We start from the raw sequence: 54,559 nt of genomic DNA on the forward strand, positions 1-54,559 counted from the left end.
GCCCGCGCCGCCCCGCCCCGGGGCGGGGGGGGGGGCGCCCGCCCCGGCCCCCCCCCCCCCCCCCGGGGGCCCCCGCCCGGGGCGCGCCCGCGGCCCGGCCGGCCGCTCGCGGGGAGCGGCCGGCCGGCCCGTTCGGGCAGTTTCACGAGCGGGCGGAGCGGCGGCGCAGCGCCATGACGCCCGCCGCCGACAGCAGCGTGCCTCCGGCCATCGCGGCCGCGCCGGCGATCGGGAAGCCACCGAGGGCGAGGCCGCCGAAGCCCGCCTCGACGGAGCCGCCGGGGTTGTCGGAGACGGCCTGGTTGACGGCGGCGGTGTTGGGCAGTGCCACGTAGGGGAAGTGGTGGCCGAAGGCGTGGTCGTTGGCGTTCACGCCGTCACCGGCGGCCAGGGCCGGAACGAGGGTGCCGGTCTGGGCGGCGCCCTCGGCGGCCTGCAGGGTGATGTCGACGACGTCGTCGGCCAGGCGACGGCCGTTCGGGAAGCCCGCGAGGTCGCCCGCGAGCACGCCGAGCCGGTTCGGCGCCGCCGCAGGGGCGACACCCATGTTCAGGCGCAGCTCCTCGGAGGGCACGAAGGCGTCCTTCTTGACGTCCTTGTTGAGCAGCTGCGAGTTCAGGTCCGCCTGCACGGGGCCGCACGCCTTGCAGACGCCGGTCAGGAAGATCTCGACGAGGTCGTTGCGCGGCGCTGCCGGGGCGGGGATGCCGTAGATGCTCTGGACGAGCTTGGGCACGATCGGGTCCTTGACCTTGTCGACCACGGGGGTGACGGTGTGGTCCTTGTCCGGGGTCAGGGCGTTGAAGGCGTCCTTGTACTTGATCGGGACGACGACCTCGTTGACGAGCGGGTTGCCGAGCCGGGAGACCTGCCGCCAGTCGCCCTCGGCCTTGCCCTCGCCGCCCTTGTCGCCGCCGGGCTTGCCCTCGCCACCCTTGTCGGTGACGACGGCGCCCTTGCGGTCGGTGGTCGACCACACGCCGATCACCGGGTTGCGCTCCGCGTCGCCCTTCAGGGCCAGGGCCGTCTTCGGCACCTGGAGGGCGATGGTGTTGACGTTGTAGCCGGTCAGGGTGTCGTGGCCGGACTCCTTGAGGTTCCCGCCGTAGAGCAGGTCGAAGACCCGCAGGTCGAGGAAGAACGGGTCGTCGGCCTGCCCGGCGAAGCTCTGCCCGCCCTCGGGGAGTTCGGTGACGGCCTGCTTGCGCAGCGAGCCGTAGTCGGGCATCGACGCCTTGCCGACGTTCGACGGCGCGACGGGCGCGTCCTTCAGCAGGACCTTGCACTTCCCGTCCGGGCCGGTGACCGTGAGGGTGTAGGTCTGGCGGAAGTTCAGCGTCGGGTCGTCCAGGGACTTCACCACGCCGGTGTTGTAGAGGAACTGGTTGGCGTCGTCGCGGTAGTGGTTGGCGAAGGTCCAGGTGTAGGTGGTGTCGGGCTTGCCGTCGCCGTCACTGTCGATCTTGATGTTGTAGCGGGCGTCGTCGGCGAACGGGTAGAAGTTCGGGCCGCCGTTGGGCTCCTCGAACGGGATCCAGTTCGCCACCAGGGTCACGGTGTCGGGCTTGTCCGGGCTGACGAACGCGTACACGTCCGTGTTGTCGGCCCGCGGGTCGCCCGCGATCAGCGGAGCCTCCCGGTGACTGGAGGCGTGGCCCACGCCGGGGGCGAGGCCGGCGAGGGCGCCGGCGGCGGCGAGGGCCAGCACCCCGAGGCCCGCCATGGGCTTCTCGGAACGGCGGGCGAGGGACGACAGCTTCAGGGACGGCGGACGCTGCATGGCCTGTCTTTCGTGAGAGAGGAGCCGGATCACACCGCGCGGCCCGATCGGGCACAGCGCGCCAAGCCGCCGGTTCCGGTGGTCGACGGCACGGGGGCGGACCTGAGCACGCATCAACTACTCACAGGTGTAAGCCCGAGATAAGACGAACACAGCTCCCGCCCACCCGCCCCCTCGGCTACGCCCACGGGGAAGGCGACTCCACCCGTGCGGTCCAGTGGGAACAGTCCGTCCGATGTCCGGAACAGGCGTCGGCCCGTGGAAGCGGCGCCGTTCCCGGCCGGGGCGGTCGGGGTTTGCCGGGGCGGCATGTGGACATGCGCGGGGCGGTGCCGGATCTGGTTGAGCAGACAGCCCGCGCCGGGGCCGCTGGTCGGTACCGGGTGTCCTGTCCGGTACCGACCGGCGGGCGGGGGGTTCTTCAGGTGTCCGTCCCGGGGGTGCGGGTCAGGGCGTCGCGGAGGGTGGGGAGGGTGGGCAGGACAGTGTCCATCTCGGTGATCTCCAGCACCCTGCGGGCCGGCGCGGAGGGCTGGGCGAGCAGCAGGGCGGCGTGGGTGCGGCGGGCGGCGCGGTGGGCCTTGAACAGCAGGTGGAGGGTGGCGGTGTCGCAGAACCGCACGGCGGACAGGTCGACCACCAGGCGTCGCGGGCGGCGGGCGAGCGCGCGGGCCAGGGCGTGCTCCAGTTCGGGCACCCGGTCGTGGTCGAGGTCCCCGGCGGGGCGGAGCACCACCGTCGCGCCGGGCAGGTCGGTCATGGTGATCCGCAGGCCGGGCTCGTGACGGTGGCTGCGGGTGCGGGGGTGGGCGGGCACGGGGGCGGCCTCCGTTCGGGTCCGCGCGGCAGGGGGCTGGGCTGGCGGTCGGGCGGTCGGCCGAACCGGCCGCGGTGGGGGCGCGGTGGCAGCCGCCGCGGGTGAAGCGGTCCGGCGTGGTGGCGCTCAGGTCGCGCGGTTGGGCCGGCTCGGCGTGCGCGGCGGTGGTAAGCGCCTGCCGGGTGGAGCTGTCGGCGGCGGGGGCGGGGGCTGGCACGTCGATCGGCTCAGGGGTGTTCGCGGTGTTCATGGTCACCACCGGGAAGGGGGGCGTCGGTACCGGTCGCGGAGTCGAGGTCGGCGAACAGGGCGAGCAGTCCGGCGATCTCGTGGCGGGATTCTGCCGGGTGGCGGAAGAAGGTGTGCCGGGCCACCCGGTAGTGGTTGCGGCGCCCGTTGCGGGTGCGGGTGAGGTAGCCGGTGTCCTCCAGGTCGGTGAGGATGCCCTGCACCGCCCGCTCGGTCACCTCGCACGCCCTCGCCACGTCGCGGACCCGGACCTGCGGGTCGCGCGAGACCATCAGCAGGACCCGCGCGTGCTGGGTCAGGAACGTCCAGCCCGTGCGCGGTCCGGGTGCGTCCGCCACACCACAAGTATGAACCCGGATTCCGGTTTCCCCGGTCCGGTTTCCCCGGGGCAGGGGCCTGGCAGCGCTCCGCGCCCGGCGGCCGCGGTCACGGGCCCTTCCCCGAGGTGTGGTGGACGGCGGCCCGGGCATCCGCGGGGCACCACACGATCCGTCCGCGGGGCGGCCCATGCGAAACGATCCGGAACCGCAACCGCCGCGCCGTCGCCTGTCGTTCCCCGCCCGTACCGAGGCACCGGTCGGGCCCGCCCTGGACTTCACCCGCCGGGCCCTGGTCGCGTGGCACCTGTGGGAGCCGTCGCCCGGTCGGCCCCACCTGGCAGACGACACCCTCCTCGTGGTCGGCGAGTTGCTGTCCAACGCCTGCGACCACGGCGGCGGACCGCGCTACCTCGAACTCGAACGCCGTCCCGGTGCCGTCCGCGTCACGGTCGGCGACCGCAACCGCGTCCTGCCCCGGCGCCGCCCCACCGGGCCGGGGGCGTCCCACGGCTTCGGCACCGTCGTCCTCGACCGGCTCACCACGCGATGGGGGGCGGTGGCGGGGCAGGGTGGGAAGTCCGTGTGGGCGGAGCTGGCGGCCGGGTAGCCGCCACCGTGGCCGGGGGCGGGCCCGGCCGGTCTCGGGCGTAATGGAAGGGACAGCGGACGCGGGGGGCCGGGGCGGATCAGGAGGCAGGCATGGCGGTGATCAGCGGCGGCGAACGGCGGCGCGGCGGGGGAGCGGAGCGGCCCGCGGGGTCCGGGGAGCACCTGCTGGAGGTGCTGCTCGACCGGGCCCGGGAGCTCGCGCCGGCGCTGATCGCCCCGCTGGTCGCCGAGGCGGTGGCCGGGCTGGGCGGCCGGGAGCCGGCGCTGCTGCTGCAGGACTACGGCCAGTCGGTGCTGGTCCCGCTGTCCGGCGAGGGCCTGGCCGGGGGCCCGCCGCTGCCGATCGTCGGTTCTGCTGCCGGTGAGGCGTTCCTGCGGGGCACTGCGGTGGAGGTGCCGCAGGACGGCGGGGTGCGGGTGTACCTGCCGCTGCTGGACGGCGGGGACGAGGCGGGGGTGCTGGCCTTCACCCTGGACGCGGTCGGCGACGGCGACCGGCTGCCGCTGCGGCGGCTGTCGGCCCTGGTGGCGGACCTGCTGATCACCAGGAGCGGCTACACCGACCTGGTCTTCCGGGCCCGGCGGCTGGAGCCGATGAGCGTGGCCGCCGAGATTCAGTGGTCGCTGCTGCCGCCGCTGTCGATGTCCGTGCCCCGGGTCGCGGTGGCGGGCATCCTGGAGCCCGCCTACCAGGTGGCGGGCGACAGCTTCGACTACGCGCTCGACGACGACGTGCTGCACGTCGCCACCCTGGACGCGATGGGCCACGGCCTGGACGCGGCCACCATGGCGACGGTGGCCGTCGGCGCGTACCGGCACGCCCGCCGCGCGGGCGTCGGACTCGCCGGGATCTATGCCTTCATGGACCGGGCCGTTGCCGGGCAGTTCGGCCCCGACCACTTCGTCACGGCGCAGATGATGCGGCTCGACACCGCCACCGGCCACCTCCAGTGGGTCAACGCCGGTCACCCGAAACCGCTGCTGATCCGCGACGGCGCGGTCGTCGGACGGCTGGAGAGCGCCACCACGCTGCCGGTCGGGTTCGGCGGCGAGCAGCCGGTGGTCAGCGAGCGGGAGCTCCGGCACGGGGACCGCGTGCTGTGCTTCACCGACGGCCTGGTCGAGGAACGGGGCGCGGGCGGCGAGCAGTTCGGCGAGGAGCAGCTGATCGACTGGGTCGACCGCATCGAGCGCACCGGCTCCGGCGTGCGGGCCACGGTGCGCGCCCTCTCGCACGCGCTGAAGGCCCGCCGGGGCGGGCAAACCAGCGACGACGCCACGCTGTTCCTGATCGAGTGGCGCTGAGCGGCCCGACCGCTTCTCCCGGTGCCGCCGGTCCGGCGGCAATTCGCCTCAGTCGATCAGGAGTTCGGCCGCCGGGGTGTGGTTGCCCGTCGCGGAGGCCCCGGTCATCGCGGCCGCGGCGGTCGCGGGCGGGGTGTCCGGAGGCACCACCAGGAGCAGGAAGTGGTCCTGGAAGCCCCGGGTGACGCTGATCGTGGCGTCGCTGCCGTCGAACCGGTTGATCCTGACCATCACGCCGTCGACCACGACGGACCGCGGCACGCCGTCCCAGGCCAAGGTGTCCAGGCCGACCCGGACGATCCGGCCCAGGTGGGCGCCCAACGCGGTCACCAGGTCCGGGAGTTCGGCGAGGAGGTGGGTGCTGCGGGGCCACCAGGCGCCGTCGAAGACGCCCTCCCGGGAGAGGGTCGGCTCCATGGTGAGGCGCGGCAGCAGGGGGGAGCCGGGCACCGACCACGGGCCGGGGGAGGAAGGAATGGGGAGGGGGATCGGCATCACGGCTGGCCGCCCGTCCGGTCCGTTGCGGGACCACTCATGACCCAGGGCGACGTCGGCGCGGGTGCCGGTGTGCGGGATGTCCTCGGTTGTGCTCCCCACGCTACTCCGCGCCCCGTCCGGCCGGGCCGCGGTCGGCGCCCCGCGACTCCCGCTCCGGACGGGAGTAGCCTCGGAGGCGTCCAGGGCATCCCGCATCCCGGTAGCCGTTCCGGCCTCGTTCTGGGTGAACGAAAGCCCGGCAGCCGCACGCGCGCGGGCCGCCGGAGAGGAAGCGGTGAGCCCCGTGACCGCCACCGAACGCCCCGACCTCCCGCTGCGGCACCGCCGCGGCCTCACCGTCGCCGACGCGATGGAGCCGTGGACGCACCAGATCGCCGACGACAGCACCGTCGACCGCGCGAACGACGTCCTGGGCGGCTCCGGCGCCGGGTACCTGCTGGTCCGCGACCACGACGGCCGCTGCGAGGGCGTCGTCACCCGGACCGGGCTGCGCTCCGCCCCGGCCCGCCCCCGGCACACCGAGCACACCGGTCGGAGCACGGTCGGCGCCACCGCCCACCAACGCGGCCCGTTCGCCTGGCCGACCCTGGGGCTGGCCCTCGCCGCCGTGGCCATGCGGGTCAGGCGCCTGACCGTCTGGCCCGTGGTCGACGAGGACGGCTACCCCCTCGGCGTGCTCACCGCGGACCGGACCGCGCTCCTGCTCGCCGCGCCGGGTGAAGGGGCGGAGGGGTGAGCCCGGCGTTGCAGCCCGGTCCCCTCACCGTGAGGCGGAGCTGACGCACCGTCCGGCTACCGTTGCGCCGTCCAGTAGGCGGCGCGCTGCCGTCGCGGAGCAGCCCGCCGACCGGCCCCGCGGGTGCCGTCGAAGCGCGCGGTCGCCGCCGCCCCGTCGGGGCGCGGCCGTGGCCCCTCCCGGCGGGCCGGTTCCCGTGCGAGCACGTCGCTCGCGGCCCGGGTGTTGCGCGGGTCGGACGCCTCCGCCATGAACCGGTCGGCGTCGACCGGGTCCGTCTGCGGGGGGCAGCAGGTCCAGCCGCCGACCGTACGAGCAGAGCATGACCATGTGCTTGTCCTGCTCGGTGGTGTACCAGCCCGCGTGGACGACGTGGCCGGCCACCGGGACCCGGCGGGGGACCACCGGCCACTGCGCGGGATTCACGGTGATCCGGGTGACCCGCCCCCACCGCGCGTCCAAGGCGGCTGCCAGCGCTGGAAGTTCGCGCAGGAGGCCGTTCGACCGGGGCCACCAGGCACCGTCCAGCCGGCCCGGCTTCCGCCGGTCGGGGGCGAGCAGGAGCCGCAGGGGGCGGCCGGGAACGGCGGGTGCGGCGCGATCGGGGATCGCCTTCATGGTCGGAGACCCGCCTCCGGGCCCGGCTGCACCGGATCCGGGATCAGTCGTTCGCCGGAGACGGGGCCGGTGTCCGGTGCCGGTCCGCGCAGTGCCCTCGGTGCCGACCAGCCTACTCCGGGCCCGCCCCGGCAGTACGCCCCTCCCAGCCGGGAGGAGGAGGGCGGGTCGGGGGAGGGCGGAGAGTAGGCTGGACGTCACCGAAGGCACTTCGCATGCCGGCACCGGATACTGGCGTCGTCTCCGGCGAACGGCGATGCCGGGTCCGAGCCTTCGGGCCGGTCCCGGAGACAGGTCCTCAGTCATGACCACGACGTTCGATCCTGCCGCGGCGGCGCCCGCCGCCCTGGAATCCGTCCCGCGACTCTCCCTGGCCCCCGGCGGTGTCCGGCCCGGCCGCCTGGACGGAGCCTGGTGGCCCCGCTCGCGCGACCTCCTCCTCGAACTCCCCTCCCTGGCCGCCGAACTCGACGCGCGGTGGGGCCGGGTCACCCGGATCACCGTCAACCCCGCGCAGTGGCCCGTCGTCCCCCGGCGCGTCCCGGTCACCGGGCACACCGTCCACGTGGGCTGGTACACCACCGAGCAGGACGAGCACATGATCATGGTGTGCTCGTACGCCCCGCGCAGACTGGACCTGCTGGTCGTCCCGCCGGGGACGGACAGCGCCGACGCCGCCCGGCTGATGGCCGAGGCCGCCGACCCGGCGAACACCAGGACCGCGAGCGAACTGCTCACCGCGGGCGGCGGCGGGGCGCGCCCCGGGCCCGGTTCCGGGTTCCTGCCGTCGTCCGTCGCACCTCCCGGCGGCGCCGGTGCGGCCGACCGGCGGGCGGACACCGCCCGGAGCCGGGCCGCCTCCTGGCCCGCGTCGGTGTAGACGGCCGACGGGCGCCGCGCCGCGGGCCGCGCGGGCGCGGCGGGTCGGTCCGGTTCCGGTCCGGGGCCGCCGAACCGCTCCGGTCTCCTCCGGGAGGCCGGAGCGGCGGGCGTGTCCGCGCGGCGCGGGGGCGGGTCGTTCGAGTGGAGACGGGGTGCCCGGCCCCGGTGGGCCGGGCACCCCGTCGGTGCGGGAGGGGTGCCGCGCGTCACCAGTAGTGGCGGCGTCCGGCGACCTCGTGGCCGAGCGCGCCCGCGACCACCAGGCCGAGGCCGACGACGGCGAGGATGATGCCGATGGTCCACAGGACCGGGATGCCGGCCAGGAAGCCGATGGCGAGGAGGATGACTCCGAGGATGATCATGGTGACCTTCGTTCCTGTTCCCCCCGGGTGGTGCGGTGCTCCGCGGTGCGGAGTCGGTGCTGCTCCTTTCGGTGGTGCGCCCGTCGTGGCGGCCGGCGGCCGGCGCGCGGGCCGGGGCCGGTCCTCGCGGCGGGTCAGGGTCCTCCGGGGGTGAGGCCGGAGAGGAGGATGTCGAGGCCGCGTTCGAGTTCGGCGGCCCCGTCGTAGGAGGCGAGTTCGGCCGCGAGGCCGCGCAGGAGGGGGAACTCGCGGAGCGGGAGGCGGTACAGGCCCAGGCGGAGCAGGTCGTCGGTCTCGTCGGGGTTGTCGACGAGTTCCTGCAGTTCGTTCAGGACGTGGCCGTGCAGGAGCCCGGTCAGCGAGCGGTAGGCGTGCAGGGCGGCGGCGCCCGTGAAACCCGCCCCGGTCAGGAGAGCCAGGACGTCCTCGAGGGGGCGCAGGGTGCCGGCGGGGCGCAGGGCGAGGGGGGTGGCCAGGGGGCGGGTCACCAGGAGGGGGACGGCGTTGGGGTGGTCGAGCGCCAGTTGCCGGTAGCCGCGGGCGAAGGCGCGCAGCTGGCCGGCCCAGTCGGGGTCGCCGGGATCGACGCTCAGCCGGCGCAGGAGCGTGTCGGCGACGCCGTCGAGGAGGGCCGCCTTGTTGGGGGCGTGGCGGTACAGGCTCATCGGGTCGTGGCCCAGGGCGCGGGCCAGGCGCCGCATCGACAGCTTCTCGACGCCGTCGCGGTCGACGATCTCCAGCGCGCAGGCCAGCATGCGCTCCAGGTCGAGCCGCTCCGCGAACGGCGCTCCGGCGTCCCGGTCGGACGCGCGGGTCGGGGTGACTGCCATCTCTGGGCCTCCTCGTCGTGCCCGGGTCGTGCCGGATCGTGCCGGGCGTGAGCACCGGTGACACAAAGTTCGTAGTTATACGGTGTAGACACCAGTGTAGTCCCGGCGTTGACTGTAGGCATACGACGTAGACCCGTTGGGAGCACGTCATGATCATCCTCCTCGGACTCCTCCTCCTGGTCGCCGCGGCCGCCGTCGCCGTGGCGGGGATCCTCGGCAACACCGGCAGCGCGCACGAACTCAACGGCGCCTTCTCGGTGTTCGGCCACCACATGACCGGCTCCACCGGGATGCTCTTCCTCTGGGGCATCGTGGTCGGAGCCGTCGCCGTGCTCGGCCTCGCCCTCCTGCTGGCCGGCCTCCGCCGCCGCCGCGCGACCGCCCGGCGCGGACGGCGGCATCCCCGCCACGAGGCGGCGGACGCCCGCGCCCACGACCGCGCCCCCGTCGAACGGCGCGACGACGCCCGCACCGGCACGGCGACGGCCGACGGGTACCGCGACGACTTCGCCCGGCAGCGCGAGACCCCGGACAGGACTCCCGACCACGCCCGGGAGCAGACCGCGGGCACCCGGACCGGCCCGATGCCGCAGGACCCCGGACCCGCGGCCGACGACGGGGACCGCGGGTCGCGGCTGCTGTGACCGCTCCCGACGGCCGTGCGGACGGCACGGGCGCAGCTGCCGCGCCGCCTGCGGACGGTGTTTCGGGAGCGGCCCGGCCGCCCGGGTGATGCGGGCGCCGGAGTGGCTCCGGGCCGCGTGCGGCAGGACGCGGGTGCGCTGTCCGACCCCGGCGTCCGGTCCTTCTGCCGCGCGCCGTGCTCTCCGCCTGCCCCCGCCCGCAGGCGGTCGGGGTCGCCGGGCGGGCCGGGTGAGGGGCGGTGCTGCCTGTGAGGGGCCGGCGGCGGCCGGCCGGCGGCACGTGCCCTTCCCGGGAGGGGCCGCCCTGTGCCGCGTTTCCGGTCAGTCCGGTCAGTCGGTGGCCGTCAGCGCCTCGCGTGCGGTGGTGAGGATCTTCTCGGAGAGCGGGGAGCCCTTGGTGGCACGCGACAGGACGAGTGCGCCGACCATGGTGCAGAGCCGGGTGATGCCGTCCTGGTCGTCGGTGGCGAGCCGGTCGGCGAATTCGCCCACCCCCCGGGTGTAGACGCGGCGCGCCTCGCCGTCCGCGTCGTCGCGGGCCATGTCGCCGGCGAGCGCGGCGGCGGGGCACCCGTCGGCGGCGCCGTCGCGGTGCTCGGTGGAGAGGTAGGCGTCGATCAGTGCCCGCTGGGCGGCGTCGCGCCGTCCGGGGTACCGGTCGAGCCCGGCCTCGTGGTGGCGGGCGAGTGCGGCGAAGGCGTGGGCGGTGGCTTCGTCGACGAGGGCCTCCTTGGAGGCGAACTGCTTGTAGAAGCCGCCGTGGGTGAGGCCGGAGGCCTTCATGAGGTCGGCGACGCTGACGTGGGTGCCCTGTTCCCGGAAGAGCCGGGAGGCGGTCTCCACGACCCGTCGGCGGTTCTCCTGCGCTTGTGCCTGCGATACGCGGCCCATCGGTCACCCTCCCGTTTGGATGTCGAGTGGAATCTATTCTAGGCTGCAGTTTAGATGTCAGACGACATCTATCGCGGCGGCCAGCTGCCGCCCCACCTCAGGAGTGCTCATGGAACTGAAGGACGCGGTCGCGGTGGTCACCGGCGCCAACCGGGGGCTCGGCCGTCACCTGGCCGCCCAGCTCGTGCAGCACGGGGCCAAGGTGTACGCGGCGGCCCGCCGCCCCGAGACGGTCGACCTGCCGGGCGTCGTCCCGCTGCGGCTGGACCTGACGGACCCGGAGTCGATCCGGGCCGCGGCCCGCACCGCCGCGGACGCGACGCTGCTGGTCAACAACGCGGGCGTCTCCACCGGGACCCGGCTGATCACGGGGGAGATCGACGCGGTGCGCCTGGAGACGGAGGTGAACTTCTTCGGCCCGCTCGCCGTGACCCGGGCCTTCGCCCCGGTCATCGAGTCCAACGGCGGCGGCGCCGTGCTCAACGTCCTGTCGGTCCTGTCCTGGCTGCACCCCGCCGACCTCGGCGCCTACGCCGCGGCGAAGGCGGCGGCCTGGGCGCTGACCAACGCGGCCCGGGAGGAACTGGCCCCCCGCGGCATCACCGTGACGGCGCTGCACGTCGGCTACATGGACACCGACATGGCCGCCGACGTCCCCGCCGACCGCAAGGCGGACCCCGCCGAGGTCGCCGCCCAGGCCCTGGCCGCCGTGGCGGCCGGCCTGCCCGAGGTCCTCGCCGACGAGACCACCCGGTACGTCAAGCAGGGCCTGGCCACGTCGCCGAACGCGGCGTGAGGGGCCCCGCGCCGCATCGGCGCGGGGCGCCGTGAACCAGCGGTGACCGGCGGAGAGCGGCCCGTACCGGGCGCGCCGGAAAACGAGCGGGGACCCCGTCCGCAGGCGGGCGGGGCAGGAAGACGGAGAGATGAAGACCTACCTGATCGAGAAGTACGGCGACCGGTCGGCGGTGCGCGCCGCCGAGAGGCCCGATCCGCGGCCTGGCCCCGAGGACGTCCTGGTCGAGATCCACGCGGCGAGCGTCAACCCGCTGGACTTCAAGATCCGCGACGGCGCCTTCAAGAGGATCCTGCCGTACCGCCTTCCACTCGTCCTGGGCAACGACCTGGCCGGAGTGGTGGTCCGGGTCGGCTCCGCCGTCACCCGCTTCGCGGTGGGTGACGAGGTCTACGCCCGGCCCGACAAGGACCGCATCGGCACCTTCGCCGAACTCATCGCCGTCCACCAGGACGACCTGGCCCCCAAACCCGCCGCCCTCACCATGGCGCAGGCCGCCTCCCTCCCCCTGGTCGCCCTCACCGCCTGGCAGGCGCTGGTCGAGAGGGCGCAGGTCCGCCCCGGCCAGAAGGTCCTGGTCCACGGCGGCTCCGGCGGAGTGGGCACTATCGCCCTCCAACTGGCCAGGCACCTGGGCGCCCACGTGGCCACCACCGCGAGCGCGGCCAACGCCGACCTGGTCGGGGAACTCGGCGCGGACGTGGTCGTCGACCACCGCACCCAGGACTTCGAACAGCTGCTGGACGGCTACGACGTCGTCCTGGACACCCTCGGCGGCCAGACCCTGGAGAAGTCGCTGCGGGTCCTCAAACCGGGCGGGAAGGCCATCAGCATCGCCGGGCCGCCCGACGCGGACTTCGCCCGCGAACTCGGCGCGAACCCGTTCCTGCGGCAGGCGATGAACGCACTGAGCTTCACGACCCGGCGCCGCGCCGAGCGGCACGGCGTCACCTACTCCTTCCTCTTCATGAAGGCCGACGGTGACCAGCTGCGCGAGATCACCCGGCTCGTCGACGCCGGGAAGATCCGCCCCGTCGTGGACCGCGTCTTCCCCTTCGACCGGACCCGCGACGCCATGGAGTACGCCGAGGAGGGCCGCGCCAAGGCCGGAAAGGTCGTCGTCGCGATGAAGTGAGGCCCGTCGGCCGGTCCCCGTCTCCGGCTGACCGGCCGCTCCCGGCGGCGCAGGAACCGTCCGGACGACGCTTCCACGTCGCCGCGGACCGCGGCCCGGTCGGCGCGAACGGCGGTTGGCGGGTGCGGGAGGAGCCAGCCGGAGACCGCGGGTGCTGGTGTCCGGGCGCCGACGGGGGCACGCTGGATGGGGAGGGCCTTTCGGCGGGCCGGCCATCCGGGTCGTCCTGCGGGCGCTCCCCACGAGGTGAGCCGGTGCAGGGAGCGATGGTGATCGAGGCGGCAGCCATCCGCGCGTGGCGCACGCATGACGTCGTGGACGCGGACGGTCACAAGGTCGGCACTCTGGAAGCGATCCACGCGGACACCGGCACGCACGAACCGGCGATGGCCGCCGTCCGGATCGGCCCGCCCACCCGCCACCGCCCGGTCCTCGTCCCCCTGGACGGCTTCGGCGTCGGACCCGGACACGTCGAGGTCGTCCACGAGAAGCCGCCGGTCAAGGACCGCCCTCCCGTCGGCGCCGGCGACGCCCTGCCCGCCGAGGACGAGGAAGCGGTCTTCCGGCACCACCGTCCGGCCTACCGGTCGGGCACCGCGGGTGAGCGGCAGCTCGCCCGCCGCTGAACAACCCCGCCCCGCAAAGGAGGCGTGCGATGGTCCTCTTCCTCCTGGTCCTCGTCGTCGCAGTCGTGCTCGGCGTCGTCGGCGCCGTCGTCGACGGCATGCTCTTCTTGCTCGCCATCGCCGTCCTGCTGCTCATCGCCGACGTGGTCTACTTCGCGGTTCGCTCGGCAGTGAACCGCTGACCCGTCTCCTCGACGGGATCGAAGCACTTCGGACCGTCTCGGAGGTCGAGTGGCGGTTCGCGGGGACCGGGGCCCGAACACCGAGGTCTGAACGCGGTGCCGGAAGGGCGGTCAGACCTTGACGACCTCGATGGTGGGTCCGCAGAGGAGTGTCAGGTCTTCGGGGTCGGAGGTGAGGAGGGTGACCGGGGCGGGGGCGGTGCGGGCGACGGCCGCGAGGACGGCGTCGATGGCGTACTTGTGGCCGTGCAGGTGGTGGGTGCGCAGGAGGGCGGCGGCCTTGTCGGCGATGTCGGCGGTGACGTCGTGGACGTCGATGCGGGAGAGGACCCACGTGATCCGGGCGCGGTGGATGCGCTCGTAGTCGGCTTCGAGTGTGGTCATGGCGGTGGTGGCGACGCGCACGCCTTCTTCGGCGGCGGCCTGGACCAGGGCCATGACGGTTCGGTCCTTGAGGTAGAGCTTGGAGAGGCCCTCGCTGTCGAGGAGGAGGGTGCCGGGCATCAGGCGGCGGCCCCGCCGGCCTGGCGGTGGTCGTGGCGCAGCAGGGCCCGGGCCGCTTCGATCTCGGCGCGGGTGAGCTCGTCGTTGTCGGTCTCGAAGTCGGCGACGATCTCACGGAGCTTGTCCATGGCGACGCGCTGCTCGAGAGCCTCGGCGACGTAGGCGGAGAACCCGCCGGGGCCGACATGGGCGCGGACGGTCTCGGCGAGGTTCTCGGGCAGGCTGATCGAATACTTCTTGCTACCGCTCATGGTCTCGATGCTACCTCTGGTGGCAGGCGATTGGCCGGGGATCGCCCGCATCCGCCAGAGAGACGGCTGCTGGGCCCGTGCGGGTCGGAAGAGGCCCTCTCGGCGGACCGCTGTGATGGCGCTGGCACCGATGATCCGCCCTGGTGAAGCGTCGATCTCCTGGCCGTCGCGCATGCGCTTGAGCAGCGGGATGACCTGCGTGGGCCGGCAGACGGTCTCCGGGAGGGCATACGTCTTGAGCTGGTCCACGGTGCGGCCGGCAGGGGCGGAGGCGAGGTGATCGAGGAGGATGCGGCGCAGCGGGCCGGTGTCGGGCTCGAATTCGAGGTCGAGGGCCTGCTGGTCGGGGTCCTTGGGACCGCGGTAGCGGACGCCGGAGGTTCTGACGACCACCCACATGGCGTCCTTCATCTTCTCGACCCCCGCTCGTGTCGGGTGCCAAAGATGAGGTGGAGCAGGTGGCCGGCTTCGTCGATCATCTCGAAAGCCAACGTGTGCTGGAATCCGGCGCTCTTGAGCGTCGCGCGGTACTGGTCGCGGAGGTATGCGGCCTTGGCGCTGGACGGTTGCCGGAAGACGTCGTGCCAGCCGGAGCCGCCGAAGAAGGCATCGCCAGCAGCGTGGTGGTGCTCGTTCTTCTCGGCGAAGCGGTCAAGGAAGGAGGGCTGGAAGGTGACCATCACCTCGTTGCTGTGGTGGGCACCGGCGATCCGCCGCAGGAGGTCGAACGGCATCTCCGGGCCCCGAAGCCGTCGAGGAGGACGAACACCGGTCGGCGCATGCTGTCCGTGCGGGTCAGTCCCTCCAGGAGGACGGGATGGCAACTGCCCTGGCCGATCCGAACATCCAGGCGTCCCGACCGCAACTGCCGGGAACGCGCCGCGGCTGCGATGCGCTGCTCCAACTCCGCCTTGCGCCGAGGGTCTTCTGCCACCAGCACCACCCGTACCCGGCCCGGTCTGTCCCGGAGGGCGCTGGCGAGCACGTGGTAGGCGACGACAGGCGAGCCCTGCTCGCCACCCCGGTAGACGCCCGGGCCGGCGAACACCCCCTGCTCGCCAACAACCACGGCACCTACCCAGGGGCCGACGGCCAGGACGTCCTGTGGCAGGCGCTCGACGACCGCAGCGCGGTGGCCTTCGTCCACCCCGCCGAACTACCCGCCCAACCGGTCAGCGGCATCCCGGCCTTCGCCGCCGACTTCCTGCTCGACACCACCAGGGCCGCCTACCTCCTGGTCCGCAACGGCATCCTGCGCCGCTACCCGAACATCCGCTTCATCCTCAGCCACGCTGGCGGCTTCCTCCCCTACGCCTCCCACCGGATGGCCGTCACCCTCGCCAACGACACCGCGCGCAGCCCGCTCGGCGTCCTCGACGACTTCCGCTCCTTCTACTTCGACACCGCCCTGTCCTCCAGCCCGGCCGCCCTGCCCACCCTCCTCGCCTTCGCCCGCCCCGGACACGTCCTGTTCGGCAGCGGCTGGCCCTTCGCCCCCACCCCCGCCGGGCAGTACTTCGCCAACGGCCTCGACACGGGCGTCGACCCCGGCACACTCACGGCCGTCAACCGCACCAACGCCCAAGCACTCTTCCCCCGGCTGGCGACCACCCGCCCGGTCCCGCCACCCACCCCGCCGGCTGTCTCCGAACTCGCGGGAGTGCGCCACCACGTACAGGGGTGTGTGCACCGCTCAGGCGCGTCGGCGTCACGTTCTCTCCCGCCTGGCCCTGCTCCGGTGCTGACGGGAAAGTGGCGGAGGGACAGCGGGCGGGATGGGCGGATGTTGTTAGGGGCGGTCACTCGCGCCGGCCGGTGCGTTCGCCGGTGAGCCGTGCCTCGAAGCCGTCGAGGAGGGACTGGAGGCCGAACGCGAAGGTGTTATCCGGCGCCGCGGCGTACTCCGTGGCGGCCGGGGTGCCGAGGCGTGCTCGCAGGCGGGGGAACTGCGCGGCGGTCTCGGTGGCGCGTGTCATCGCGTCGACCATGAGCCGTTCGGCGTCCGTGCCGTTCCGGCTCAGCCGGCGGTTCAGCGAGACCTGCGCGGCGGGGCCGAGCGCGCTACCGAGTACGAAGGTGAGAACGGTGGCGGCCGCCCGGTCGGCGTCGTCGGCGGTGAAGCCCGCCTCTTCGTAGATGGTGAGGCTGAGGTCGTTGTGCAGGGCTTGGCCGGGTCCGTGCAGGAGGTGGTTGCCGAATGCCTGGACGAGCCAGGGGTGGCGGGTGAGCATGGCGTGCATGCCGGTGGCGTGCGCGGTGGCGGCCGTGCGCCAGTCGGTGGTGGCGAGGCCGGGCGCCTCGACCTCGTGCCAGATCGCATCGCTGGCGAGTCGGACCAGGTCGTCCTTGGTCTTGATGTGCCAGTAGACGGCCGTGGCGGCCGAGCCGAGCCGTTTCGCCAGGCTCCGCATGTTCAGGCCGTCCAGTCCCTCCTCGTCGAGCAGCTCGATGGCCGCGTGAACGATCCGGTCGGCGGTCAGTGTGTCCCGAGGCATGGCCACCACCTTACTTGTACTTAGTTCATTCCGAGTCTTGCACTTTGTTCAAGTGGCTGTCTATGCTGCTCTTGCACTTAGTTCAAACATGTGGAGGGGGAAGCAGTGCTGCAGGACAAGCTGTCGGAGTTCGTCAAGGCGCAGGCCGCCGAGTTCGGCGTTCCCGGTGCGGCGGTCGGAGTGCTCTCGGGCGGCCGGGAGATCTACGCCTCCCACGGCGTGACGAGCCTGGGCAACCCGATGCCTGTCGACGAGAAGACCCTGTTCCCCCTGGCATCGGTGTCCAAGACCTTCACCGCAACCGCGCTGATGCGTCTCGTCGCCGAGGGGAAGGTGGACCTCCACGCGCCGGTACGGCGCTACGTGCCCGAGCTGGAGCTCGCCGACGAGCGGGCCGCGGCGCAGATCACCGTCCTGAACCTGCTCAACCACACCTCGGGCCTGGACTGGAACCTGATCGACGACGGTGAGGGCGACCGCTCCCTGGCCGGGCTCGTGGCGAAACTGCCCCGGCTGCCGCTGATCGCACCGCCCGGAACCCGCGCCTCCTACAGCCAGGCCGGGTACAACCTGGCCGGCCGGATCATCGAGAAGGTCACGAACCTGCCCTTCGAGCAGGCCATGGCCTCGCTCGTCCTGGAACCGGTGGGCCTCACGGACACCGTGTACGGCCTGTCCGAGGTGATGGTCCGCAAGTTCGCCGTGGGCCACAACCGCGGCGACGACGGCGAACTGCGCCCCGCCCGGCCTTGGGCGGCGTTCAAGGAAGGAGCCCGTGCCGACAACCCCGGCGGCGGCCTCGCCTCCACGGCGAGCGATCTGCTGCGCTGGGCCCGGTTCCACCTCGGCGACGGCCAGGGCGTACTGCCCGCCGCGGAACTGCACCGCATGCGGGAGCAGACGGTCGAACTGCGCGCCAGCACGCTCGGCGAGGGCTTCGGCATCTGCTGGTTCCTGCACGACCTCGACGGCCTGCGCGGGATCGGCCACGGCGGCTCCGGCAACGGCCAGTTCGCCGAGCTGCTCATCGTTCCCGAGCGCGACTTCGCGGTGGTCTGCCTGGCCAACGTCGGCCCGGACGGCTACCTCTTCAACCAGTCCGTCGTGCGGTGGGCGCTCGAGCACTGTCTCGGCGTCGTCGAGAAGACGGTGGAACCGCTCCCGTACGACGAGGCGCAGGCCCAGCAGGTCGTCGGCCGCTACGAGATCGACGCCATGAACCTCGACATCGCCACCGACGGCACCCGCCTCACCCTGGCGGTCGGGATCAAGCCGGAGATCCGTGGGGCGTCGGACGAGGAGATGCCACCGGACCACCCGGCCGCGGACATCGGCTTCCTGCCCGGCGGCGACGAGTACGTCGTCACCGAAGGCGGCCTCAAGGGGCAGCGCGGCTACTTCTCCCGCGACGCCGACGGCACGGTCACAGGCGTCGACCTCGCCGGCCGCCTCTTCCACCGGATCACGCCAGCGTCCTGATCCAGCGCAGGCAGGGGCGGTGCCAAGCAGCCACCCCCGCCGGCACCCCGAGCCGACAACGGTCGGTTCACGAACGCGACCCCTCTCCGCCGCCATGCCGGTGCACTCCCATCCGTACGGAGTGGTGCACACCCGCCTGTACACCGACACCGGTCCCGCTGTGCATCCGCCGAGCAGCCCAACACGCCCCAGCGCGCCTGGCGTTCAAGCTCGTCCAGCCCGGCACGGACTGATCAGGCTTCCGTCCATGCCTCCAGCCCACGCCCCGGGCGGGAGTCCCTTCCACGGCAGGTCGGCAAGACACGAGACCGGTCGTCGCGACCTGGAACACGGCTGCGGAGGGGCGACGGGGGCCTGAACCGGGCAATGCGAGGCCCCGCAGCGGGACCGGCTTCGGAGCCTTCCGGCACCTGGACTCGGTGCTCCGAGCCGGTCCTTCCGAACCGCAGTAGCGGGCGGCCAGCTGCCTGTTGCGTCAAGCCGCTGATTGCACAGGCGAAGCGTGGCGTTCCTGTTGGCTTTGGTTGCTGTCGGCGCGATCGAGTGCGCTGCTGAGTGCGGTGACGGCTTGGTCGGCGGAGTCCTTGAGGAGGTGGCCGTAGAGGTTGATGGTGACGGCGAGGGTGGTGTGTCGGAGGGTCTTGGAGATGACGGCGATGGGGACGTTCTCGGCGATCATGATGCTGGCGGCGGTGTGGCGCAGGTCGTGCAGGCCGATGGCGGGTAGGTCGAGTTCGGCGGTGCGTTTACGCAGCTGGTTCAACAGCCATTGCGGGCGCAGGGGCTGCCTGGCCGTCGGGGCGGGGGAAGACGAGTCCTTCGAGCCGGCCTTGTGGGTGGGCGCTCATCTGGATCGCGGCTTGGCGGTGGAGGGCCGTCATGCTCCTGGGGGAGAGGCTGATCCAGGCGCGGCTGGCCTCGGTCTTGGGCTCACCGAAGCGGATCTCGGCGTTGTTGATGGCGGCGAGGGTCCAGCGGACGTAGAGCTTGCGGTCCATGAGGTGGACGTCGGACCAGTGCAGGGCGAGGATCTCGCCGCGGCGCATGCCGGTGCCGAGCATGACCTCGAACAGGTCGGTGAGCTGGTCGGCGTAGTGCTCCTTGTTGTGCCGCAGGAACGCGGCCGCCTCGTCCGGGGTCCAGCAGGTGCGTTCGGCGGCGCGGGGCTTGGGCGGGACGGCGTACTTGGCGGGGTTGTAGCGCAGCCGCCATGATCGGACGGCCGCGTTCAGCGCGTTGCGCAGTGTTGCCATCACCCGGTACACGGTCACGCGCCCGCGGCCGGCTTCCTGCTGGGCGCGGATCCAGTCCTCGATGTGCTGGGGGCGCAGATCCGGCAGCCGGTGTCGGCCGAACGCTGGGATGAGGTCGCGCTGCACGCAGTCCGCGTACCCGGCGTAGGTGTTCGGCGCCAGCTCGATCTTCCGCGCCGCGAGCCACTCCCGCAGGAAGCTGGCCACCGTGGTGCGCCGGTTCTCGTAGACCCCGCGCAGCTCGCCGTCCAGGACCGCGGCCATCTCCCGCGCCGCTTCGGCGCGGGAGGAGAACCCGCCCCGCCGACGGGTGCGGCGCCGTCCCTCGTCAGGGGCGAGGTCGACGCAGTACGTCCAGGTTCCGTGCTTCACGTCCGCGGCCAACTGCGGACACCACGACCCCAACTGCTTCCCGCTGCTGCCGTCCTTGCAGCCGCACCGCCGATACACCCTGCCTCGCTGGGGACGCTGTCCCATGAACCCCTCCTCGCACTCGGTGCTCTCTGCCACCAAGGTTCGCCGCTCTGTTCGGCGTGTCGGCAGGGCGTACAGGACCGGGCGTGGAGCACGCGGCGGCCGGTCGGCGGCGACACGCGCCACACGACACGCTGAACGGGAGATCACGGCACGTAGCCGATGGGTAGGCGTCCCTGATCCGCGCCGTGCAGGCCGTGCGACAGGTGAACCCGCAGGCCGAGGTCTCGGCCGACATCTCGGCACCTAGCGGGTGGCTGGCGAAGGGCTGTTACTCCGCGTGTCCGAGCCCTGGGCTGGGCCTTGGGACCATTTTGGGACTGGGGGTCAAGGGGTCGCAGGTTCAAATCCTGTCGTCCCGACTGTGAAGTCGGTTGTGGAAGACGGTACTTGGGAAATCAGGTGCCGGCTCTTTCCGTTGCCGCCTCAGGTGGTGGTTGCACGGTGGCCGCCGGGCCGTACGAGCCGGTCCTCGGTGGGGGCGTTGGCGCGTGGGCGGCCGTGGCGGTTCCGAGGGCGGCGAGCAGGCCGCGCCGGTCAGCAGGGGCGCAGAGGGTGGGGGTGATGCCCCCGCTGCCGGGGCGGGCGCCGAGGTGGGGAAGGGAGCGCATCGGTCGACGCCTGCTCGGGAGTGGTCGAGGGTGGGTGCCGCAGGCCGCGCCGCTGGCGGGCGGGCCCGCGGGACGCTGAGCTGTGCCGTGGGTCGGGCGGGTCGTCACGCACTGCTGGGTGGAGCACCGTTCGGGGTCCGTCGGCCTGCCGGGTCCGGCCGGTGGCCGTCGGGGCGGCAGGCTGGCGCGACGTCAGGATCCCGATGAGAAGCAGCTCCGGGTGGCATGCGCGTCCGCGGCCTCCCAGGCGTGCAGCCCGGCGCCGAGGCAGCCCGCGCGGTCGCCCAACGCGGCCGCGACCAGGCGGGGCCGTCGGTGGAAGGTCAGCTTCTCGGCGAGCCGCGTCCGCACCGGGTCGAGCAGGAGACCGCCGGACTCCGCGAGTCCTCCGCCGAGGACGACGACTTCGGGGGCGAGCAGGGTGACGGCGGTGGCGAGCGCGGTGGCGAGCCCTTCGACGGCGCGGGCCCAGACGGCCCGGGCGGCCCCGTCGCCCCCGGTCAGCCGCGCGGCGACCTCGGCGGCGCCCACGACGGGCCGCCCGGACAGCGCGGTGTAGGCCGCGGCGATCTCCGCCGCGGACGCCACGGTCTCCAGGCAGCCGACGCCTCCGCAGGGGCACGGCGGGCCGTCGGGTTCCACGACGAGATGGCCCAGCTCGCCCGCGTAGCCGCCGGCCGTCAGCAGTCGGCCGTCGCTGACCGCGGCCGCCGAGACCCCGGTGCCGATCGCCACGAACAGCGCGTCCCTGCTCCCCCGGGCGGCGCCCAGCCGGACTTCGGCCAGGGCCCCGGCCCGTACGTCGTGGCCGAGCGTGACCGGCAGGCCGGTGCGCTCTTCGAGGACCGCGGCGAGGGGCAGGTCGCGCCAGCCGATGTTGGCCGAGTGGACGGCGAGGGAGCGCTCGGCGTCGACGATGCCCGGGACGACCACTCCGGCCCGGCGGACGGTGAGCTCCGACCGCGCCGCCTCGCGGGCGAGGGAGCCCAGGGCCGCCTCGACGGCGTCGACGACGGCTCCCGGCCCGTGCGCGCGGGGGGTGGGCCGCCGTTCGGTGGCCAGGAGCCCCGACCCGCGGTCGATCAGGGCTCCCTTCATGCTGGTCCCGCCGACGTCCAGGGCGATCACGCACTCGCCGGGCGGCGGGTCGTCAGACGTCCGGCTCCTCCCGGGCGCCGGGGCGGCGGAGCCGGTGCGGGGCTGGGCCTGCTGCCCGGGCGCGGTCGGTCGGCAGGCGCGTTCGACGGTCGTCACGGCGGGTGGGGTGTCGGGCACGGGCGGCTTCCTGGGTGGTGGGCGACGGCGGTGGGCCGCTCCGGGACGGTGCCGGTGCGGTGCGGGGCGGCGGAGCGGGGCCTGTCGGGAGGCTGCCCGGCGGCGGGTCACCGGAGGGGCGCGGCGGCCACCGTCCCGAGGAGCCGGACGACGCTGTCGGTGACGGCCCGGCGGCCCGCCGTCAGGTACCGGCGGGGGTCGACGGCCCTCGGGTCGGTGTCGAGGTCGGCCCGGATCGCACCGGTCATCGCGATGCTCAGGGCCGTTCCGATGTTGACCTTCCTGATGCCGCCCCGGACGGCCCGCTGCAGGTCCTCGTCGGCGACGCCGGACGATCCGTGCAGGACCAGCGGGAGCGGGAGGCGTTCGTGCAGCGCGGCGAGCAGGTCGTGGTCGATCACGGCGTCGCGCGAGGTCATCGCGTGCGAGCTGCCGATCGCCACGGCCAGGGCGTCCACCCCGGTCTCCTCGACGTACCGCACGGCCTCGCCGGGTTCGGTGCGGGCCCCCGGGGCGTGGGCGTCCAGCGGGCCCCGGCCGTCCTTGCCGCCGACCTCGCCGAGTTCGGCCTCCAGCCACAGGCCGTGGGCGTGCGCCCACCGGGCGGCCCGCCGGGTCGCGGCGACGTTCTCCGCGTAGGGGAGGTGCGCGGCGTCGAACATCACGGAGCCGAACCCGCAGTCGGCGGCCTCCCGCAGCAGCGCTTCGTCCTTGACGTGGTCGAGGTGCAGGGCCACCGGCACCTCGCTGCTGCGGGCGGCGCTCACCGCGGCGGCGGCGAGCGGGCGCAGCCGGCCCGCGCGGAACTTCACGGCGTTCTCGCTGACTTGGAGGACGACCGGCTCGCCCACCGCCTCGGCGGCGGCGATCACGGCTTCGACCTGTTCCAGGGTGACGACGTTGAACGCGGCGACGGCGCCGCGGTGGGTGACGGCCTCGGCGACGAGTCCGCCCGTGGTGGTCAGGGGCATGGCGGTTCTTCCCTCCGAGGGGGGATGGGCGGGCGGGCCGGGCGGGGAGGACCCGGACCGGGGAGAGGCGGAAGGGGGCCCCGCGGGAGGGTGCCCGCGGGGCCCCGTCGGTCGGGGCGGGCCCGTCCTCGTGGGCGGAGGGTCAGCTGAGGGTCCAGCGCTGGAGGGCGGAGCCGGTGTCGCTCTGCTGGGTGACGGGCGCGCCGTCGGAGGTGGAGGCGGTGGTCAGCGAGAGTCCGCTGCTCTTGGAGGTGATGGCGTAGCCGCCGGTCGCGGCGGTGACCACCCAGCGCTGGTTGGTGCCGCCGGTGCAGGTCCACTGGATGATCTGCGCGCCGGCGGAGCCGGAGCCGCCGCTGACGTCCATGCAGAGGTGGGAGAGGCCGTTGACGATCTGGTAGCTGCCGTCGGGCTGTTGGGTGAAGGTCCAGTTCTGGTTGCTGCCGCCGTTGGGGCTCCAGGTGATGAGCTGGGTGCCCGCGGTCGTGGAGCTGTTCGGGTCGTCGAGGGCCTTCCCCCCGGTGGTCAGGGTGTGGGCGCCGTTGAGCTGCGGGGTGATGCTCCAGGTGAAGGTGGTCGTGCCGGTGGCGGTGCCGGAGGAGGCGGTGACCGTGACGGTGGACGGTCCGGCCGCGGTCGGGGTGCCGGAGACGAGGCCGGTGGAGCTGATCGACAGCCCGGCGGGCAGGCCGGTCGCGGTGAAGGTGAGGGCCTTGCCGGCGGTGTCGGTGGCGGTCAGCTGGAGCGAGAGCGCCGTGTTGAGGGTGCTCGACTGGTTGCCGGGGTTCACGACGGTGACGGTCTCCGCCGCCGCCCCGGTCGCGGTCAGCGTCAGGGTCTGCTCGCTCGCGGTGCGGGAGCCGCCGACGGCGTTGCCGGTGGTGTCGGTCCAGCTGCGGGTGGGGGTGGTCTCGGCGGGGCGTCCGGGGTCCGCGGAGAGGCCGAGCACCAGGCCGCTGTAGCGGTTGACCAGGCGGACGGTGCCGGTGGGGGTGTTGTCGGCGGACTTCCCGGGCACGACCCACCACTGCTGTCCGACGGTGGGGCCGCCCGCCCCGGCGGCGGTGACGGTGGGCCGGGCGCCCCAGGCGCGGCCTCCGGTGGACGCGGAGTCCACGCCGAGCAGTCGGCCGGTGGAGGAGTTGGTGATCCGGTAGGAGCCGTCGCCGTTGCCGGTGAAGGTCCACGACTCCAGGGCGGAGCCGGTGGCGGCGCCCACCGAGGTGGTGGCGGAGGAGCCGGCGACCTGGGCCAGGACGCGGCCGCCCCCGCTGCCGATCCGGTAGGCCCTGCTCTCGTCGACCGGTGCGGGGGCGGTGGCGGAGGCGCCGATGGTGACGTCGACGTACGCGCCGGAGGCGCCGTTGGCGCACCCGAAGGAGCAGTAGGAGCGGAAGCTCCTGCCGACGATCGTGCTGCTCGTCCGGTTGGCGCCGTCGAGGAACCAGCGGTACCAGGAGGCGGTGCGGTAGCTCCCGGTGTCGCCGAGCAGGAACCACTTCTGGGTGGAGAGGTCGTCGGTGGCGTAGAACTGCTGGGGCGCCGATCCGCTCTGGTCGACGGCCTGGGGCTGGCCGACGTAGAGCTTCAGGTAGGCGTCGTAGGTGATGTCCATGACGAACAGCGGCGAGGTCGGGGGCATCGTGCCGGCTGCGATCTGCTGGGCGGCGGTGCCGGTGTTGGCCGGGTCGTACTCGCCGGACGCGGGGGTGTAGCCGGTGGTGCTGCCGGAGCCGACCGGGACGATGTTGCTCTCCCGGCCGCCGACGCCGGGCTGGCTCCAGGTGCCGTCGTACCACTTCTGCCAGGAGCCGGGGGCCATCTTGGCGGAGATCGGGGCGCGGGCCGCGTGCTCGTAGAACGCCTTCCAGCCGCCGCTCTTGTCGACGATCCGCGAGCCGTAGAAGACGTAGAAGTACCCCGAGGCGGTGTCGACGTACAGCCGCTGGTCGCCGTCGCCGTAGGAGAAGGTCTGGTGCGGGAAGGCCGTGGTGTCGCCCCTGGTGGTGCTGTAGGGGGAGGTGATCACGTGGCTCTTGACGTCCCAGGTCCGGCCCTGGTCCTTGGAGACGGTGTAGTCGATGGCGTCGTAGTGCAGGCCGTCGCTGCCGAAGGGCTGGGGGGTGAACTCGTTGTGCACCAGGCCGTACCAGTCGCCGGTGTCCGGGTCGACCCACACCCCCGCGAGGTCGCAGTAGTTCTTCTGGGCGTAGCCGGAGCCGCTCGGCGCGTAGGTGGCCTCGCGGCCGGTGGGGCTGTTGTTGCAGCGCCAGGTGGTGTCGTTGTTCCTGTCGTTGCCGTTCGCGGGGTTGACGGCGTTGCTGATCGCGCTCGACCTGGTCGCGGTGTCGAAGTCGGTGCCGGTGTAGAAGTCCCAGTACCGGCGCTCGGTGGCGCCGTACAGGGCGGCTGACTGCTGGAAGTAGAAGGTGCCGTCCTTGTCGACGTACGGGGACGCCTGGGTGTCGGTCGGGTAGGGGTACGTGACCGGGGCCCCGACGGCGACGGTGTACGTGGCGGCGGGCGGGGCCGCCGAGGCCGGGGGCGTGACGGCGCCGGACAGCGTCAGGGCGGCGGCCGCGAGCACGGCCGCCAGGGCTCGGCGCGGGGGAGAGGACACGGGCACTCCTTGAGGGTGGGGGACTTCACGGTGGGAGCCGGCTCCGGTCCGACGGGCCCGCGTTCCTGCCGTCCGTGGCCCAGGGGGACGGACCGGGTCCGCCGGTGCGGGGGCACCGGGCCGATCGGGGGGCTTCCGGGCGCCGTCGGTGCGGATCCCGTCCTACGCGGCCGCCCCGGGGCGGTCCGTGTCGAGGCCGGAGCGTGCCGTTCCTGCGAGCACCTGCAGGAGACGGCGTGTTCGAAGTTGCTCTCTTGTGCGCCATTTCGAGCAACTTGAAGCAAACCGTGGCAGCAGTCCGCGCCGTAGTCAAGAGCTGCCCCGTGCGAGCGGCCGTCGCGCGGCACCGCCCGTTCCGAGGGCCGTGCCCGGGCCCGGTGCGTGTCGCGGCCGCCCGGCGAGGGAGTGAACTCCCTTCCGCCTCCGGCTGGTTGGCGGCCGGGGCCCGGCCCGTGGGGGGTCAGGCGGACCAGGTGCCGCCGTCGGTGGGCTCCGGGCGGACCGGGACGTCGGAGGGGTCCTGGAAGATGCCTTCGAGGGTCAGGTGCGCGCCGCCGCGGGCGGCGTTGGAGAGTCCGAGGGCGGAGGCGGAGACGACGACCCGCGGGGAGCCGGGGGAGATCCTCCGGTCGTCGAGGACCTGCTGGACGGACCCGACCAGGTAGCGTTCGAGGACCGCGAAGTAGCCGCCGAGGACGATCCTGGGCGGGTTGAGCACGTCCGCCAGGACGCCGAGCCCGAGGGCGAGGTCGTCCGCGACGGTGGCGAGGGCGGCGAGGGTGCGCGCGTCCCCGGCGTCGGCCCGGTCGAGCAGCTCGCCCAGCCGGTCGGCCAGGTCGACCGACAGGTCGTGGACCCGGTCGGCGGGGTCGGCGGCGGCGTCCAGGAGGGCTCCCAGCCCGACGGCCAGCTCCCAGCAGCCGGTGCGTCCGCAGGCGCAGGGCCGGTCGAGGCGGTCGAGCTTCATGTGGCCGATCTCCGAGCCGCGGATCAGTTTGCCGCCGGAGATGCTCGCCCCGCCGACGCCGATCCCGCCGGTGACGTAGACGAGTTCGCGGGTGTCGGCGTCGGGGGCGGCGAGGTACTCGGCGAGGGCGCCGGACTCGGCGTCGTTCTCGAGCAGCACGGGCGGTGCGTGGCGCCCGAGCCGCGTGCGCAGCTCGTGGACCGCCCGGACGTTGCGCCAGCCGAAGTTGCTGGCCACGGTGACCGTTCCGGAGGCGGCGTCGACGGACCCCTGGGTGACCAGGGTGATCCCGATGGTGTGCATGCCGAGGTCGGTCACCGCACTGAGGCAGTCCGCGACGAGGTCGGCGGCCTCGCGCAGGGCGGCCTGGGGGGTGAGGGCGGGGACGTCGAGGGCGCGGCGGTCCTGGTGGACGACGGTGCCGCGCAGGTCGAGGGCGAGCACGGTGAGGTGGTCGGGGCCGATCTCGGCGCCGATGCCGCAGATCCAGCGGCCGTCGAGCTCGACCATGCGGTGGGGGCGGCCGACCGCACCGGCCCGGTCCAGTTCCCCCTCGCGGACCAGGCCGCGTTGGATCAGCTCGGCCACCAGGACGGAGACGGTGGCCTTGGGCAGGCCGGTCGCGGTGGCGAGGTGGGTGCGCGACTGCGCGCCGTTCTCCCGCAGTTGGCGCAGCATCACGCCCAGGTTGGTGCGGCGCAGCGACGCCTTGTCGGCGACCTCGGGGTGGCCGGCCAGGACGGCGCCCGCGGTGCCACCCGTGCCGGGCTGCGTCTGTCGCACGTGTTCTCCTCGTTCCAGGGCCTGGTGCAGGCCGGGGTCGACTCCGGTCATGTTAGTTCATACATGGCCTGAATTAATCAAGGAGATCGTTCGGCGCCGGGCCCGGCCCGCCCTGCGTCCCGCGGCGGCCGCGGATGGTGCGATGGGTGCCCCATCTCCCTTCGCCTGCTGGGGATATGGCCCGCCCGGCCGCCGCGTCCCGCCGTTCGTCGCGTTTGTGCAACGACCCCTCGCGACCCTTGACAGCGCCGAAGGTTAATTAACACACTGGCGGAACTAACAACCCGCAGCGTTCGGCGGACCCCCACGACCGCACCGGGCCGAGCCCGCCCGCTGCAGGCAGCAGAAGAGGACCCTCCCCCATGAAGAACCGCGCGCTCAGAACCGCCACCCTCGCCGTGGCGATCGCCTCCCTGGCCGGCACGGCCGCCTGCGGCTCCGGCGGCGCCGGGGACAAGGCCGCCGGACCGGTCAGGATCGAATTCTGGGGCTGGGCCCCCGGCTACGAGAAGTCCGTCGAGCTCTTCAACTCCACCCACCCGGACGTCCAGGTCGTCTACAGCAAGATCTCGCCCGGATCCAAGGGCGGCTACACCAAGCTGCTCAGCGCCGTGAAGGCCGGCAACGCCCCCTGCGTCGGCTCGGTCGGCTTCGAGACCCTCCCCACCTTCGCCGCCGCCGGGGCCCTGCAGGACGCGACGGCCGAAGCCGCGCCCTACGCGAAGGAGTACGCCGCCTCCGCGTTCGCCCAGTCCGGGGTGGCGGGCCGCACCTACGGCCTGCCCGTGGACATCGCCCCGATGGCGCTGATCTACCGCAAGGACCTCTTCGCCAAGTACGGCATCACCGAGGCGCCGAGGACCTGGGACGAGTACGCCGCCGACGCCGCGGTCATCCACGCCGCCGACCCGAACGCCTACATCGGCTACTTCGGCAACGACGCCTACAACTTCGCCGGCCTCGCCCAGCAGGCCGGCGCCAAGTGGTTCGGCACCGGCGGCGACAAGTGGACCGTGAGCCTGGACGACCCGGCCACGAAGAAGGTCGCCGCCTTCTGGCAGGGCCTGATCGACAAGAAGCTGGTCAAGGTCGTGCCGAGCTTCGACACCGCCCTCTACAAGGGCATGGGCGAGGGCACCGTCCTCTCCGACGTCAACGCCGTCTGGGACACCCCGATCCTCGCCGACAGCGTCAAGCAGACCTCCGGCAACTGGGCGGTCGCCCCGATGCCGGTCTGGGACGCCGCCCGGCCCGCCTCCGGCAACGCCGGCGGCACCCCCAACGCCGTCCTGAAGGGCTGCAAGCACACCAAGGAAGCCGTCGAGTTCGCCCACTGGTTCGGCACCGACCCGGCCAGCGTCAGCAACCTGGTCAAGGAGACCGGCATCTACCCCGCCGCCCTCACCGGCCTGGACAACCCGGCCCTGGCCGCACCCGACCCGTTCTACGGCGGCCAGAAGATCTACGACGTGTTCAAGGCGAGCGCCGCCCAGGTCGCCCCCGGCTTCCAGTGGGGCCCGGTGATGACCAGGACCTCCGCCGCCCTCGGCGACGGCCTCGGCAAGGCCGGCGCCGGCACCACCACCCTCGACGCCGCGCTGGCCGACACCCAGGCCCAGACCCTCGCCGAGATGAAGACCCAGGGCATGGAAATCGGCTGACCATGCACCGCTCCCCGACCGCATCCCCCGCGCGCCCGCAGGAAGAGCGCACCGGGATGCCCCCGAAGCCCCACCGGGCCGCCTCCCAACCCGCCCGCCGCCGCATCGACGGCCGCCGCTGGGCCCCGCTGGGATTCCTCTCCCCGTTCGGCCTGCTCTTCCTGCTCACCTTCATCGCCCCGATCTGCTACGCCCTCTACGAGAGCCTGTTCAAGCTGCGCCGCTCCGGCCTCGGGCTCGCTCCCCCCGCCGAGGTCTTCACCGGACTGTCCAACTACGCCGACGCACTGGGCGACCGGGTCTTCACCTCCTCCGTCGTCCGGGTGCTGCTGATCGGCGCCGTGCAGGTGCCGCTGATGCTGGGCCTGGCGCTGGTGCTGGCCCTGCTGCTCGACGCCCGCCGCACGCCCGGCAAGCGGTTCTTCCGACTGGCCTTCTTCCTGCCCTACGCGGTCCCCGGGGTGATCGGCGGCCTGATGTGGTCGTTCCTCTACCAGCCGGACGTCAGTCCGATCGCCGACGCGCTGGCCCACGTCGGCCTGCACGTCGACTTCACCTCCGAGGGCGTGCTGCCCTGGTCGGTGGGCAACATGCTGACCTGGGGCTGGACCGGCTACAACATGATCGTCATCCACTCGGCGCTGAAGGCGATCCCCGGCGAGCTCACCGAGGCCGCCGAGCTCGACGGCTGCACCGGCTGGCGGCTCGCCTGGCACATCAAGGTCCCGATGGTCCGCCCCGCCCTGGTGATGAGCACGGTGTTCTCCATCATCGGCATGGCGCAGCTCTACAACGAGCCCGTCATCATGCGGGCCGTCGCCCCCAACCTGGCCGCCGACTGGACCCCGATCATGGCGGCGCAGAACGAGGTGGCCGCGAACAACTACCACGCCGCCGCGACCCGTTCGGTGATCCTGGCGCTGGTGATCTCCGTCCTCTCGTTCGGGTTCATGCGGTTCGTCAACAAGCGCGGAGCGGCACTGTGAAGGATACGACGAGGGGCCCGTCCCGGGCCGCGAACCCGGTCGGCCGGGCGGGCGTGCTCGCCGTCCTGCTGCTCGCGGCGGTCTACTCCCTGCTACCGGTGTGGTGGCTGGTCGTCTCCGCGACCAAGGGCAGCAGCGACCTCTTCTCCAGCAACGGCTTCTGGTTCGCCGGCCGGATCGAGATCGTGCAGAACGTCTCCGCCCTGCTCGGGGTCCAGGACGGCGTCTTCGGACGCTGGCTGCTCAACAGCCTGCTGTACGCGGTCGGCGGCGCGGCCGTCGCCACCCTGCTGTCCGCGATGGCCGGCTACGTGCTGGCGAAGTACGCCTTCCGCGGCCGCGAGGCGGTGTTCAACACCGTGCTGGGCGCCATCCTGATCCCTGCCCCGCTGTTCGCCCTGCCGCTCTACCTGATGTTCTCGGCCACCCACGTGGTGAACACCTTCTGGGCAGTCTTCGTCCCCAGCGTCGTCAGCCCGTTCGGCGTCTACCTGGCGCGCATCTACGCGGCGGCCGCGGTGCCCGACGAACTGCTGGAGGCCGGACGGATCGACGGCGCGGGCGAGTTCAGGATCTTCCGCTCCATCGCCCTGCGGGTCCTGCAGCCCTCGCTGGTCACCGTCTTCCTGTTCCAGTTCGTGACGATCTGGACGAACTACCTGCTGCCGTCGCTGATGCTCGCGAACGACCGCCTGCAGCCGGTCACCGTCGGCCTGGTCGCCTGGAAGGAACAGCGCGGCCAGACCGTCCCCTACAACCTCATCATCACCGGATCGCTGCTGTCGGTCGTCCCGATCGTGGTGATGTTCCTCCTGCTGCAGCGCTACTGGAAGGCCGGACTGACCTCCGGCAGCGTCAAGTAGCCCGCCCCACGCACCCGAAGAGGCAGAACGACAGATGAGTGAGCTGCGGCTGACCACCCTGACGCTGCCGACCGCACCGGTCGGCCCCGTCAACCCCCTCCCCCCGCTGTTCACCGGCGCCGACCTGCACCAGGTCGAGGACGCCGGCGAGGCGGACGAGGAGATGCGCCACAACATCGGCTACGGCCGGGTGCCCTCCGTCATGCCCTACCTCGTGCAGGACGGCTACACCCGCGACCGCTCACCCGCCGAGCACCCCGTCGCGGTGCTGGAGAACGACACCCTGCGGGCCACCTTCCTGCTCGGCGCGGGCGGCCGGCTCTGGTCCCTGGTCCACAAGCCGACCGGACGCGAACTCCTCTTCCGCAACCCGGTGTTCCAGCCCGCCAACCTCGCCCTGCGCGGTGCCTGGCTGGCCGGCGGCGTCGAGTGGAACATCGGCACCATCGGCCACGCCCCCACCACCTGCGAACCCCTGCACGCCGCCCGCCTCACCCGCCCGGACGGCACCCCGGTCCTGCGGATGTGGGAGTACGAGCGGATCCGCGGCGTCGTCTTCCAGATCGACGCCTACCTCCCCGACGACTCCCGGGTCCTGCTGGTCCACGTGCGGATCACCAACCCCCGGGACACCGCGGTGCCCATGTACTGGTGGTCGAACACCGCCGTCCCGGAGGCACCGGACGTCCGCGTGCTGGCCCCCGCGGACGCCGCCTGGCAGTTCTCCTACGACCGCCGGATCCGCCGCGTCGCGCTGCCCGCCCCGGACGGCACGGACCTCAGCCGCACCACCCTCTCCCGGGACGCGGCCGACTACTTCTTCGACGTCCCCGCCGACCGGCGGGGCTGGGTCACCGCCCTGGACGCGAGCGGCCGCGGCCTGGTGCAGGCCTCCACCGGACGACTGCGCGGCCGAAAGCTCTTCCTCTGGGGCCAGGGCGAAGGCGGCCGGCACTGGCAGGAGTGGCTGTCCGGACCGGGCAGCGGCTACCTGGAGATCCAGGCCGGCCTCGCCCGCACCCAGCTCGAACACCTGCCGATGCCCGCCGGTGCCCGCTGGTCCTGGATCGAGGCGTACGGCCTGCTGGAGGCCGACCCCGCCGCCGTCCACGGCGACGACTGGGCCGCCGCCCGGGAGGCCGCCCTGGACGGGCTGGACCGGCTCGTCCCGCAGCACGTCCTGGACGCGGAACTGGAGGCCGCCGCCCACTGGGTGGACCACCGACCGGACGAGCCGCTGCAAGCGGGGTCCGGCTGGGGAGCCCTGGAGGAACGCCGCCGGGCCCGGGCCGGCCAGAGCCCCCTGCCCGTGCCGGGCGCCCCCTTCCCCGACAGCACCCTCGGCCCCGAACAGGCCCCCTGGCTGGAACTCCTCGACCACGGACGCATCGCCACGGCCGACCCGCGGCAGGCCCCCGCCTCCTACCAGATCGACCCGGCCTGGGAGGAGCAGCTCCGCGCCGACACCGGCTGGCCGGCCCTGCTGCACCTCGGGGTGCTGCGCGCCCACGTCGGCGACCTCGACGGCGCCCGCGAGAACTGGCGGCGCTCGATCGAGGTCCGGCCCACCGCCTGGGCCTGGCGCAACCTCGCCGCGCTCGCCGCGCGCACCGGCGACCTCACCGAGGCCGCCCGGGCCTACCGCGAGGCGCTCCGGCTGGCACCCGGCCTGGTGCCGCTGGTCCTGGAGAGCGCCTGCCTGCTGATCCGGGCCGGAGCGGCGGCCGAAGCCCTGGCGCTGCTCACCGCCCTCCCCGCGGCCGACCGGGCCCTCGGCAGGGTCCGCTGGGCCGAGGCCCGCGCCGCCCTCGACTCCGGCGACCCGGAGCGCTGCGGTCGCCTCCTGCGCGAGGGCATCGAACTGGCCGACGTGCGCGAGGGCGAGAGCTCCCTGCACGAACTCTGGTTCGCGCACCAGCGGGCGACGGGCGGAGCCGCCCCGGGCCTCCCGCTGCCGCGCGCCTACGACTTCCGGATGCTCACCGCGGACAGTGCCGACTGACCGGGGCCGCGGGGTCGCAGGGGCGCACCCCGCCCCCGCCGGACACCACGGCCGCGGCCCCGCGCCAGGGGTCGCCCGGCGTGGGGCCGCGGTGGGGCGGACACGGATCTCCGGCCGTCGCAGGGGGTTGGGGGCCGGCCGGAGGGTGTCCGGGGGACGGATCGCGCCCTGGGGCCAGGACGCGATCCGCCGGTTCGGGATCCGGGTCCGGGTCAGGACCAGACGGTGAAGTCGACGGAGACGCTGGAGGTCTTGCCGGCGGCGTCGGTCACGGTGAGGGTGGCGGTGCGGAAGCCCCAGGTGGTGGGGGTGCCGGTGATGGTGCCGGTGGTGCGGTTGATGGTGAGGCCGGCGGGCAGGTTGCTGGCGCTGTAGGCGTAGGGGGTGGTGCCGCCGGTGCTGGTGAGGGGGATGCTGACCGGCGTGCCGACGTAGACGTTCTGCGAGCCGGGGTTCTTCAGTACGGGGAAGGGGAGATCCGCGGTTGCCCCGTTGCGCGGTGCTGGTCAGATGAGGCGGTCGCGGTGCGCGGTGGCGGTTTCGGGCACGAGCTCGGCGAAGCGCTCGTGGCTGCGCCGTTGGTGCTCCTCGGCCTGTTCGTCGTTCCGGTCCTCGGCGTCGCCGAGGTCCTGGTCCTCGTCGGGTTCGGCGGAGGCGTTGTGCAGGAGCCAGCAGCCGTGGATGCCGGCGAGGAGGTCTTCGAGGAGGTCGCGGGCGGGGCGTTTGGGGTCGAGGGGGGTAAGGCGGACGGCGACGTCGTCGAGGTCGGGGTCGGTTTCGCCGGTGTGTTCGGCGACGGTCTCCTCGAAGTCCTCGAGTTGGTCGCGCAGGGTGACGGGGTCCAGGAGGAGGCCGTCGGTGATGTGCATGGCGTGGCGGACGAGGGCGGTGACGGCCTCGTGCGGGGTGGCGCCGTCCTGGAGGAGGCCGAGGACGAGGGTGGGGGTCTCGTGGGGCAGGGATTCGATGGTGTCGGCTTCGAGGACCGCCTGGGCGGGTCCTCGTTGGAGGTTCCGGCGGCGACGGCGGCCGCCGTGGGGCCGACGGTGTCGGTCATGCGGCCCGGAGGGCCGAGCGTCCGTGCCGCCACGCATCCAGCAGGCGGGCCGCCAGCCGGTCCTCCAGGAAGGTGGTGGCGTCCGCGCCGAACGCCACGTCGGCTTCCAGGTGGGGTTCGTCGGCCAGGAGTCCGCCGATCACCTCGCGGCGTACGACCTGCTCGTGGACGGCGTCCGCCTCGACGTGCTCGGCGTAGAAGCGCACGGCGGCCTCGCCGGCGCCGGTGCGCCGCATCGCTGCGGCCAGTCGGCGGGAGCCGGGCGAGGAGGTGACCTCGACGCAGGCGAAGTGGCCGACCAGCGCGCCCCGCAGCGCCCGGTGCAGGCCGAACAGCGTCATCAGGTTGACGGTGGCCAGCACGTCGGCCGGCGCGGCCGGCAGGTGGCGGCCGTAGGCGGTGTCCAGCTCCAGGTCGGTCATCAGGTCGGCGAAGAGCCGGGCGTGGACGTTCTCCGCCCGGCCGGCGCCGAACTCGTCGTACTCGATGGCGACCATGGCGGCCTTGGCCCGCCCGCGCAGCCGGGGGATGACCCAGGCGTGCGGGTCGGCCTCCTTGAGGTGGTACAGCGAGCGCAGCACGGCGTACTCCCGCAGCTGCCACAACTCGCCCTCGTGCTCCAGGTAGTGGGAGACACTGCCCTCGTGATCGAGCGGCTCGACCAGCAGTTCGCCGAACACCTCGTCGACAGTGCGCCCGGGGGCGACGTCGGCGCGCAGCGCGGCGAGGAAGCGCTCCTCCAGCGCCCGGCGCAGCGGCATCAGCGCCGGGTCCCACTCGCGGTCCTCGGCCACTCCCGCGAAGCCGCGGTAGTGCAGTTCGTAGAGCAGGTAGAGGGCCAGTTGCAGGTCCTCGCCGTAGGGGTCCGCCGTCGCCGCCTCCCGCGGACCCGGCGCGGGTGCCCCCGGGGTGGTGAGGGCGGCGAGCAGGCCGGCGGACAGCGGTCCGCGCGGCGGGGGCAGGGCCGGCTCGCTGCGGCCCCGGTCGGTGGCGGCGGTAACGGTCGCGGTGGTCCTCACGCTTCTCCTTCGCTCTGCTGGTCGTGCCGCTGCGCGTCGGCCGACGCGTCCGGGGCGGGCCTGCGGCCGCGGGCACGGTGGCTGGTGTCGCACCACGGATAGGTGCGGCTGCGGCGGCAGGTGCACAGGGCGACGACGAACCGGTCGGAGACGGTGACCGTGCCGTCGTCGGCCACGACCTCCACCGGGCCTTCGATCAGCACCGGCCCGTCGCGGTCCACCGAGACCCGCCTGGGGCGGTCAGCTGCGTTCGGCACGGACGACCACCAGTTCCTCCCGGTCCTCGTCCGGGCCGATCAGGCCCTGGGCCCGCAGCCACGGCAGCCGTCCGGTGAGGACCGGCCCGAAGGGGATGTACGTGCGCTCGGTGACCGCGCAGCTCAGCCCGGCGTCCGTGAGCCGCCGCAGGGTCGTGTCGACACCGCACAGGCCGGAGTGCACCATCAGCAGCACGCCGCGCGGTTTGAGCAGCGACGGGGCGCGCGCACAGATCCGGTCGACGAGGTGGCGGCCGTCGTGGCCCGCGTCCCACGCCCGGGCCCGACCCGTGCGCGGGGGCAGCGCGGCGCTGGCCGGTACGTAGGGCGGGTTCGCCACCACCGTGTCGAAGGTCCTGCCGTGCTCGTGCGCCGACAGGTCGCCGTGCAGGACCCGCACCCGCTGCCGGGCGCGGGCCGCGTTGAGGCGGGCGGTCAGCACCGCCCGCCAGGAGATGTCGGTGGCGCGGACACGGGCGCCCATCCGGGCCGCGAGCACGGCGAGCGCACCGCTGCCGGTGCACAGGTCCAGGACGTCGGTGCCCGGGGCGACCCCCTCGGTCACGAGCGCCCGGGCCAGTAGGAAGGTGTCGGCCTGGGGTGCGTACACCCCTGGCAGCGTCCACACCGTCCCGAGGTCGACGGGGCGCGGGACAGTGGTCGTCATGTGCGGGTACCTCCAGGAAGAAGGGCGGTCAGCGGCGTGGTCGTCCCGTCGGCGCGGGGTCTCCCGGCCCCAGGGCCGCTGCGCCCGGCGCCGCCGCCGAACCGGCGATCACGGTGCGCCTGCCCACTGCCGCCGCTTCCACCCCTCCGCCGTGGAGCCCGACAGCGCCGGGGCGAGGTCGATGTGGCAGGGCCGCCTCCCGGGCTGCACGTCCGCGGCCGACCTCGGGCACCACGAACCCGGCTCCCTGCCGCTCCGTAGCGTCGGTACTCCCGTGGACGCTGTTCCACCAGGCTCCCTCACGCGGGGAACTCCCGAGGTGGGACGGCACCGGCGTCGCGCAGCGTGCGCTTCGGTCTCCCGCGCCCCGCACGGGACCGCGGGGCCCGGTGACGGGGCGCCCGCGGTCCCGTGCGGGGCGCGGGGCGCCCCGTCGAGCCGATCGGCGAGCGGAAGCCAGCCGGGGAGCAGGGCGGGGGGGGGGGGGGGGGGGGGGGGGGGGGGGGCGCGGCGCGCGCGGGGGGGCGCGCCCGGGCGGGGGGGGGGGGGGGGCGGGGGCGCCCGCGGCCGGGGGCGGGGCGCGGGGCGCCCCGCCGAGCCGAGCGGCGCGCGGACGCCAGCCGGGGCGCAGGGCGGGCCGGTGCGGACGGATCCGTCCGCACCGGCCCTCGGGCGTCATTCCCCGGCTTGGTCGCGGACCTGCCGCGCGGCATCCTGCCCGGTCTGCTTGAGGTCCTCGGCCGTGCTCTGCGCGGCCTGCCGGCCGGCGTCCGTGGTGGTGTGGACCGCCTCCTGGGCGGTGGCCCTGACGGACTCCACGGCTTCCTGAGCCGGTTCGCGCAGCTCCTCCTTGACCTCCTGCACCGTCTGGGTGGCAGCCTGCTTCAGGGGCTCGACCAACTCGTCGGCGTGTTCGCGCAGCTGCGCGCCGGCTCGCTGCTCGGTTTCGGACACCGGCAGCAGCGTCGCGGCGAGCATGCCCGCCCCGAAGGCGATGATGCCCGCCGCGATCGGGTTGCCCCGGGTCTGGCGGCGCACCTGCTCGGGCGCCTGCTGCACGGCGCCGGCCACCTGCCCGGCCCCTTCGCCGACCGTGTCGCCGATCCGGTCGGCCACCTGCCCGGCGCTGTCCCCGACCCGTCCGGCCAGCTCACCGGTGCCCTGCAGCACCCCGTGGCCGGTGTCGTTCACCGATCCCATCACGTGCTCCTTCGCACTGGTCAACCGCCGGCGCACGGCGCCCACGCGGCGCTGGGCGATCCTCCGCGGTGCCATCCGGTCGGCGAGGAGGTCGACGTTGCGGGCGAGGTGCGCCCGGCGGACCTCCACGTCGTTCCTCAGTTCGTCGGGTGTCGTGCCCATGCGGCGTCCTCCTTCAGTGTCTCGACGGTCCGTTCGGGCTTGAGGTTCACGTCCCTGAGCCGCTTGCGGCCCACGGTGTAGAGCACGGCCGCGACGGCCGCCCACAGGGCGGTGACGATCAGGGCCGCCCAGGCGATGTCGACCACGTGGGCGAAGGCGAACATCACCGTCAGGCTGACGAAGAGCACGAGCAGGTGGCCCGCGTAACCGGCGCCGGCGAGCATCCCGCCGGCCTTGCCCGCCTTGGCGGCCTCCTCCTTCAGCTCGGCCTTCGCCAGGTTGATCTCGTCGCGCACCAACCCGGTCAGGTCCTGGGCGATCTCTCCGATCACGTCGCCGACCGACGACTCCGGCCCGGGTTCCGGAGGCAGGTGCGCGCCCGTGGGCGGGCTCATCGGGTTCCGGCCGCCGGTGAGGTCCTCGCGGCCGGGGGTGCGCGGCCTCTCGTAGAGGGTGGCCACGGTTTACCTCCCCGTTCCGGGCTGCTGCCACTGGCCGCTGGGCCCGGGGTGCGCCGGGCCGCTCGGGGACACCTGGCCGTAGCCGGGAGTGACGTGCGGCGGCTGGGACTGCCCGTACGCACCGTAGGGGTCGCCGACCCCGCCCGTCGGCGGTGCGGGCCGACCGGATGCCGGGGGCATCCAGGCGTGGCTCGGCGACGACCCGGTGCCGACACCCTCCACGGGCGTGGCCGGCGTCCTGGTCACCCCGTCACCGACGGGGCCCGCGTCCGACACGGGCGTGGCCCGCGTCCCGGCGCCTCGGTCACCGGAGGCCGCGCTGACGCCCTTGCCCGCCCGGCCGACGGCGAAGCCGGCCAGTACCGCCCCGGCCAGGAACAGTCCGGGCCTGCGGCGGGCGAAACCCTGCAACTCGTCCAGCAGTCCTTCCGGCCCGCGCTCCTCGATCCGGTCGGCGGCCTGCTGCCCGCTGTCCGCCAGGCGCCGCACCACCGAGGTCGCGACCGAGTCGGCCTCGCCGTGCTCGCCCATCCGCTCCAGTTCGTGCGCCAGGGTGCGGACGTTGTCGGCGAGACGCCGGGTCTGGGTCCGGGACTGCTCCCTGAGCTGGTCGCGCAGCCCTCCGGCCAGCTGCTGGGCCTGTCCCCCCGCCTCCTGGGCGACCTTCGACGCCTGTTCCTTGACGGTGCCGGCCATGTCCGAAGCCTGCTGGCCGACGGTGGCGGCCCCCTCCGCCGCCTTCTCCTGCGCTGTCCGGGCGACTGTCGCCGCGGTGCTCTGGTCCGGACGGGCCGAACCTGTCGTGTCACTCACGAGCGGTCCTCCTCACGGTCGGCCCGGCTCTCACCGGGCGCCACCGCGCGTACCCGTCTCCTCGAAACTCACCAGGCCTGCGGAGAAGAACCGAGATCGCCTCCGGCTCCCGGCGTCCCCGCCCGGCCGGACGCGGACGTCGTGCGCCGGGACCCGGCCCTGATCGGACGCTGCTGGCCTGGGCGCCGCTGCGGTCATCGCCGTGCGGCCGACATGGTCCCGGCAGCACGGGGCAGACGTCCGGGAACGGTCCCCTTCCGCTCCTGGAGGTGCGCATGTCCGAGACCATGGTGCTGTTGCTGGCCCCCCTCGTCCTCGCAGCGGTCCTCACCGTCACCGCCCCCTCGCTGGCGCACCGCCACCGCCGCCCGCGTCCGGCCGCCCTGCGCGGCGAACGGTCCCACCACCCCCGCCACGCCCGCTCCGCCTCCTGACCCGGCCACCATCCGGCGAGAAGGTGCGCCGACCGGCCGCCGCCGACGGTGCGGCGTGCCCGCCTTCCCCGGGACCGCGCCGCCCGGGACCGCTCCGGCTGCTTCGCTCCGAACCGGCGTTGTCCAGGAGCGGCCCATGACCCCGCGGCCGGGCAGGCGTCCCCGGTGTGTCGGCTCGGTGAAATGTCCGCACCCGTAGCGGATGCGGCCGACGTGCCCCCGTACGGTGGAGTACGGGGGGCACGCCGACACGCAGAGAGGGGCGCCTCCATCGACAGCGCACCGCGGACCTTCACCGTCACCACCGGCGACAACTGGGCCGGGCCGGTCCTCCTGTGCACCGGCGAGATCGACATCCACACCGCTCCCCGGCTCGACCGCCACCTGCGCCGGGCCCTCGCGATCCGTCCCGCGCCGGCGGTCGTCCTGCTCGACCTGCAGGACGTCTTCTTCATGGACTCCACCGGCCTCAACTGCCTGCTGACCGCCCGTCTGGAGGCGAACCGGCAGGGCACCCTCCTCGCCCTGGCCCACCCCGGCCACCAGGTGGCCCGGTTGCTGGAGATCACCAGGACCGCATCGCTCTTCCCCCTCAGCGCCCTGCCGCCCCGCCCGCAAGTACCACGCTGACCCGCACGTCGCGACGGGAGCACCACCCGGCACCGCGGAGAACCGCGCACGCGTTGCGGGCCGGCCGTGCTGCCCGCCCTGCCCCGTTGCTTCATCGATGTGGGCGAGTACCGGCTGCGAACGGTTTTGCGGCGGAGTACGGCTGCTCGGCGCAGTCCAACAGGCCGCTGATCGACTTCCGCCAGGAGCACCGCGCGCACCTGGAAATCGGGTGCTACGGACGCGCTCCCGCTGTGGTGCGGTTCGCCCGGAACAGGCGCTGTCGGGGCCGTTGCCCGTGCTGCCGGACAGGCTCACCGGTCGAGATTGACAGGGGAGTTGAGTGCGCGACTCTGTGCTGGCCGCTGGCCGCTGGCCGCTGACCGCTGACCGCTGACGTTCCGCTCGGCCCGTTCGACGGCCGTCTCGTGCCCGTCTCCGCGGCGAAGGGCAAAGCCTCCAAGCTGCACGCACACCTTCGGTGCTCCCGGCTTCGCGCGGACGGGGCGGCGGCGTCCGAGGACCGGGACGCCCGCGACGACGCGGAGCGCCTCCGGGATCTGGTGCTGTCACTGGACGATCGGCGTCCTGCTCACCAGCCGAGGGACCCGTCAACGGTCGGGTCCCTCGGCTGGTTGCTGTTCGTCCTGGGGACGGGGGCGATGCGGACGGGTCGTTCAGCTGCGGCGGTGGCGGGCCGTCAGGAAGAGCACCCCGCCGGCGGTGGCCAGGGCCACGGCCAGGGCGGCGGCCAGCAGGGCGGTGGTGTGGTCGCTACCGGTCGCGGCGAGGTGCCCGGGGTGCGGGTGCGGGTGCGGGTGCGGGGTGGGCTGGGGGGTGGGGGTGGGCGGCGGGGGCGCCGGGAGGCGGTAGGTGTTGTGGACGGTGGCCCGGTAGTCCTGCTGCGGGGTGGTGACGGTGAAGTCCAGCGGGAGCGGGCTGCCGGCGGGTACGTCGGTGGTGTCGTCGTGGGTGACCAGACCGGTGGTGGTGACCTCGGCGGCGGGGTCGGCGCCGTTGTCGGGTTCGGTGACGGTGCACCGGGCGGGGTCGAGGAAGCGCAGCGGCTCGGGCAGTTGGGCGCTCTTGTCCCCGGCGGGCAGGACGACGCGGCCGAAGGCGCCGTCGTCGCAGTTCACCTCGACGACCACCGGGCCGGGGTGCAGGTCGGCCGGGCCGTCGGCGAGCTTGAGGACCTCCAGGGTGCTGGCGGGCACCAGCCGGTAGATCGCCAGGCAGGTGACGTGGGGCTTGGGAGCGGTGAGGTGGGTGGTGAGGGTGCGGGTGTCCGCGGGGGCGGAGGAGCCGTCGTCGCAGGTGAAGCTGACGAACTCCCAGCGGCCCTCGGTGGTGGTGAGGGGGCCGTTGGAACGGATGGTGTAGTCGGTCAGCGGGACGCCGGTGCGGTCGGTGGCCAGTTCGTCGACGCCGGGGGCCTTCGTGGTGGCGTCGGCGTCGATCTGGGTCGGCGTGTTGGCGTCGGGGCTGGCCAGGTAGGTGCCGTTGAAGGTGCCGGTGCCGGTGCCGCCGAGGGTGCGCAGGTAGACGGTGATGCGGCCGTCGGAGACCCAGCGGTTGGTGAAGGTGCAGTCCGCGTTGGTGTCGGCGCGCAGGTCGAGGTCGATGCTCGGGTCGGCGCCCCGGGGCAGGATGGGCCGGGCGGTGCTGTTGCAGTAGGCGCCGGTGTTCTCCCAGCGGCCGCCGGCCACCGTGGGCAGGTGCTCGGTGATGGTGTACTGCCCGGCGGGCACCGTCTCGCGGCGCACCGCGGTGGCGGAGGTGTCCACCGCGGAGGTGGAGACGGTGCCGGTGATGTCCGGATCGGCGCCGCTGGTCTCGTGGACGGTGAAGTCGAACGGGCCGCCCCAGGCGCCGGTGGTGACCTTGCGCACCGTCAGTCCGGCGGTCTGCGGCGGTTGGTCGGTGTAGGTGCAGGTGACGTTGTCCTGCGAGCCGAGGGTGATGGTGGCGTTGGCGGAGGCGAGGTCGGTGGTCCAGGTGGAGGTGGGCGTGCCGCCGCCGGGGCGTACGGCCGTGCACTCCAGTCCGGTCAGCGTCCAGCCGTCGGGGACCTGTTCGGTGACGGTGTAGGGCTTGCCGTAGCTGGCGCTGTCGGCGCGCAGGAAGGTCTGCGAGGCGGGCTGGGTGGCGGTGGGGTCGAGTTCGAAGGTGCCCGACGGGTTGTAGGTCAGGTCCGAGGCGAAGTCGAAGTCCTGGGCGATGGCGCCGACGCCGGTGATGCGCTTGGTGATGGTGATGCTGCCGCTGCCCGGCTCGGGGCTGACGTAGTACGCGAAGCAGTACTCGTGGACGGCCGGGCTGGGGAAGGCCACCGTCTCGACGTTGTCGCCATTGAGGTTGTCCACGGCGCAGCGCAGCGCGGCGAAGCCGTAGGTGCCCTTGCCGAAGGCGCCCTGCATCAGCGGGTCGCCGACCAGGCCGCCCTGGACCCACAGCGCGTTGCGTCCGGCGTTGGTGGTCTCGGTGTCGGTGAGGGTGTAGGTGACGGCGCCGTCGAGGGTGCCGCCGGAGGGCCTGCCGTCGCTGCCCAGCCGGGGGACGCCGTTGCGGGTGGGGCCGGCGGTGTTGCTGCGGTTGGTGACGGTGGACAGGTCGCCGCTCTTGCCGAAGCCGCTGCCGATGTCGAACTTCCAGCCGTTCAGCGGCCGGCAGTCGTCGTTGGCCTCCTCGATCGCGGGGTCGATCGGCTGGCCGGAGGTGTAGACGGTGTTCTTGCCCAGGTCCTGCAGGCTCTCCTGGATGTCGTTGCGGGCCAGGTTCGCCATCACCTGGCCGTAGGAGTCGCACTGGCGGGCGGCGAAGGTGATCGAGTGCACCGGCGCCGCGCTGCGCGAGACCGGCTCCGGCGCGGCGGCCGCCCGTCCCTGCGCGGAGGCGGACGCCCCCGGGCCCGTGAGCAACGCCGTCAGGGCCAGGAACACGCCGACGAGCGTCGGCCGTCGATCTCGCATGCCGCACCTTCTCCGAATCCACTGGGTCTGCGGGGACAGGCCCAGTGGAATCGAAAGCGGCGATCGTACAGCGCAGGCTGCGACTGACGCACCGCCGCAGCACCCGTTCGGGCCACCCGGGGAACTGCGGCAGCCGGGAGGAGCGGCCCCGGCCGACTCCCGCCTCCGAGCCGCGTCCGAACCTTGAGCACCTGGCAGGGAGAAGCGACGTTCCCGCAGTGGATCCAGCTCCGAACCGGCTCGCTCCGCAGAATTGGTGACAACAAGCGCTCCGTGGTGACAGGTATCGGTCTTCGGCACAGCAACAACTGAGCCGCATCGCCGCCGCCGGACGAAGCCGGAAGCGAACCTGTGCCCGATGGCGAGCCCGCCGCGACCCGGCGTGGCTCAGCGGGGCGTCGGCGGCGTACGCCGTCCAGTCGCCGGTGCTGGCCCGCTGCCACTGGACGGCCACCGCGATGTGCAGGCCGAGCATCTTCGCGAGGATCGCGGACGGCATCCCGGTGACGCGGGTGCCGTCGGCGGTGGAGGCGTTGATCTTCTGGGCGGTCATGTGCAGGTCGTCGGTGGCGATCGGGGCGATCGCGCCCGGGCAGCGGGAGGTGACGGCCCTGAGCCGGTCGAAGCAGGGCAGGCGGTCACGTCGGGCAGGTGCTGGGGCAGCCGCAGGACGTGGGGGAGGATCCAGTCCTCGTCGGGGCCGCCGGGGGTGCCCCACAGCCGCTTCGGGTCCGTGAACGCTCTCAGCGGGTCTCCTTCGTGACGTCGTGCGGGACGGTGGTCGTACCGGGCGGGGTCAGGGGGCGGGGGCCGGGCTGGGCTGGTCGGGGATCCGGCCGGTTGCCGGGGTGGTGTCGTACTGCTGGGCCTGGATCCGGTACATCCGGCCGTAGAGGGTGTCGGCGGCCATGAGCTGGGCGTGGGTGCCCTGTTCGACCAGGCGGCCGTGGTCGAGGACGGCGATGTGGTCGGCCTTGGCGGTGGCGGCGAGGCGGTGGGTGATCAGGATGACGGTGGCGCCGAGGTCGCGCAGGCGGCGGATCTGTTCGAACGCGGCGATCTCGGCAGCCGGGTCGAGCGCGCTGGTGGGCTCGTCGACGACGACCAGCGCGGGGCGGCGGCCGTCCGCGTCGGGGGTGGCCAGGCGCAGGTGGGTGCGGGCGAGCGCGATCGTCTGCCACTGGCCGCCGGAGAGGTTCACCCCGCCCTCGAAGCCCTTGGCCAGCAGGGTGCGCCAGCCGCGGGGCAGGCCGTCGAGCACCCGTTGCAGGCCCGCGTACTCCGCGGAGGCGTCCAGTCGGGCCTGCTCCAGCGGGACTTCGGGTCGGCCGAGGAGGAGGTTGGCCTCCAGGGTGAAGGCCCAGCGCTGGTAGGTCTGGTCGAGCAGCACGGTGGAGCGGAACTGCTGGTGCCGGTCCGCGCCCGCGGTGTCGACGCCGTCCCAGCGGATCCTGCCGGTCTGCGGCTGGTAGACCCCGCACAGCAGGTGGGCGAGGGTGGACTTGCCGGAGCCGTTGGCGCCGACCAGTGCGGTGACCTGCCCGCCGGGGATGGTGAGGGTGACCCGGTCGAGGGCGGGGGTCGGTTTGCCGGGGTAGGTGAAGGTGACGTCCTCGACGGTGATGGTCCTCGGTCGTTCGGGCAGCGGGGTGCCGCCGGTGGGGATGGCGCGGCGGTGGCCCTCGGTGCGCAGCCGGTCGAGGTCGCGGACGAACAGCGACTCCTCGTAGAGGGAGTTGATCCGCTCCACCAGGCCGGCGATGCCCGCGGCGCCGGTGCGGATCGCCAGGACGGCGGTGAACGCGGCGGCGAGCGGGACGGCGTGGTCCAGGACGAGCCAGCCGAGCAGGGTGAACGCGCCGACGGTGGCGAGGCCCGCCAGGGCGGCGGTGAGCGTGTCGGTGGCGGCCCGGGCGCGGGCCAGGCGGCTCTGCTCCCGCACCGAGGCGGCGGACATCCGCGCGTAGTGGTGCAGCAGGAACGGGCCACAGGCGTGGACGCGCTGCTCGGCGGCCGAGTAGGGGTGGATCAGCATGTCGGCGATGGCGGTGCTGGCCCGGTTGTGCTGGAGCATCGCCCGGGTGGAGGTGTACTGGCGGCGGGCCGTGACCACCGCGCCCCAGCCGCGCGGTGCGGTGATCAGCACCAGCATGGCGAGCAGCAGCGGGTTCAGCACGGACAGCACCCCGGCGACCGAGACCAGCGACAGCGCCCCGGTCAGCACGGCGGTGGCCTGCCCGATGATCTTCTGCAGCGACATCGCGCCCCAGCGGGCGCTGTCGACCTCGGCGAGGAACTCCGGGTCCTCGATCGCCGCGAGCTCGGAGCGGCTGACCACCTCCAGGAACTCCAGCGTCGCGAGCCGGAACACGGCGGGTTGCAGCCGCCCGGTCGCCCAGGTCGACAGCGCCGCCAGCACCGCCGATCCGGCGGCCAGCGCCCCGGCCGCCGCCACCGCGGGCACCGCCGCCCGCATCACCTGCCCGACGTCGCCCGGCGCCAGCAGCGCGGCCAGCACCCGGTTGACGGCCACCAGCGACACCGCCGCCGCGATGCCGCGCAGCACCTCGGAGACGACCAGCACCAGCAGCGCCCGCGGGCTGGCCGTCCAGGACATCCGCCCGGCCAGCAGCAGGAACCGCGGGACCTGCCGGGCCACCGCGAGGAACGACAGCTTCCCGGCGGCTTGTTCGTGCTTGGCCCAGCCGTGGCTGTAGCGCATCGGCCCGCCGAACAGCAGTTGCTCGCTGTCGGAGACCGGCGGATCCGCGGGCTCGGTCCTGCGCGTCATGGACGCCCTTTCGCATCGGAGGGTCGGGCAGCGGCGGCGGGCCGCCGCGACGTGAGGAGGGCGGTGCCGCGCCGGGTGCTACGCGCGGGCCGGTGCGTACGGTTCGGGGGCGCGGTCGAAGCCGTGGGTGGAGTAGGCCGGTCCGCCGTCCAGGTAGGCCCGTACCGCGGCCTCGGAGGTGGGGAACATCGGCGCGGGCAGCGCGGCGGCGGCGGGGTGCCAGCGCACCTCCAGGTGCTTGTCCGGCTCGGTGTTGGTCAGCCGGCCCGTGAACTCGGTGGTGGCGAAGGCGAACAGCACGAAGGAGCCGAGCCCGTCCCAGCCCTGTTCGGCGTGGATGGCGTGCACCAGGCGCAGGGCCGACGGCCGGGCGACGAGTCCGCTCTCCTCGTACAGCTCGCGGGCGGCGGCACGGGTGATCTCCTCGCCGGGTTCGACCTTCCCGCCGGGGATGGTCCAGGCGGGGCCCGGTGCCCAGCTGGGCTTGGCGTAGTGGACGAGGGCGATCCGGTCGGCGGCCGGGTCGTGGGCGATGACACCGACCGACAGCCTGCTCGTGGCGTGCGCCATGGTTCTCCTCGGAGTTGGAAGGGACGGAGGGTGGAAGAGGCGGCCGGTCGGCGACCAGGGTGGCTAGACGTCGAGGGCGGGAAGGTCGGCCAGGCCGGTGTCGCGCATGATCCGCTCGATCGTGTCCGGCAGGGCGCTGTCGGCGCCGATGACGGTCTCGATCCCGTCGGGGAGCAGGTCGCGTTCGCGGTACCAGTCGCGCAGGTGCCGCTCGGTGACGGCTGCCTGCAGCTGGGGGTCGGGCTTGGTGGCGTGCCGTCGCAGGGTCTCCTCGAAGGGGACGTCGAGGTAGTAGCAGCGGGTGGTGCCGCGGTGGTCGGCCACCAGGCGCCGGAGCATCGGGCCGTAGCGGGCGGCGGACAGGATGCCCTCGACGACGACGTGGTAGCCGGCGTCCAGCGCGTAGCGGGCGGTGGTGTCGATGAGGCCGATGTTCGCGCCGCCGTGCCGGTCGTGTTCGCGCAGTACGACCCGGCGCAGGTTGTCCTGGCCGACGACGGCCAGGCCCCGCCCGAACGCCTCCCGGAGCCCGGCCGCGATCGAGGACTTGCCCGACGCGGAGTTCCCCCGGACGACCACCAGTCGGCTCTCCGAACTCCCCACGGCCGTCGCGGACGGGGCGGCGGCCGTTCCCGTTGTCGGCCGGCCGAAGACGGACAGCGGGCGGCCGGCGGCGATCTCGGCGAGGGCGGCGGCCGTGTAGGCGACGGTCGGATCCGGCAGCGCCTCCAGCGGCCACCACTCCAGCTCCGAGCACTTGTCGGGCTCCCGGTTGGTGACCGGCCCGGTGTACGAGCGGGCGGTGAAGAACAACTGCAGCCGCCCCAGGCCGTCGTCGGCGTCCAGGTGGTGCAGGGTGTGGACGAGGTCGAGGTCCTCCTCGCGGATGTGGATGCCGAGTTCCTCCTCGGCCTCCCGGGCCATGCCGCGCAGCACCGACTCCCCGGCTTCGAGGTGGCCGGCCGGGGCGTGCCAGTGGCCTTCGGCGAACGAGGTTCCGGCACGGCGGCCCAGCAGCACCTTGCCGCCCTCGATCAGGACCAGGTGGACTCCCACCACCGAGGCGTGTGACACGGGACTTCTCCTTCCTCGGGCAGCCGCCCGCGTCCGGGCGTGGCGGAGCAGCGATCGGCCGAGTGCTCGGTCGTCGTACGTGAGTGCGCCTGCGGACGTCTCACCGTAGGCGGCGTTCCGGGCCCGTGCCGGCATGTCCCCCGAGAAGCCACACGATCCGGTGAATTGGCCAACTGGTCATATTTGAAACCCAGTTGGCGTTCGACATGGCAGCCTCCCACGAGGCACCGACAGCGCGCCCCGGGGCTGCCGAGTCCTCGTCACCGACCACGGTCTGGTGGGCGTCGCGCTCGCGGTAGGTGTCGCCGTAGTCCTGCCCGCAGCCCGAGCAGCTCTCGACGTGCAGCACGGTGGTGCCGCGGTGCCGGGGCGGTCAGCACCGGCAGCAGCGCCAGCGCCAGGAGGAGTCGCCGTGCGGTGCGGCGGTCGAGCCGGATCCTGGCCGGCCGCGTGGTGGTGCCGGAGCGCGTGGTCCTCGGTCCGGTACCGGCGTGGGACGCGGAGCATGGAAGTCCTTGCACGGGCGGGTGGGTGAGGGCCGGTCAGCGCCGGGCCGAGGCGGCTTCGAGGGTGGCGAGGGCCGCGGAGACGGTGGCCGCGAGGGTGTCGGCGACGGGTAGCCACGGCATGGCGTGGCCGAGCAGCGCGCGGTGGGTCCGCTGGACGGGGTCGGCGGGGTCGCAGCCGACGACCACCGCCCCGCCGTGGCTGGTGAACAGGTTGGCCTCGTAGCAGTTCCGTACGTGGTGGTGGCCGATCGGGTTCCAGAACAGGACGACGTCGACGCGGCGGATGTTGCGGTCCTGCCAGCCGAGCGGGGTCCACGCCGCGCAGGGGGCGGCGGCGGGGTTGCGCGAGGGGCGGGGGTTGAGGACGGTGCCCTCGAAGCCGGCGTCCTCCAGCAGGCGGACCGCCCCCGACTGCCAGTCCGGGCAGTCGACGGCCGCCCCGGCCAGGTACACCGAGGGGAGGTCGTCGGGTTCGAACGGCTCCGGCGCCTCGATGTAGCGCAGGCCGCGTCGGGCCGAGGCGGGCCCGACCGGCGGTTCGGGGGCGGCCGACGCACGGACGGTTCCGACAGGCGGGTTCAGGTGATGGAGTGTCATCTCTTCTTCGCGGGCGAGGGGTGTGCGGAGGGTGAGGGTCGGTGCAGTGCGCCGATGAAGCGCGGCAGTCGGACCAGCGGCGGCGGCGGAACTCGCGAGGTGAACGGTGCGGCGCTGAGCAGCGCACGGGTGCTGACGGTCACGCCCGGAGGGGACCGCGGCAGGTGCTGGAACGCTTGATCGGACTCGTGGGGGGCGGCCGGGAGCTCTTCGGCGAAGACCTTTCCCATCAGCGCCACCGGCCGGTGGCGGTGCGGGTGCGGCCCTGACCCGGACGGCCGCCGTGGGTGGTGCGGTCGGCTCCTGCGCGTCGGCGCAGCAGCCGGTCGACGGCCGCCGCTGCCGCGAGGGCGGGAGCGGCGGCGAGCGCGAGCCAGACGGGCTGGGCCCTCTCGCGGTGCTGTACGAGGTACAGCACGGCCGCACCGGTGGGCACGCCGAGCAGGAAGTGCACGATCGCTGCTCCCGCCCGGTTGATCGTCCGACGGGGCATCACCGCCGTTCCTCCCCGGTCCGGCCCGACACGGTCGGCTCCGGCAGCGTCTTGGCGCGGGTGCGCCGGGGGAGCAGGGGGTGCCGGGGGAGCAGGGGGTGGCGGCCCTCGTGGTGGGGCCGCAGTTCCTGGACGGCGGTAGGGGCGGCGGCCACGACGAGGACGGGACCCGCCACGAGGGCGGGTGGGAAAGCGTTCACGGCGTGCTCCCCGGGGCCGCGGGTTGCGGTGCGCCGGGCGGTGCCACGTGTACGAGGCCGGCGAGGACGGCCACGACCACGGCCTGCTCGGGGCTGTTCACGTCCAGGTGCACCTGCAGGGTGCGGATGTAGGCGTCCATGGAGTCCTGGAAGGCGCCGAGGCCGTGGCGGATCTCCGCGGTGCTGAGGCCGTCCGCCCAGCCCTGCAGGATCTCCAGCATCCGGGGCGGGATCGTGGGTGCGCAGGCGAGGGCCTTCGACTCGCGCACCGGGGCGGGGACGGTCCTCGCCGCGGTCGCCCAGGCGGTGAGCTGCAGGCGGTGGCTGGCGCCGGTCTTGCGCAGGAGGCGCTCGATGGCCTTCCGGGCGACCTCGGTGCTGCTGTAGGCGCGGGAGGTGCGGGCGATGTCGCGGGCGGTGAGTCCGGCCGCGATGTGGTTCGTGAGGGCGGCTTCCTTGAGGGTGAGGCCGCGCAGGGCTCCGGTGGGCACGGTGTCTCCTGGCCGGGTCACAGCTGGGGCGGGACGGGCGCGGTGGGTGCGGCCAGGTGGAACAGCACCCGGGGACCGAGGCGGCCCGCCACCCCGTGGTCGGGGCCGATCAGCAGGACCAGGTCGCCCGGGGCGGCGAGGGCGGCGATCTGCCGCTCGAAGCCCGGTTCGCACGGTCCGCCGCGCAGGCGGCGGACCGCTCCCTCGCCGAGCTTCTCGCGCGCGGCCCGCTCGATGGCCGCCAGCGGGTCGGTGACGTCCAGGACCCGGGTCAGCGGGGTGAGGACGGGCAGCAGCAGCGCGCTGCCCGCGCCTTCGAGCGCGCGGCCGATCTCGGCACCGTGGGCGCGGGTGCGGGCCAGGCCGTCGGGCTCCAGGACCGCGACCACCGACCCGCCGGTGGCGGCGGCCGTCCGGGCGGCGTCGGCGAGGTCGGCGGCGATCTCCTCGGGGTGGCGGGCGCGGGAGTCGACGACGGTGACGCCCTGCTCGGTCCCCAGGACGGTCAGGGAGCGCTCGACGCCGTGGAAGCGGTCCAGGCGGTCGGCGACGGCGGCCGGGTCCTCGCCCATGACCAGCGCGGTGGCGATGGCCGCGCACACGGCCAGGGCGTGGCTGCGGCCGGGCACCGGCAGCAGGTAGGTGTGGTCGTCGCCGTCGTGGCGGACGGTGACGCGGTGCGCGGTGCCGGTCCACTCGATCGGCATGACCCACACGTCCGCGCCCCGGTCGCGGCCGACGGTGTAGGCGAAGGGAGCGGGCAGGCCGCGCTCGGCGCGATCGGCCAGGCGGCCGCGCAGGTTGACGGCGCCCTTGTCCCAGAGGGGCAGGACGACCCGTTCGGCGGTCACGGCCAGGCGCTCGGCCGCGTCCAGGCCCGCCGGGTGGTCCTCGAAGTGGGGCTGGTTCGCCCCGGCGGTGAGGACCAGCGCGACGGCCGGCTCCGGTCGGCGGCGAACGAGGTGGGGCCGGGGACGGTCCTGCCAACCGAAGGGCGGCGTCGCCTCGTGCGTCCCGGCGTCCGGGCAGAAGTCCACCACCAGCCGCCCCGTGCCCGGCGACGCGGCGGCCTTCCCCGCCCGGCTGCCCCGGCCGGCGGCGGTGAGGATGAAACCGGCGCCGTCGCCGAGCGCCGCGGCCAGGGCGGCGGCGGCCGTCGCGGTGTTGTGGCTGCCGCCGACCGCCACCGTCCGCGCCCCGGTCGCGGCGGCGATCTCGGTCAGGGCCTCGGCGCGGCCCAGCACCGGCAGGCCCAGCTTCTGCGCCCGGTCCAGCTCGGGTTGCGGCTCGGCGACGACGCCCGACCACACCACGGCGCTGGCACCGGTGGGCAGGTGAGCGGCGTCGTGGCCGACGTCGACGTGCACGCCCGCGGCTCTCAGCGCGGCCACCTCCGGGCTGTTCGCGAGCCGTTCGGGCACGGTGCCGGTGACCGTGGCACCGCTGCCGACCAGCCACAGGGCCAGGCCCTGCATGCCGGGCTCGGCCACGTCCACCAGGTGCGGACGGGCCAGCAGGCCGGGCACGGCGCCGGGTCCGGCCGCCTCGGCTCCGGCAGCGGCGGGGGCGGTGGTAGCGGTGGTGGTGTTCACGAAATCCTCCGACCAGCGGGAGAAGAGAAAGGAGTACGGGTGCCGGGCGGCGGCGGGGGCGGGATCGACCCGCCACCGACCCGGCGGTCACGCCTGGCTGAAGCCGCGGGCGATCTCGGCCGGGTTCACCAGCGGTGCGTGGTGGTCCAGTTCGAGGCGGGCGAGGGCGGCCAGGTGCTCGACCAGCTGCACGCCGAACAGCTCGGCCACCGTCCGGTCCGTTTCGAACTCCCGCACCGCCGAGGCGAGATCGCGCGGCAGGCGCCGCGTCTTCGCGTCCTGGTAGGAGTCGCCGCGGGCGGGCGCGGGCGGCACCAGGTCGCCCGCGATGCCGTGCCGGATGCCGGCGAGGGCGGCGGACAGGGCGAGGTACGGGTTGGCGTCCGCGCCCGGCACCCGCACCTCCAGACGTCGGCCGCTGCCGTGTCCGACGACCCGCACCGCGCAGGAGCGGTTGTCCCACCCCCAGGTCGCCCGCCTCGGCGCGAAGCCGTGGTCGCGGGCCAGGCGCCGGTAGGAGTTGACCGTCGGCGCCCACAGCGGGCCGGTCACCGGCAGCACGTCCAGCAGCCCGGCGACCGCCTGCCGCCCCGTCCCGGACAGCAACTCCTCGCCGCCGTCGGGGGCGAACACGGAGGCGCCGCCGTCCAGTCGGTGCAGCGACAGGTGCAGGTGCAGGCCCGAGCCGGTGCCGGTGGCCGGGGCCGCCATGAACAGCGCGGACATCCCGTGCCGCTCGGCCACCGCCTTCGCCGCCGTCTTGAGCAGCAGGTGCTGCTCGCACGCCCGCTCGACCGGCCCGAAGGGGAAGGTGACCTCCACCTGGCCCGGCGCGCCCTCCAGCTTCAGCGCCTCCACCGGCAGGCCGGCCTCGGCGAGCACCCGCCGCAGCTCCCGCAGGAAGGCGGTGACGTTCCCGGGCAGGTCGAGCGCGTAGTCGAGGTTGCCGAGCGTCGCCGGGCGCGGGCGCCAGCCCGAGCGCTCGGCGTCCCGCTCACCGCCCTCGACCAGCACGAACTCGCACTCCAGCCCGACCATCGGCACCAGGCCCGTCCCGCCGAGTCCGGCCGCCTGCCGGGCGAGCACACCCGCGGGGGACAGGGGGTGCGGCCGGCCGTCCCGCAGCGGCGTCGCCCACACCAGGGCGGTGCCCGGCAGCCACGGGAGCCGCCGCGCCCGCTCCACGTGCCAGTCCAGCTCGATGTCGCCGAACCCGGACTCCCACGACCACCTCCCGCGTCCGGCGGGCGTCATGCCCAGATCGGTGCCCAGCAGGTAGCCGCACACCTCGCTGGAGACCGGCCCCCGCTCCAGGCGCGCCCGGAGCGCGGCGGCGTCGAACAGCTTGCCCTTCATCCGGCCCTGCACGTCGACCACCGCGACCATCACCGCCTCGACGCCGCCGCCGTCGATCAGATCCACCAGCGAGCCCTCCGGCCCCGGCGCGTTCACACGACCTCCTCGGACAGCTCGACCAGCACGGCGGACTGCTGCACGGGCGGCTTGTAGTCGTACCGGCCCCGCAGCCGCCACCACAGCGCCGCCAGCGCCAGTGCCGCGAGGGCCGCGACGGGCGCGTAGTTGAAGGTGTCGACGGTCACCGGGTAGGACTGCGGCAGGCACACCAGCACCGTCACCAGCGCCACCCAGCCCACCGCGATCCACCCCACCGGGCGCCCCCGGCCGCCCAGGTTCCACGGGCCGGGCCGGAACGGGCTGCCCCTGCGCAGACGCAGGTAGACCGGCACCGCGTACGCCGGAGTCATCCCCACCACGTTGACCGCGGTCACCGCCCCGTAGGCGACCGGCGACCACAGCGACGGCAGTGCCAGGACGAACGCCGCCACCACCGACAGCCACACCCCCGGCACCGGCGTACCGGTGCGCTCGGAGACCCGGCTCCACAGCCCGGATGCGGGCAGTCCCCCGTCGCGCGCGAACCCGAGCACCATCCTGGAGCTCGCCGCGGTCTCCGCGTTGCCGCAGAACAACTGCGCCACGATCACCACCAGCAGCAGCGCCTTCGCCCCGCCGACGCCGAGCGCGTCGAGGAAGACCTGCACCGGCGGCACGCCCGTCGGGGAGTCGAGGACGGCGTCGTAGTCGCCGACGGCGAGCAGCAGTCCGGCGAGCAGCACCGCGCCCGCGATCCAGGACACCCAGATCGAGCGCACGATCCCCCTCGGTGCCGAGACCGACGCCTGCGTGGTCTCCTCCGACATGTGCGCGCTCGCGTCGTACCCGCAGAAGGTGTACTGCGCCAGCAACAGGCCGAGCGCGCTGACGTAGACCGGGTTGCTCCAGCCGGTGTTGTTGACGAAGTGCGTCATCAGCCAGCCGGTGCCGCGGTGGTGGTCCGGCACCACGGCCAGCGCCCCGACGATCAGCGCGACGCCGCCGAGGTGCCACCAGACCGAGACGGAGTTGAGCACCGACACCAGCCGCACGCCCTTGAGGTTCAGCGCCGCGTGCAGCAGCAGGATCACCGCGAAGATCCCCAGCAGGCCCGGCGCCGTCGGCTCGTAGCCGAACTGCATGTTCAGGAAAGCGCCGACGAACGAGGCGGCGCCGTAGTCGATGCCGCAGATCCCGCCGATCAGCCCGAGCAGGTTCAGCCAGCCGACCACGAACCCCCAGCGGGGGCCGCCGAGGGCGTGGGCCATGTAGAACAGCGCGCCGCTGGTGGGATAGGCGGAGGTGACCTCGGCCAGCGCGGCGCCGACGAACAGCACCATCGCACCGACGCCGATCCAGCCCCAGAACATCACCGTCGGGCCGCCGGCGTTCAGACCGAACGCGAACATCGTCATGCAGCCGGACAGGATGCTGATCACGGAGAAGGAGCTGGCGAAGTTCCCGAACGCGCCCATCCGTCTCGACAGCTTGGGCTCGTAGCCGAGCCGCCGCAGGTGCTCGTCGTCGCTCGGTATCGGCGGCGCGGCGTGGGCAGGGGACATGGGAAGACAACCTCCGTGCGGGAAAGGGGAACGGTGAAGCCGGGACGGTGCGGGACGGAAGGTCAGGCCAGGGCGGTGGCGCGTCCGGCGAGAGCCTGCTGGCGGGCGGTGAGCATCAGTGCCTCGCCCTTCTCCGGTGAATCGGCGACGTGCACCCACGGAGCCTTCGACGCGAGCCGGCCCAGAGCGGTGAACACCTCGGTGGCCGCGCCCATCCGCGCCCCCGCCCACAGGGCGTGCGCGAGGTGGCTGAGGTCCGCCACCGGCCACGACCCCGGCTCCGCCGACAGCCAGCTCTCGTGAGCACGCCGGGTGTGGGAGACGTGCGGCTCCCGCAGCCACTGCCGCCGCACCAGCGCGTCCCGGTAGTGGGTGAAGCGGTACTGGTCGACCGACACGTACAGGTGCAGGGCCGCCAACGGCGAACCGGCCGGCGCCCGCGCGGCCACGGTGTGCACGAAGTCCAGGGCGGCGGCGCGGTTGCGCTGCTGCCAGTACCGGTACATCCGGTGGTGCGCCTCCCGGCTCCCCGGGTCGCGCCGGAGCGCCTCGTCGAGCAGCCCCCACGGGCCGGGCGGCAGCAGCGGATCACCCGAGAACACCCGGTGCTCGGGCCGGGTCTGGCCGTGGTCCAGCGGGGCCAGGGCGAGCAGGCACACCCACGGGACCGGGTCCCACGGGTCCGCCTCCGCTGCCGCCCAGCACGCCTCGCGGGCCGCCTGCTCCAGCTGTCCGGCTTCCGGTCGGTGGTCCTTGGCCGCCAGGAGGGCGTGCTCGACCAGCACCCGCGTCCGCAGCAGACCCAGGCCCGGGGCGGTCGGGTGCTCCCGGGCCCAGGCGGCGAGCACCGTCGACCGGGCCGCGGCCACCGCCAGCACCTGCGTCCGCGACGTCCACAGGCCCGACGCCCGCACCGTCCCGGCCAGCAGCCGCTCCGTCGACATCCACCGGCCTTCCACCAGGTCGTCCACCGCCCCCTGGAGGTCGACGTCGAACCCGGCAGGGTGGTACACCGGCCGGTACGCGGACGCGGTCATCGCAAATCCCCCTTCCTAGACGTGCTCATGACAGAGTGCTGGGTGGTGGTCAGGGCTTGGCGGTGTGCCGCCCGGGCGGTTCGGCACTCTCCGAGGTGGCGGGATGATCGCTGACTGCCCAC

55 protein-coding genes and 1 pseudogene are annotated in these 54,559 nt (G+C 73.9%); 17 read left to right on the top strand and 39 right to left on the bottom strand.

Annotated features, from left to right (window positions below; all coding sequences use genetic code 11):
- Window positions 1-142 precede the first annotated feature (142 nt).
- The 3 genes from ACFY00_RS24075 to ACFY00_RS24085 all read right to left on the bottom strand — a co-directional run bounded on the left by ACFY00_RS24075 (window position 143) and on the right by ACFY00_RS24085 (window position 3,184).
- A complete protein-coding gene (locus tag ACFY00_RS24075; protein ID WP_030463384.1) occupies window positions 143-1,780 on the bottom strand; it encodes a DUF4331 domain-containing protein in 1,638 nt (545 codons plus the stop codon).
- Between the two features lie 421 nt (window positions 1,781-2,201).
- Window positions 2,202-2,597 (bottom strand): STAS domain-containing protein, encoded by a 396-nt coding sequence (locus ACFY00_RS24080; protein WP_388033602.1) that lies wholly within the window; start codon window positions 2,595-2,597, stop codon window positions 2,202-2,204.
- Between the two features lie 227 nt (window positions 2,598-2,824).
- Window positions 2,825-3,184: a helix-turn-helix transcriptional regulator gene (locus ACFY00_RS24085; RefSeq protein WP_388033603.1), complete on the bottom strand. Its 360-nt coding sequence runs from the start codon at window positions 3,182-3,184 to the stop codon at window positions 2,825-2,827.
- 169 nt (window positions 3,185-3,353) lie between these two features.
- Here ACFY00_RS24085 and ACFY00_RS24090 point away from each other — a divergent pair, with 169 nt between their 5' ends.
- Both ACFY00_RS24090 and ACFY00_RS24095 read left to right on the top strand, forming a co-directional pair.
- On the top strand, window positions 3,354-3,773 hold the full coding sequence (locus ACFY00_RS24090; protein ID WP_388033604.1) for an ATP-binding protein: 420 nt from the start codon (window positions 3,354-3,356) through the stop codon (window positions 3,771-3,773).
- A gap of 92 nt (window positions 3,774-3,865) precedes the next feature.
- Window positions 3,866-5,080, top strand: a complete 1,215-nt coding sequence (locus ACFY00_RS24095) for a PP2C family protein-serine/threonine phosphatase (RefSeq protein ID WP_388033605.1) — start codon at window positions 3,866-3,868, stop codon at window positions 5,078-5,080.
- A 48-nt stretch (window positions 5,081-5,128) separates the two neighbouring features.
- Here the strand turns inward: ACFY00_RS24095 and ACFY00_RS24100 are convergent, their stop codons facing one another.
- Window positions 5,129-5,677: a DUF5994 family protein gene (locus ACFY00_RS24100; RefSeq protein WP_388033606.1), complete on the bottom strand. Its 549-nt coding sequence runs from the start codon at window positions 5,675-5,677 to the stop codon at window positions 5,129-5,131.
- A gap of 184 nt (window positions 5,678-5,861) precedes the next feature.
- On the opposite strand from ACFY00_RS24100, the gene ACFY00_RS24105 reads away from it, so the two are divergent.
- Entirely contained in the window at window positions 5,862-6,314 is a 453-nt protein-coding gene (locus ACFY00_RS24105; RefSeq protein WP_388033607.1) for a CBS domain-containing protein, read from the top strand.
- 24 nt (window positions 6,315-6,338) lie between these two features.
- Here the strand turns inward: ACFY00_RS24105 and ACFY00_RS24110 are convergent, their stop codons facing one another.
- Window positions 6,339-7,238: a DUF5994 family protein gene (locus tag ACFY00_RS24110; RefSeq protein WP_388033608.1), complete on the bottom strand. Its 900-nt coding sequence runs from the start codon at window positions 7,236-7,238 to the stop codon at window positions 6,339-6,341.
- On the opposite strand from ACFY00_RS24110, the gene ACFY00_RS24115 reads away from it, so the two are divergent.
- On the top strand, window positions 7,237-7,812 hold the full coding sequence (locus tag ACFY00_RS24115; protein WP_388033609.1) for a DUF5994 family protein: 576 nt from the start codon (window positions 7,237-7,239) through the stop codon (window positions 7,810-7,812). The two genes, ACFY00_RS24110 and ACFY00_RS24115, sit on opposite strands and share 2 nt — an antisense overlap.
- Window positions 7,813-8,020: 208 nt before the next feature.
- On the opposite strand, the gene ACFY00_RS24120 is transcribed toward ACFY00_RS24115, so the two are convergent.
- Complete coding sequence (locus ACFY00_RS24120) at window positions 8,021-8,176, bottom strand: DUF6131 family protein (RefSeq protein WP_198545077.1); 156 nt, start codon at window positions 8,174-8,176, stop codon at window positions 8,021-8,023.
- A 134-nt stretch (window positions 8,177-8,310) separates the two neighbouring features.
- Window positions 8,311-9,006 carry a TetR/AcrR family transcriptional regulator C-terminal domain-containing protein gene (locus ACFY00_RS24125; protein ID WP_388033610.1) on the bottom strand — a complete coding sequence of 232 codons (696 nt, stop codon included), beginning with the start codon at window positions 9,004-9,006 and terminating at the stop codon, window positions 8,311-8,313.
- A 149-nt stretch (window positions 9,007-9,155) separates the two neighbouring features.
- Here ACFY00_RS24125 and ACFY00_RS24130 point away from each other — a divergent pair, with 149 nt between their 5' ends.
- The gene (locus ACFY00_RS24130) at window positions 9,156-9,650 is read left to right on the top strand and encodes a hypothetical protein (RefSeq protein ID WP_388033611.1); all 495 of its coding nucleotides are present in this window, start codon (window positions 9,156-9,158) and stop codon (window positions 9,648-9,650) included.
- A gap of 330 nt (window positions 9,651-9,980) precedes the next feature.
- Here ACFY00_RS24130 and ACFY00_RS24135 read toward each other — a convergent pair whose 3' ends face one another.
- Window positions 9,981-10,541, bottom strand: a complete 561-nt coding sequence (locus ACFY00_RS24135) for a TetR/AcrR family transcriptional regulator (RefSeq protein WP_388033612.1) — start codon at window positions 10,539-10,541, stop codon at window positions 9,981-9,983.
- Between the two features lie 109 nt (window positions 10,542-10,650).
- On the opposite strand from ACFY00_RS24135, the gene ACFY00_RS24140 reads away from it, so the two are divergent.
- From ACFY00_RS24140 to ACFY00_RS24155, 4 genes are all read left to right on the top strand, one after another.
- Window positions 10,651-11,337, top strand: coding sequence for an SDR family oxidoreductase (locus ACFY00_RS24140; RefSeq protein WP_388033613.1), 687 nt, complete (start codon window positions 10,651-10,653; stop codon window positions 11,335-11,337).
- Window positions 11,338-11,467: 130 nt separating this feature from the next.
- Window positions 11,468-12,472, top strand: a complete 1,005-nt coding sequence (locus ACFY00_RS24145) for an NADP-dependent oxidoreductase (RefSeq protein WP_388033614.1) — start codon at window positions 11,468-11,470, stop codon at window positions 12,470-12,472.
- A 254-nt stretch (window positions 12,473-12,726) separates the two neighbouring features.
- The gene (locus ACFY00_RS24150; RefSeq protein ID WP_388033615.1) at window positions 12,727-13,098 is read left to right on the top strand and encodes a PRC-barrel domain-containing protein; all 372 of its coding nucleotides are present in this window, start codon (window positions 12,727-12,729) and stop codon (window positions 13,096-13,098) included.
- Between the two features lie 29 nt (window positions 13,099-13,127).
- A complete protein-coding gene (locus ACFY00_RS24155; RefSeq protein ID WP_388033616.1) occupies window positions 13,128-13,280 on the top strand; it encodes a hypothetical protein in 153 nt (50 codons plus the stop codon).
- Window positions 13,281-13,391: 111 nt separating this feature from the next.
- Here ACFY00_RS24155 and ACFY00_RS24160 read toward each other — a convergent pair whose 3' ends face one another.
- The 3 genes from ACFY00_RS24160 to tcmP are packed head-to-tail and all read right to left on the bottom strand — an operon-like array spanning window position 13,392 to window position 14,769.
- Window positions 13,392-13,784, bottom strand: coding sequence for a type II toxin-antitoxin system VapC family toxin (locus ACFY00_RS24160; protein WP_388033617.1), 393 nt, complete (start codon window positions 13,782-13,784; stop codon window positions 13,392-13,394).
- Entirely contained in the window at window positions 13,784-14,446 is a 663-nt protein-coding gene (locus ACFY00_RS24165) for a hypothetical protein (protein WP_388033618.1), read from the bottom strand. The genes ACFY00_RS24160 and ACFY00_RS24165 overlap by 1 nt, the downstream gene beginning before the upstream one ends.
- Window positions 14,443-14,769, bottom strand: a complete 327-nt coding sequence (gene tcmP / locus ACFY00_RS24170) for a three-Cys-motif partner protein TcmP (protein ID WP_388033619.1) — start codon at window positions 14,767-14,769, stop codon at window positions 14,443-14,445. Before tcmP ends, ACFY00_RS24165 begins: the two co-directional genes overlap by 4 nt.
- Window positions 14,770-14,852: 83 nt before the next feature.
- Between tcmP and ACFY00_RS24175 the strand changes: the two genes are divergently transcribed.
- Complete coding sequence (locus ACFY00_RS24175; RefSeq protein WP_388033620.1) at window positions 14,853-15,866, top strand: amidohydrolase family protein; 1,014 nt, start codon at window positions 14,853-14,855, stop codon at window positions 15,864-15,866.
- Here the strand turns inward: ACFY00_RS24175 and ACFY00_RS24180 are convergent.
- The gene (locus tag ACFY00_RS24180; protein WP_388033621.1) at window positions 15,835-16,530 is read right to left on the bottom strand and encodes a TetR/AcrR family transcriptional regulator; all 696 of its coding nucleotides are present in this window, start codon (window positions 16,528-16,530) and stop codon (window positions 15,835-15,837) included. The two genes, ACFY00_RS24175 and ACFY00_RS24180, sit on opposite strands and share 32 nt — an antisense overlap.
- A gap of 105 nt (window positions 16,531-16,635) precedes the next feature.
- On the opposite strand from ACFY00_RS24180, the gene ACFY00_RS24185 reads away from it, so the two are divergent.
- Complete coding sequence (locus ACFY00_RS24185) at window positions 16,636-18,009, top strand: serine hydrolase domain-containing protein (RefSeq protein ID WP_388033622.1); 1,374 nt, start codon at window positions 16,636-16,638, stop codon at window positions 18,007-18,009.
- 475 nt (window positions 18,010-18,484) lie between these two features.
- On the opposite strand, the gene ACFY00_RS24190 is transcribed toward ACFY00_RS24185, so the two are convergent.
- The 6 genes from ACFY00_RS24190 to ACFY00_RS24215 form a co-directional block, all read right to left on the bottom strand.
- On the bottom strand, window positions 18,485-18,772 hold the full coding sequence (locus ACFY00_RS24190) for a tyrosine-type recombinase/integrase (RefSeq protein WP_388033623.1): 288 nt from the start codon (window positions 18,770-18,772) through the stop codon (window positions 18,485-18,487).
- Complete coding sequence (gene xerC, locus ACFY00_RS24195; RefSeq protein ID WP_388033624.1) at window positions 18,756-19,739, bottom strand: tyrosine recombinase XerC; 984 nt, start codon at window positions 19,737-19,739, stop codon at window positions 18,756-18,758. Before xerC ends, ACFY00_RS24190 begins: the two co-directional genes overlap by 17 nt.
- Before the next feature lie 800 nt (window positions 19,740-20,539).
- On the bottom strand, window positions 20,540-21,445 hold the full coding sequence (locus ACFY00_RS24200) for an ROK family protein (RefSeq protein WP_388033718.1): 906 nt from the start codon (window positions 21,443-21,445) through the stop codon (window positions 20,540-20,542).
- Between the two features lie 284 nt (window positions 21,446-21,729).
- Window positions 21,730-22,593, bottom strand: a complete 864-nt coding sequence (locus ACFY00_RS24205; RefSeq protein WP_388033625.1) for a ketose-bisphosphate aldolase — start codon at window positions 22,591-22,593, stop codon at window positions 21,730-21,732.
- 142 nt (window positions 22,594-22,735) lie between these two features.
- Window positions 22,736-25,213 (bottom strand): RICIN domain-containing protein, encoded by a 2,478-nt coding sequence (locus ACFY00_RS24210; RefSeq protein ID WP_388033626.1) that lies wholly within the window; start codon window positions 25,211-25,213, stop codon window positions 22,736-22,738.
- 460 nt (window positions 25,214-25,673) lie between these two features.
- Window positions 25,674-26,963: an ROK family protein gene (locus tag ACFY00_RS24215; RefSeq protein WP_388033627.1), complete on the bottom strand. Its 1,290-nt coding sequence runs from the start codon at window positions 26,961-26,963 to the stop codon at window positions 25,674-25,676.
- 362 nt (window positions 26,964-27,325) lie between these two features.
- On the opposite strand from ACFY00_RS24215, the gene ACFY00_RS24220 reads away from it, so the two are divergent.
- From ACFY00_RS24220 to ACFY00_RS24235, 4 genes are read left to right on the top strand one after another with little or no spacing between them, the layout of a single operon-like run.
- The gene (locus ACFY00_RS24220; RefSeq protein ID WP_388033628.1) at window positions 27,326-28,624 is read left to right on the top strand and encodes an ABC transporter substrate-binding protein; all 1,299 of its coding nucleotides are present in this window, start codon (window positions 27,326-27,328) and stop codon (window positions 28,622-28,624) included.
- Window positions 28,625-28,680: 56 nt separating this feature from the next.
- Window positions 28,681-29,610, top strand: a complete 930-nt coding sequence (locus ACFY00_RS24225; RefSeq protein ID WP_388033629.1) for a carbohydrate ABC transporter permease — start codon at window positions 28,681-28,683, stop codon at window positions 29,608-29,610.
- On the top strand, window positions 29,607-30,473 hold the full coding sequence (locus tag ACFY00_RS24230) for a carbohydrate ABC transporter permease (RefSeq protein ID WP_388033630.1): 867 nt from the start codon (window positions 29,607-29,609) through the stop codon (window positions 30,471-30,473). The genes ACFY00_RS24225 and ACFY00_RS24230 overlap by 4 nt, the downstream gene beginning before the upstream one ends.
- A gap of 34 nt (window positions 30,474-30,507) precedes the next feature.
- Window positions 30,508-32,475: a DUF5107 domain-containing protein gene (locus ACFY00_RS24235; protein ID WP_388033631.1), complete on the top strand. Its 1,968-nt coding sequence runs from the start codon at window positions 30,508-30,510 to the stop codon at window positions 32,473-32,475.
- 212 nt (window positions 32,476-32,687) lie between these two features.
- On the opposite strand, the gene ACFY00_RS24240 is transcribed toward ACFY00_RS24235, so the two are convergent.
- From ACFY00_RS24240 to ACFY00_RS24275, 8 genes are all read right to left on the bottom strand, one after another.
- The gene (locus ACFY00_RS24240) at window positions 32,688-32,936 is read right to left on the bottom strand and encodes a putative Ig domain-containing protein (protein ID WP_388033719.1); all 249 of its coding nucleotides are present in this window, start codon (window positions 32,934-32,936) and stop codon (window positions 32,688-32,690) included.
- A 45-nt stretch (window positions 32,937-32,981) separates the two neighbouring features.
- Entirely contained in the window at window positions 32,982-33,569 is a 588-nt protein-coding gene (locus tag ACFY00_RS24245; protein WP_388033632.1) for a hypothetical protein, read from the bottom strand.
- Window positions 33,529-34,551: an iron-containing redox enzyme family protein gene (locus ACFY00_RS24250; protein ID WP_388033633.1), complete on the bottom strand. Its 1,023-nt coding sequence runs from the start codon at window positions 34,549-34,551 to the stop codon at window positions 33,529-33,531. Before ACFY00_RS24250 ends, ACFY00_RS24245 begins: the two co-directional genes overlap by 41 nt.
- On the bottom strand, window positions 34,548-34,808 hold the full coding sequence (locus tag ACFY00_RS24255) for a CDGSH iron-sulfur domain-containing protein (protein ID WP_388033634.1): 261 nt from the start codon (window positions 34,806-34,808) through the stop codon (window positions 34,548-34,550). The genes ACFY00_RS24250 and ACFY00_RS24255 overlap by 4 nt, the downstream gene beginning before the upstream one ends.
- On the bottom strand, window positions 34,792-35,475 hold the full coding sequence (locus ACFY00_RS24260; protein ID WP_388033635.1) for a HemK2/MTQ2 family protein methyltransferase: 684 nt from the start codon (window positions 35,473-35,475) through the stop codon (window positions 34,792-34,794). The genes ACFY00_RS24255 and ACFY00_RS24260 overlap by 17 nt, the downstream gene beginning before the upstream one ends.
- A 675-nt stretch (window positions 35,476-36,150) precedes the next feature.
- Window positions 36,151-36,837 (bottom strand): DUF3618 domain-containing protein, encoded by a 687-nt coding sequence (locus tag ACFY00_RS24265; RefSeq protein ID WP_388033636.1) that lies wholly within the window; start codon window positions 36,835-36,837, stop codon window positions 36,151-36,153.
- Entirely contained in the window at window positions 36,813-37,298 is a 486-nt protein-coding gene (locus tag ACFY00_RS24270; RefSeq protein WP_388033637.1) for a phage holin family protein, read from the bottom strand. Before ACFY00_RS24270 ends, ACFY00_RS24265 begins: the two co-directional genes overlap by 25 nt.
- 3 nt (window positions 37,299-37,301) lie before the next feature.
- Window positions 37,302-38,111, bottom strand: coding sequence for a hypothetical protein (locus ACFY00_RS24275; protein WP_388033638.1), 810 nt, complete (start codon window positions 38,109-38,111; stop codon window positions 37,302-37,304).
- Window positions 38,112-38,386: 275 nt separating this feature from the next.
- Here ACFY00_RS24275 and ACFY00_RS24280 point away from each other — a divergent pair, with 275 nt between their 5' ends.
- The gene (locus ACFY00_RS24280; protein WP_388033639.1) at window positions 38,387-38,545 is read left to right on the top strand and encodes a hypothetical protein; all 159 of its coding nucleotides are present in this window, start codon (window positions 38,387-38,389) and stop codon (window positions 38,543-38,545) included.
- Window positions 38,546-38,728: 183 nt separating this feature from the next.
- Window positions 38,729-39,175 (top strand): STAS domain-containing protein, encoded by a 447-nt coding sequence (locus tag ACFY00_RS24285; RefSeq protein WP_388033640.1) that lies wholly within the window; start codon window positions 38,729-38,731, stop codon window positions 39,173-39,175.
- 656 nt (window positions 39,176-39,831) lie between these two features.
- Here ACFY00_RS24285 and ACFY00_RS24290 read toward each other — a convergent pair.
- The 13 genes and pseudogenes from ACFY00_RS24290 to ACFY00_RS24350 form a co-directional block, all read right to left on the bottom strand.
- A complete protein-coding gene (locus tag ACFY00_RS24290; RefSeq protein WP_388033641.1) occupies window positions 39,832-42,126 on the bottom strand; it encodes a DUF5979 domain-containing protein in 2,295 nt (764 codons plus the stop codon).
- A 796-nt stretch (window positions 42,127-42,922) separates the two neighbouring features.
- Window positions 42,923-44,917, bottom strand: a complete 1,995-nt coding sequence (locus tag ACFY00_RS24295) for an ABC transporter ATP-binding protein (protein ID WP_388033642.1) — start codon at window positions 44,915-44,917, stop codon at window positions 42,923-42,925.
- A gap of 78 nt (window positions 44,918-44,995) precedes the next feature.
- The gene (locus ACFY00_RS24300) at window positions 44,996-45,487 is read right to left on the bottom strand and encodes an NUDIX domain-containing protein (protein WP_388033643.1); all 492 of its coding nucleotides are present in this window, start codon (window positions 45,485-45,487) and stop codon (window positions 44,996-44,998) included.
- A gap of 63 nt (window positions 45,488-45,550) precedes the next feature.
- Window positions 45,551-46,090, bottom strand: a complete 540-nt coding sequence (locus ACFY00_RS24305) for an AAA family ATPase (protein ID WP_388033720.1) — start codon at window positions 46,088-46,090, stop codon at window positions 45,551-45,553.
- 120 nt (window positions 46,091-46,210) lie between these two features.
- Window positions 46,211-46,696: pseudogene (locus ACFY00_RS24310) on the bottom strand (NUDIX domain-containing protein); the annotation flags it as partial.
- Between the two features lie 407 nt (window positions 46,697-47,103).
- Complete coding sequence (locus tag ACFY00_RS24315; protein ID WP_388033644.1) at window positions 47,104-47,667, bottom strand: hypothetical protein; 564 nt, start codon at window positions 47,665-47,667, stop codon at window positions 47,104-47,106.
- Between the two features lie 229 nt (window positions 47,668-47,896).
- On the bottom strand, window positions 47,897-48,160 hold the full coding sequence (locus tag ACFY00_RS24320; RefSeq protein WP_388033645.1) for a hypothetical protein: 264 nt from the start codon (window positions 48,158-48,160) through the stop codon (window positions 47,897-47,899).
- Window positions 48,160-48,360, bottom strand: coding sequence for a hypothetical protein (locus ACFY00_RS24325; RefSeq protein ID WP_388033646.1), 201 nt, complete (start codon window positions 48,358-48,360; stop codon window positions 48,160-48,162). The genes ACFY00_RS24320 and ACFY00_RS24325 overlap by 1 nt, the downstream gene beginning before the upstream one ends.
- The gene (locus ACFY00_RS24330; protein WP_388033647.1) at window positions 48,357-48,851 is read right to left on the bottom strand and encodes a hypothetical protein; all 495 of its coding nucleotides are present in this window, start codon (window positions 48,849-48,851) and stop codon (window positions 48,357-48,359) included. The genes ACFY00_RS24325 and ACFY00_RS24330 overlap by 4 nt, the downstream gene beginning before the upstream one ends.
- Before the next feature lie 17 nt (window positions 48,852-48,868).
- The gene (locus ACFY00_RS24335) at window positions 48,869-50,443 is read right to left on the bottom strand and encodes a Mur ligase domain-containing protein (RefSeq protein ID WP_388033648.1); all 1,575 of its coding nucleotides are present in this window, start codon (window positions 50,441-50,443) and stop codon (window positions 48,869-48,871) included.
- 87 nt (window positions 50,444-50,530) lie between these two features.
- Window positions 50,531-51,895 (bottom strand): glutamine synthetase family protein, encoded by a 1,365-nt coding sequence (locus tag ACFY00_RS24340; RefSeq protein ID WP_388033649.1) that lies wholly within the window; start codon window positions 51,893-51,895, stop codon window positions 50,531-50,533.
- On the bottom strand, window positions 51,892-53,400 hold the full coding sequence (locus ACFY00_RS24345) for an amino acid permease (RefSeq protein ID WP_388033650.1): 1,509 nt from the start codon (window positions 53,398-53,400) through the stop codon (window positions 51,892-51,894). The genes ACFY00_RS24340 and ACFY00_RS24345 overlap by 4 nt, the downstream gene beginning before the upstream one ends.
- A gap of 62 nt (window positions 53,401-53,462) precedes the next feature.
- The gene (locus tag ACFY00_RS24350; RefSeq protein WP_388033651.1) at window positions 53,463-54,437 is read right to left on the bottom strand and encodes a hypothetical protein; all 975 of its coding nucleotides are present in this window, start codon (window positions 54,435-54,437) and stop codon (window positions 53,463-53,465) included.
- Window positions 54,438-54,559 lie beyond the last annotated feature (122 nt).

Source organism: Kitasatospora sp. NPDC001540, assembly GCF_042894345.1.
Lineage (GTDB): Bacteria > Actinomycetota > Actinomycetes > Streptomycetales > Streptomycetaceae > Kitasatospora > Kitasatospora phosalacinea_C.

What these genes read in the sequence shown, in the direction of transcription:
- ACFY00_RS24075 (WP_030463384.1), bottom strand. Translation starts at nt 1,780, where the DNA reads ATGCAGCGTCCGCCGTCCCTGAAGCTGTCGTCCCTCGCCCGCCGTTCC.
- ACFY00_RS24090 (WP_388033604.1), top strand. Translation starts at nt 3,354, where the DNA reads ATGCGAAACGATCCGGAACCGCAACCGCCGCGCCGTCGCCTGTCGTTC.
- ACFY00_RS24095 (WP_388033605.1), top strand. Translation starts at nt 3,866, where the DNA reads ATGGCGGTGATCAGCGGCGGCGAACGGCGGCGCGGCGGGGGAGCGGAG.
- ACFY00_RS24115 (WP_388033609.1), top strand. Translation starts at nt 7,237, where the DNA reads ATGACCACGACGTTCGATCCTGCCGCGGCGGCGCCCGCCGCCCTGGAA.
- ACFY00_RS24110 (WP_388033608.1), bottom strand. Translation starts at nt 7,238, where the DNA reads ATGACTGAGGACCTGTCTCCGGGACCGGCCCGAAGGCTCGGACCCGGC.
- ACFY00_RS24120 (WP_198545077.1), bottom strand. Translation starts at nt 8,176, where the DNA reads ATGATCATCCTCGGAGTCATCCTCCTCGCCATCGGCTTCCTGGCCGGC.
- ACFY00_RS24125 (WP_388033610.1), bottom strand. Translation starts at nt 9,006, where the DNA reads ATGGCAGTCACCCCGACCCGCGCGTCCGACCGGGACGCCGGAGCGCCG.
- ACFY00_RS24130 (WP_388033611.1), top strand. Translation starts at nt 9,156, where the DNA reads ATGATCATCCTCCTCGGACTCCTCCTCCTGGTCGCCGCGGCCGCCGTC.
- ACFY00_RS24135 (WP_388033612.1), bottom strand. Translation starts at nt 10,541, where the DNA reads ATGGGCCGCGTATCGCAGGCACAAGCGCAGGAGAACCGCCGACGGGTC.
- ACFY00_RS24140 (WP_388033613.1), top strand. Translation starts at nt 10,651, where the DNA reads ATGGAACTGAAGGACGCGGTCGCGGTGGTCACCGGCGCCAACCGGGGG.
- ACFY00_RS24145 (WP_388033614.1), top strand. Translation starts at nt 11,468, where the DNA reads ATGAAGACCTACCTGATCGAGAAGTACGGCGACCGGTCGGCGGTGCGC.
- ACFY00_RS24155 (WP_388033616.1), top strand. Translation starts at nt 13,128, where the DNA reads ATGGTCCTCTTCCTCCTGGTCCTCGTCGTCGCAGTCGTGCTCGGCGTC.
- ACFY00_RS24160 (WP_388033617.1), bottom strand. Translation starts at nt 13,784, where the DNA reads ATGCCCGGCACCCTCCTCCTCGACAGCGAGGGCCTCTCCAAGCTCTAC.
- ACFY00_RS24165 (WP_388033618.1), bottom strand. Translation starts at nt 14,446, where the DNA reads ATGAAGGACGCCATGTGGGTGGTCGTCAGAACCTCCGGCGTCCGCTAC.
- tcmP (WP_388033619.1), bottom strand. Translation starts at nt 14,769, where the DNA reads ATGCCGTTCGACCTCCTGCGGCGGATCGCCGGTGCCCACCACAGCAAC.
- ACFY00_RS24175 (WP_388033620.1), top strand. Translation starts at nt 14,853, where the DNA reads ATGGCAACTGCCCTGGCCGATCCGAACATCCAGGCGTCCCGACCGCAA.
- ACFY00_RS24180 (WP_388033621.1), bottom strand. Translation starts at nt 16,530, where the DNA reads ATGCCTCGGGACACACTGACCGCCGACCGGATCGTTCACGCGGCCATC.
- xerC (WP_388033624.1), bottom strand. Translation starts at nt 19,739, where the DNA reads ATGGGACAGCGTCCCCAGCGAGGCAGGGTGTATCGGCGGTGCGGCTGC.
- ACFY00_RS24200 (WP_388033718.1), bottom strand. Translation starts at nt 21,445, where the DNA reads ATGAAGGGAGCCCTGATCGACCGCGGGTCGGGGCTCCTGGCCACCGAA.
- ACFY00_RS24205 (WP_388033625.1), bottom strand. Translation starts at nt 22,593, where the DNA reads ATGCCCCTGACCACCACGGGCGGACTCGTCGCCGAGGCCGTCACCCAC.
- ACFY00_RS24220 (WP_388033628.1), top strand. Translation starts at nt 27,326, where the DNA reads ATGAAGAACCGCGCGCTCAGAACCGCCACCCTCGCCGTGGCGATCGCC.
- ACFY00_RS24225 (WP_388033629.1), top strand. Translation starts at nt 28,681, where the DNA reads ATGCCCCCGAAGCCCCACCGGGCCGCCTCCCAACCCGCCCGCCGCCGC.
- ACFY00_RS24235 (WP_388033631.1), top strand. Translation starts at nt 30,508, where the DNA reads ATGAGTGAGCTGCGGCTGACCACCCTGACGCTGCCGACCGCACCGGTC.
- ACFY00_RS24245 (WP_388033632.1), bottom strand. Translation starts at nt 33,569, where the DNA reads ATGCGTGGCGGCACGGACGCTCGGCCCTCCGGGCCGCATGACCGACAC.
- ACFY00_RS24260 (WP_388033635.1), bottom strand. Translation starts at nt 35,475, where the DNA reads ATGACGACCACTGTCCCGCGCCCCGTCGACCTCGGGACGGTGTGGACG.
- ACFY00_RS24265 (WP_388033636.1), bottom strand. Translation starts at nt 36,837, where the DNA reads ATGGGCACGACACCCGACGAACTGAGGAACGACGTGGAGGTCCGCCGG.
- ACFY00_RS24280 (WP_388033639.1), top strand. Translation starts at nt 38,387, where the DNA reads ATGTCCGAGACCATGGTGCTGTTGCTGGCCCCCCTCGTCCTCGCAGCG.
- ACFY00_RS24285 (WP_388033640.1), top strand. Translation starts at nt 38,729, where the DNA reads ATGTCCGCACCCGTAGCGGATGCGGCCGACGTGCCCCCGTACGGTGGA.
- ACFY00_RS24290 (WP_388033641.1), bottom strand. Translation starts at nt 42,126, where the DNA reads ATGCGAGATCGACGGCCGACGCTCGTCGGCGTGTTCCTGGCCCTGACG.
- ACFY00_RS24295 (WP_388033642.1), bottom strand. Translation starts at nt 44,917, where the DNA reads ATGACGCGCAGGACCGAGCCCGCGGATCCGCCGGTCTCCGACAGCGAG.
- ACFY00_RS24300 (WP_388033643.1), bottom strand. Translation starts at nt 45,487, where the DNA reads ATGGCGCACGCCACGAGCAGGCTGTCGGTCGGTGTCATCGCCCACGAC.
- ACFY00_RS24315 (WP_388033644.1), bottom strand. Translation starts at nt 47,667, where the DNA reads ATGACACTCCATCACCTGAACCCGCCTGTCGGAACCGTCCGTGCGTCG.
- ACFY00_RS24320 (WP_388033645.1), bottom strand. Translation starts at nt 48,160, where the DNA reads ATGCCCCGTCGGACGATCAACCGGGCGGGAGCAGCGATCGTGCACTTC.
- ACFY00_RS24345 (WP_388033650.1), bottom strand. Translation starts at nt 53,400, where the DNA reads ATGTCCCCTGCCCACGCCGCGCCGCCGATACCGAGCGACGACGAGCAC.
- ACFY00_RS24350 (WP_388033651.1), bottom strand. Translation starts at nt 54,437, where the DNA reads ATGACCGCGTCCGCGTACCGGCCGGTGTACCACCCTGCCGGGTTCGAC.